Raw genomic sequence first — 57671 nt, forward strand, 5'->3', positions numbered from 1 at the left:
GTTAATTTTATTTTTTAAACTCACAGGATTATCCACTATTATTTTATAAGAAAATCTTGATAAATCACAGGAAAATTGTTTTATTCACAACCTGTGGAAAACTTGAAAGAACAATGTGAATTTATTTCCACAGATTGTGGAAAACTTTTACAGTTTATGGTAAAATATTTTTTATAGATTATTAAAAGAAGACAAAAAAACTGAATTAGCAAAGAAGGTTTTCTATGGCACAAGAAACTAGTTTTTGGGCGCGTGTTTTAGAATTAGCTCAAAAACAAATCAAAAAAAATACGTATGATTATTTCGTTGCAGGAGCTCGATTAATTAAAGTTGAAAATTTTCAAGCTACTATACTTCTCGATAGTACAGTCAAACAATTATTTTGGGAACAAAATTTAGCAGATGTTATCATTACTGCAGGTTTTGAAGTGTACAATAATCAAATTACAATGCATTATATCTTTCAAGAAGAGAAGGATGAGGTTAATCAGTCAACAAATACAAATCATTCAGTAATTACACCAAGCCTTCCTCCTATTGAAACTGGTTTAAAAACAAAATATACATTTGATAATTTTGTTCAAGGTGATGGAAATGTTTGGGCACTATCAGCTGCACTTGCTGTTTCTGAAAATTTGGCAACAACTTATAATCCGTTATTTATTTATGGTGGTCCAGGCTTAGGAAAAACCCATTTATTAAACGCAATTGGAAATCAAATTTTAGAAAATATACCAGATGCCAGAGTAAAATACATTCCTGCTGAGACTTTTATCAACGACTTTTTAGAACACCTTCGATTAGGTGAAATGGAAAGCTTTAAGAGAACTTATCGAAGCCTTGATCTCTTATTGATTGATGATATTCAATCTTTAGGAGGAAAGAAAGTTTCCACTCAAGAAGAATTTTTTAATACTTTTAATGCTTTGCATGGAGATAATAAACAAATTGTACTAACAAGTGACCGTAGTCCTGATCATCTGGACAATCTTGAAGAACGTTTAGTCACGCGCTTTAAATGGGGATTAACTCAAAATATTACCCCACCAGATTTCGAAACAAGAGTTGCCATTTTACGCAATAAAATAGAAGATTTAGACTATATTTTTCCAAATGATACTTTGGAATACTTAGCAGGTCAATTTGATTCAAATGTTCGAGATTTAGAAGGTGCCTTAAATGATATTTCTCTCATGGCCAGAGTGAAAAATCTTAAAGAAATTACAATTGATGTTGCTGCTGAAGCTATTCGAGCTCGAAAACAAGATGCAAGTCAAATGTTAGTTATTCCAATTGATAAAATCCAAACAGAAGTTGGAAATTTCTATGGCGTTAGCGTTAAAGAAATGAAAGGAAGTCGTCGTATTCAAAATATTGTTCTTGCTAGACAAGTAGCTATGTATCTTGCTCGTGAGTTAACTGATAATAGCCTTCCAAAAATTGGAAGAGAATTTGGTGGCAAAGATCATACAACAGTTATACATGCTCATGGAAAAATTAAAACAATGCTCGAAACAGATGATAATCTTCGCTTAGAAATAGAAAATATAAAGAATAAAATCAAATAATTGTGTATAATTGTAGAAAAAGAGTTAAAGTTATTCACAATTTATAAACAAGTTTATTTCTGCATTCGAACACTAATTTGAAAACTTTTCCACAAGTTTCACACAAACTACTATTACTACTAACTTAATAATCATAAAATAATAAAAGGAGTTTCTATGATTAACTTTTCAATCAATAAAAATTTATTTTTACAAGCTTTAAATACCACCAAGCGGGCTATTAGTCACAAAAATGCTATACCAATTCTTTCTACAGTAAAAATTGATGTCACAAATGAAGGGATTACATTGATTGGCTCTAATGGTCAAATCTCTATTGAAAATTTTATTTCAATTAAAAACGAAAATGCAGGGCTTTTAGTAACTTCTTCGGGCTCTATTTTACTTGAAGCAACTTTTTTCATCAATGTAGTATCAAGTCTTCCTGATATAACACTTGATTTTAAAGAAATTGATCAAAAGCAGATTGTTCTAACAAGTGGAAAATCAGAAATCACTTTAAAAGGAAAAGATGCAGATCAATATCCTCGTATTCAAGAAATTTCAGCAAGTAATCCCTTGGTTCTTGAAACAAGTGTTCTTAAAAATATCATTAATGAGACAGCTTTTGCGGCTAGTACACAAGAAAGTCGTCCGATTTTAACAGGAGTTCATTTTGTCTTAACAGAAAATAAAAATTTAAAGACAGTTGCAACAGATTCTCATCGGATGAGTCAAAAGCAAATTATTTTAGAAAAAAATGGAGATAACTTTGATGTTGTTATTCCTAGTCGTTCTTTACGTGAATTTTCAGCCGTTTTTACGGATGATATTGAAACAGTAGAAATTTACTTCACAAATAATCAATTGCTCTTTAGAAGTGAAAATATTAGCTTTTATACACGGCTTCTTGAAGGAAACTATCCTGATACCGATCGTTTAATTCCAACTGATTTTAATAACATAATTACTTTTGATACTAACAATCTTCGTTATGCAATGGAACGTGCACGTCTTCTTTCAAATGCGACTCAAAATGGAACAGTAAAATTAGAAATTATAAATGGTGTAGTTAGTGCACATGTTAACTCCCCTGAAGTTGGACGTGTGAATGAAGAAATTGATACTGAAAGTATTTCAGGTCAAGATTTAACCATTAGTTTCAATCCAACTTATTTAATTGATTCTTTAAAAGCTATTGACAGTGAAAAAGTTACAATCAGCTTTATTTCAGCTGTTCGCCCATTCACTTTGGTACCAAATGATGACACAGAAAACTTTATTCAATTGATTACACCAGTGAGAACAAATTAATGTATAATGTAGGAAATTTTGTTGAAATGAAAAAACCACATGCTTGTATCATTAAATCCACAGGCAAAAAAGCAAATCGTTGGGAAATTATTCGAGTAGGTGCAGATATTAAAATTCGCTGTACAAATTGTCAACATATTGTGATGATGAGCCGATATGATTTTGGACGAAAATTGAAAAAAGTTCTAGGAAATTAATTTCCTAGAACTTTTTTCATAATTATGTGACTTTCAGTCCGTCTCGCTCCGTAAGGTGCAAGACAAATAAACCACCCGTTTTGATTTTATTTTAATTTTTCAAATTTACCATCTGTAACTTCTTTAAAACCTTTACTTGTTAAGAACTTTTTACTAGCTTTCATGCTAACTTTTTTAGATTTTCTTGTATTTTTATCTGTGTACATTCCAGGTAAGTTTACTAATTTATCAAAGTCTACTTTATTGAAGTTAATTTCTAAACTTTCTCTAACTCCTTTATCTTCATAAACAACTTTTTCTTTAATCCCCTTAATATTTTGATACATTTGTGAAGTTTTATCAATTCTATCTTTAACATCTTCTTTTTTAGTAGCTCCTAATGTTTTATAAGACCAAAATGAATCAGTAGTTTGTTTTGTGACAATATCTCCTTTATAATAATAAGTTAATCGTAAGTCATATTGTAAATTTTGATCAATTCTTTGGAATGACATTGTTTTTTCTTGGGCTCCACATGCTCCAAGGATAATTAGTGAAACAATTGTAACAAAGCCAAGTAACAATTGTTTAAAATAACTTTTTTTCATGGTATTTACCTCCTATAGCTTAATAAAATTATAATATTTTTATGAGGTAAATGCAATATTTTATTAAAATGATTAAGTTGTAAGTCAAATGGCTGTAAATATGGTATAATGATTTATTGAATTGAAAAGATGAAAGGAAGCGCGAAATGGCTTTAACAGCAGGAATTGTGGGATTGCCTAATGTTGGAAAATCCACTTTATTTAATGCAATTACAAAAGCGGGAGCAGAAGCAGCTAACTATCCCTTTGCGACGATAGACCCTAATGTTGGTATGGTTGAAGTACCAGATGTCCGTTTACAGAAGTTGACAGAACTTATTGTTCCTAAAAAGACTGTACCAACAACGTTTGAGTTTACAGATATTGCAGGTATTGTCAAGGGAGCGTCGAAGGGTGAAGGCCTTGGTAATAAATTTTTAGCTAATATTCGTGAAGTAGATGCTATCGTTCATGTAGTGCGGGCTTTTGATGATGAAAATGTTATGCGTGAGCAAGGACGTGAGTCGAGTTTTGTTGACCCAATGGCTGATATTGAAACAATTAATCTTGAGTTGATTTTAGCAGATTTGGAAAGTATCAACAAACGCTATGCACGTGTGGAAAAAGTTGCTCGAACCCAAAAAGATAAAGATTCAGTAGCTGAGTTTCATGTTTTGCAAAAAATTAAGCCAGTTTTGGAAAATGGTTTATCAGCTCGTACCATTGAATTTGATGAGGAAGAACAAAAGATTGTCAAAAAATTATTTTTATTGACCACAAAACCAGTGCTTTATGTTGCTAATGTTGGTGAAGATGAGGTAGCAGATCCTGATAATATTGATTATGTTCAACAAATTCGCGAATTTGCAGCAACTGAAAATGCAGAGGTAGTTGTCATATCTGCGCGTGCTGAAGAAGAAATTTCTGAACTTGATGATGAAGATAGGGTGGAATTTTTAGAAGCAATGGGCTTAGATGAATCTGGAGTTGATAAATTAACCAGAGCAGCTTATCATTTATTAGGACTTGGAACTTATTTTACAGCAGGAGAAAAGGAAGTTCGAGCTTGGACATTTAAACGTGGCATAAAAGCACCACAAGCAGCTGGAATTATTCACTCAGACTTTGAGAAAGGCTTCATTCGTGCTGTAACCATGTCTTATGATGATTTAGTAAAATATGGGAGTGAAAAAGCAGTCAAGGAAGCAGGACGGCTACGCGAAGAAGGAAAAGAATATATCGTTCAAGATGGCGATATTATGGAATTTAGATTTAATGTGTAAAGTAATGTAAATTAAATATAAATAAGGTTGGAAAAACTTTTCCAGCCCTTTTGGTCTTTTTGGAGGTAAAAAATGGTAAAGATGTTTGTAGGGTTAGGAAATCCTGGAGAAAAATATTTTGAGACAAAACATAATATCGGATTTATGATGGTTGACAAACTATGTAAAGAAAAACAATTAACATTTACAGTTGATAAAATTTTTCAAGCAGAACTAGCTTCTACCTTTTTTAATGGTGAGAAAGTGTATTTTGTAAAACCGACAACTTTTATGAATGAGAGTGGAAGGGCTGTTCATGCTCTTTTATCCTATTATGGATTAGATATTGAGGATTTAGTAGTTATCTACGATGATTTAGATATGGAAGTAGGAAAAATACGACTTAGGACGAAAGGATCTGCTGGTGGGCATAATGGCATCAAATCAATTATTAAACATATTGGAACTCAAGAATTTAAACGAATTAAAATTGGTATTGGTCGTCCCAAAAATAATATGACAATTATTCACTATGTGCTAGGAAAATTTGCAAAAGAAGATTATGCTATAATTTTAAATACACTTGACAAGGTTGACGATGCTGTAAAGTATTATTTACAGTCTAATGATTTTGAACAAACAATGCAACAATACAATGGATAAAAAATGGATATTATTGAGTTTTTTAATCAAAATAAACAAATAGCTGATTGGCAAAAAAATCTAAATAAATCAATTCGACAACTATTGATGGGATTGTCATCTTCAAGTAAGGCTATCACCATGGCCTCTTGTGTAGAGGAGAATCATAAAATTCTGATTTTAACGTCTAGTTATAGTGAAGCGGAGAAACTTTCTAGTGATTTGATTGGATTGTTGGGAGAGAAAAAAGTATATACATTTCTTGCAGATGATACTCCATTAGCTGAGTTTGTCTTCTCTTCTCAAGAAAAGATTTTTGCTCGTCTAGAAGCTCTAGATTTCTTATTAGATTCTCAACAATCAGGATTTTTAATAGTTAATGTGGCTGCTAGTCAACTATTTTTACCTAATCCCATTAACTTTAATTCGGCTTATATTAATCTGAAAATAGGAAGTGAATATGAATTAAAAGATTTGATTCATCAATTGTCAAATTCAGGTTATAAACAAGTATCACAAGTATTGAATCAAGGAGAGTTCAGTCTTCGAGGTGATATTTTAGATATTTTTGAGCGCTCTAGTCAAATGCCTTTTCGAATTGAATTTTTTGGTGATGAAGTTGATGGTATTCGTCTATTTAATCCGGAAAATCAAATTTCTATTCAAAATGTAGAACATGTGCGTATTCATCCTGCTACAGATATCATATTTACTAAAGTAGATTATAGAAATGCACAGAAAAAAATAGAAAATCTTATAGAAAAAACTGTAGATTTAACGTTGAAATCCTATTTAGAGGAAATTTTAACTAGTATAAAAGAACAGACTCAACATGCTGATATTAGAAAATTATTGTCTTATTTTTATCAAAATGAATGGACAATTCTTGATTATCTTCCAAAACATAGCCCAATTTTCTTTGATGACTTTCAAAAGATCATGAATAAGAATGCTCAATTTCAATTAGAAGCAACAAATTTATTGACAGAAAGTTTACAAAAAAGTAAAGCTGTTGCAAATCAATCTTATTTTGCAGATACATATTCAATATTTAGAAAGTATAAACCAGCTACCTTCTTTTCAAATTTTCATAAAGGATTAGGAAATTTAAAATTTGATTCTCTTTATCAGTTTAATGAGTATCCTATGCAGGAATTTTTTAGTCAATTTCAGCTTTTGAAAGAGGAAATTAGTCGATATAAAAAATCTAACTATACAGTTATTATACAATCAAATTCTTTATTGTCTTTACAAAGTTTACATAAAACTTTACAAGAATATGAAATTCCACTTGATTATGTAAATGATGCCAAGATTCATAAACATACTGTTCAGTTAGTAAAAGGACATTTAATTCAAGGATTTGATTTTATAGACGAAAAAATCGTTTTGATCACTGAATATGATATTCTGCAAAAAAAAGTAAAACGAAAAATTCGCAGGCAAAATATTTCTAATGCTGAACGTTTGAAAAATTATAATGAGCTGGAAAAAGGAGATTATGTTGTTCATAATGTTCATGGAATCGGTCGATATTTAGGAATTGAAACGATTGAAATTTCAGGAATTCATCGTGATTATCTTACTATTCAATATCAAAATGCAGATCGTATTTCTATTCCTGTTGATCAGATTCACTTACTATCTAAATATGTTGCGAGTGATGGTAAAGCGCCTAAGCTTAATAAATTAAATGATGGGCGTTTTCAAAAAAATAAACAGAGAGTGCAACATCAGGTCGAAAATATTGCTGAGGATTTAATCAAACTTTACGCAGAAAGAAGTCAACTAAAGGGATTTGCGTTTTCTAGTGATGATATTTATCAGCAAGAATTTGATAATGATTTTCCTTATGTAGAAACAGAAGATCAACTGCATTCTATAAAAGAAGTTAAAAAAGATATGGAAAGTGATCATCCTATGGATCGTCTTTTAGTGGGGGATGTTGGTTTTGGAAAGACGGAAGTAGCTATGAGAGCTGCTTTTAAAGCAGTAAACGATCACAAACAAGTGGCAATTTTAGTTCCCACTACGGTTTTAGCACAACAACATTATACGAATTTTAAGGAACGTTTCAATGATTTTCCTATTAATATTGAAGTATTAAGTCGTTTTAAAAGTAAATCAGAACAAACAATAATTTTAGAAAAACTAAAAAAAGGGCAGGTGGATATTATTATTGGAACGCATCGCCTCCTGTCAAAAGATATTGTATTTGCTGATTTGGGACTCATTGTTATTGATGAGGAACAACGCTTTGGAGTTAAACATAAAGAAAAATTAAAAGAGTTGAAAACGAAAGTTGATGTTTTAACCTTGACGGCGACCCCTATTCCTCGTACGCTTCACATGTCTATGTTAGGTATACGTGATTTATCAGTTATTGAAACTCCTCCAACAAATCGCTACCCAGTTCAAACTTATGTTTTAGAAAATAATGTAACAGTCATTAGAGATGCAGTTTTAAGAGAAATGGATCGAGGGGGGCAGATTTACTATCTTTACAATAAAGTTGACACAATGGAGCAAAAAGTTTCAGAATTGAAAGAACTGATTCCAGAGGCTTCTATTGGATATGTGCATGGTCAAATGAGTGAAATTCTTCTTGAAAGTACTTTACTTGATTTTATCAATGGGGAATATGATCTTCTAGTAACAACGACGATTATTGAAACTGGTGTTGATATTCCTAATGTTAATACTCTTTTTATTGAAAATGCAGATCACATGGGATTATCAACTTTATATCAATTGCGAGGGCGTATTGGTCGTAGCAATCGTATTGCATATGCTTATCTCATGTATCATCCTGACAAGTCTTTAACAGAAGTTTCTGAAAAACGTTTAGAAACTATAAAAGGTTTTACAGAATTGGGTTCTGGTTTTAAAATTGCTATGCGTGATTTATCCATTCGTGGTGCAGGAAATATTTTAGGAAGTTCACAGTCTGGCTTTATTGATTCTGTTGGATTTGAAATGTATTCTCAATTGCTGGAGGAAGCTATTGCTAAGAGACAAGGAAAAGAGACAAAAAGGAAAAAAGGAAATGCTGAAATTAATTTACAAATTGATGCCTATCTTCCTAGTGATTATATTGCTGATGAAAGGCAAAAAATTGAAATTTACAAACGGATTCATGAGATTGACAGTCGTGTAAATTATGAAGAATTACAGAATGAGTTGATTGATCGTTTCGGAGAATATCCAGATGTTGTTGCCTTTCTATTGGAAATTGGTCTTATAAAATTTTATTTAGATCAAGTTTTTGTGCAACTCATTGAGAGAAAACAACAATCTGTAGTGGTTCGGTTTGAAAAAGTTTCTCAACGTTTTTTCTTAACCCAAGATTATTTTGAAGCCCTTTCCGTAACAGATTTACAAGCAAGAATTTCAGAAAATAAAGGATTGATTGAAGTTATATTTAATGTAAAAAATAAAAAAGATTATAAAATTTTAGAAGAACTTCTGCAATTTTCTGAAAAATTAGTAGAAATTAAAAATCAAAAGAAAGATTGCTAACTTTACAATTCTGTAAAGTTTTACTTTCATCTATAATATTTTTTTAAAAAATGGTAAAATAATAAATTGAGGTAACTTTATGAGATTAGATAAATATTTGAAAGTATCCCGTATTATAAAACGTCGTCCTATCGCTAAAGAAGTAGCCGATAAGGGAAGAATCAAAGTAAATGGAATTTTAGCTAAAAGTTCAGCAAATTTAAAAATCAATGATGAAATAGAGATTCGTTTTGGAAATAAAATTTTATTAGTCCGTGTTCTGGAAATGAAAGATAGCACGAAAAAAGAAGACGCCGCTAAAATGTATGACATTATAAAAGAAACAAAGGTAGAAGTAGATGGCTAGAAATATTATTCAATTAAATAATCGCTATATACGAGATGAAAATCAACATCGCCGTTATTTAGAGCAGGAAAGAAGAAAACAGAATCGCTTTATGGGTTGGGTATTGATTTTAGTCATCTTATTGTTTATTTTACCGACATTTAATTTGATTCAAAGTTATCAAAATTTACTAGAACGTCGATCACAATTGACACATTTGCAAAAGAAATATGAAGAAATAAGTAACGAAAAAGAATCTCAAAAAGCTTTTGCTAATAAATTAAAAGATGAAGAATATGCTGCTAAGTATGCACGCGCCAAATACTATTATTCTAAGCAAGGAGAACGTGTTTATACAATCCCAGGATTGTTGCCACAGTAAAAATGGAAAATTTATTACAAACAGTTGAACAATTTTTGGAGTTTTCAGATGAAAAATTAGAAGAGTTGTCCAAAAAGAATCAAGCTTTGAAATTAGAAGAGTTCAAAAAGGAAAGGGGAGATTATGCGTAAGTTATTATTTTTATTATTGTTGCCGGCATTTTTCACTGCAAACATAGTAGTAAGTACAGAACAAGATGTAGAACTGACTGCAAAGCAACAGTATGAAATCACTAGTACGATATACAGTAACTATTATACTAATCTTCCAACAAATCCAAATGTTTATGAGCAAATCCCAACTTATACATCATTAAAATTGGAAAAAGTAGCTGGGAATTTAACTCCGAATACATCAATTAAACTTTCTGAATTACAGGTCAATGAACAAGGTATTCCAGTATTTAAACTCGCTGATGGAAAATTCGTTCCTGCTGATAAACGAATGATTTATGATGATGTTGTTCAATCAAGCATAGCTGTTTCTCAAACAATGTGGCTCAAGCCGTCATTTGTAGTTTATAATCAAGCTTTTGTAAACGGAACAAAAGAAGTTAAGACAAATCTGCTACCTTATCATTCAGTGAAAATTACTCAACTGGCTGAGACAGCATCGGGAAAGTATGCTTATGTTGAAGGCAAAGGTTGGATTGATATGAAATATCTGTCTGATACAGACAATCGTATGGATAAAGTTCAAGAAATTTTAAGAAGTAAGTACAATAAAACAGACTATTCTATCTATGTAAAACAACTAAATTCTGGAAAAACTGCTGGTATTAACTCAGACGTGGAAATGTATTCTGCTAGTGTAGCAAAACTTCTTATTCTTTATTATGCTCAGAAGCAATTAAATGAAGGAAAATATAGGCTATCCTCTGGTTTAAAATATATCCCTGCTGTAAATGACTATTCAGGTGCTTATGATACCGAAGGTAGTGGAAGCATTTCTAAAAAATCAGATAATAAGGACTACAGCATTCAAGATTTGATGAACCATATTGCAAAAGAATCAGATAATGCAGCTACAAATATTTTAGGATATTATATTACTAATCAATCAGACAGTACTTATCAAACAACAATTAAGCAAATTGCTGGGAAAAAGTGGGATGTGGAAAAACGCAATGCTTCAGCAAAGATGGCAGGAAATGTGATGGAAGCTATCTATGAACAAAATGGTGATATTATCAATGCATTATCGCAAACAAATTTTGATGAGCAGCGTATTTCTAAAAATATAAATGTAAAAGTTGCCCATAAAATTGGGGATGCTTATGATTTTAAGCATGATGTTGCTCTTGTTTATGCCAGCTCTCCTTTTGTTCTGTCTATTTTTACAAATCATTCTGATTATGATACCATTTCTCAAATAGCAGATGATATTTATGAGGTTTTGAAATGATGGAACAACGATTTTTTCAATTGGTGCAAAAAAAAGGCTATTTTAAATATCATAGAAGAATTTTACTTGCTATTTCTGGTGGACTAGACTCTATGACCTTGTTTGACTGGCTTTATAAGTATCGTGAAAAATTAGAAGTAGAAATTTTACTTGCTCATATTAATCATGGAGTGAGAAAAGAATCTGATTTTGAGGAAGAAGAACTAAAAAAAATAGCAAAGAAACTTGGTGTAAAGATTTTTACATCGAGTTTTTCTGGTCCATTTTCAGAACAAAAAGCACGTGACTTTCGGTATACTTTTTTCAAAAAAATCATGAAAGAGGAACAATGTACGGCATTAGTAACAGCACATCATGCTGATGACCAAGCAGAAACAATTTTTATGAGAATTTTGCGTGGCAGTCGTTTATTTCATATTTCAGGAATGAAAGAAAAACAAAAATTTGCAAATGGAGAATTGATACGACCGTTGCTTTCTTTTCAAAAATCAGATTTCCCTACTATTTTTCACTTTGAAGATTGGACAAATCAAGAAAATCATTACTTGCGCAATCGGATTCGAAACGATTATTTCCCAATTTTGGAAAAAGAAAATCCACAACTAAAAAAACATTTAATAGAATTGGGAACAGAGATTTCTCAAATGCAAGATGCATTAGCATATTTAACGAAGAATATTGAATTAACAAACGTAAAGGAATTCCAATACCAACCTTATTGTGTACAAAGTTTTTTGCTACAGACTTATTTAAAGAAATTTCCTGATTTACAAGTAAGCAAAGCACAGTTTGCTGATCTTTTAATTATTTTGAATAAAAAATCTAACTATTCTCAATTGATTAAATCAGATTATGAATTATATAAAAATTATGATTATTTTGAGATTCGTAAAATCAGTCCACAGTCTGATTTAAAAGAAGATTCAATTTTGTTAAAATATAACGACATTGTGGAATATGGTCATTATCGCTTTTCTTTTGGAAAAGAACTTCGTGGAAAAGAAATCCAAGAAGTGTTTGTTTCACGTGAAACAGAAGTTTTACTTCGACATAGAAAAGAACAAGATGAAATTATTTTGAACCAACACCATAAAAAGCTTCGTCGTTATTTTATTAATCAAAAAATTCCTATAGATCAAAGAAAAAATGCTATTATTATTGAGCAAAATGGAAAAATTTTAGCAATTGCTGGAATCGTAACAAGTGATTTGAGTAAGAGTCAAAAAAATGATATAATGTATAACAAACTTTATATACAAAATTTAGATAGGTAAAAGAGATGCTAGAACAAAACATTAAGAAAGTTTTGGTTTCACATGATGAGATCGTAACAGCAGCCCAAAAACTAGGGGCTCAATTAACTAGTGATTATGAGGGGCAAAATCCTATTTTTGTAGGAATTCTCAAGGGCTCTGTTCCTTTTATGGCAGAACTGATAAAGTATGTTGATACCCACATTGAAATGGATTTTATGTTAGTGTCAAGCTATCATGGCGGAACTGCTAGTAGTGGTGTGATTAATATCATAAAAGACATTGATCAAGATGTTACTGGACGTCATATTCTTTTTGTTGAGGATATTATCGATACAGGAAAAACATTGAAAAGTCTTTGTGAATTATTTAAAGAAAAAAAGGCTGCATCTGTTAAAATTGCCACACTTTTGGATAAGCCTGAAGGGCGAAAAGTTAATATTGAAGCAGATTACACATGCTTTACGATTCCAAATGAATTTGTAGTCGGTTATGGTCTTGATTTTGATGAAAATTATCGGAATCTTCCCTATGTAGGTGTTTTAAAAGAAGAAGTTTATACAAAATAAAAAGGTATATTGATAGATAGATGAAAAATAAACAAAATAATGGTTTTATAAAAAATCCTTTCTTATATATTTTAATTATTGTTGTTGTTATTACAGGTTTTCAGTATTTTTCAGCTGGAAGTTCTGTAGGTCGTAGTCAACAAATTAACTATACTGAGCTAGTTAAAGAAATTAAAAATGGAAATGTAAAGGATATTAGCTATCAACCAAATGGTAGTGTTATTGAAGTTGCAGGTACTTATAAGAAAGAAAAGAAAGTAAAAGATAACACGGGTATTCAGTTTTTTACTCCCTCTTCTACATCTGTAAGTCGCTTTACTAGTGTTATTTTGCCTTCAGATTTAACAGTATCTGAATTACAAAAATTAGCTTCAGCTAAGGGAACTGAAATCACTATTAAACGTGAAAGTTCAAGTGGTGTGTGGATTCAGGTGTTGACTACTCTGGTGCCATTTGCTATCTTTGCTTTCTTCCTGTTTTCTATGATGAACCAAGGCGGAGGCGGCGGAGCGCGTGGAGCTATGAGTTTTGGACGTAATAAAGCTCGTGCGACAAATAAAGAAGATATAAAGGTGCGCTTTTCTGATGTAGCAGGTGCGGAAGAAGAAAAACAAGAATTAGTTGAAGTTGTTGAATTTTTAAAAGATCCTAAACGTTATACAAAACTAGGGGCTCGTATACCAGCTGGTGTTCTTCTTGAAGGTCCTCCAGGAACTGGTAAAACCCTTCTTGCTAAAGCTGTTGCTGGAGAAGCAGGTGTTCCATTCTTTAGTATTTCAGGTTCAGATTTCGTTGAAATGTTTGTTGGCGTCGGTGCTAGTCGTGTTCGTTCTCTTTTTGAAGATGCAAAAAAGGCAGCTCCAGCGATTATCTTTATTGATGAAATTGATGCTGTTGGTCGTCAACGTGGTGTCGGTCTCGGTGGAGGAAATGATGAGCGCGAACAAACCCTTAATCAACTCTTGATTGAGATGGATGGTTTTGAAGGTAATGAAGGAATTATCGTCATTGCTGCTACTAACCGAAGTGATGTTTTAGACCCAGCTCTTCTTCGTCCCGGTCGTTTTGATCGAAAAGTTTTGGTTGGTCAGCCTGATGTGAAGGGTCGTGAAGCTATTCTGCGTGTTCATGCTAGAAATAAACCTCTTGCAGAAGATGTTGACTTAAAACTAGTTGCTCAACAAACTCCTGGTTTTGTTGGTGCTGACTTGGAAAATGTCTTAAATGAAGCGGCTCTTGTTGCAGCACGTCGGAATAAAAAAGTTATTGATGCTTCTGATATCGATGAAGCAGAGGACCGAGTTATCGCAGGACCGTCTAAAAAAGATAAGACAGTTTCACAACGTGATCGTCAAATTGTTGCTTATCATGAAGCAGGACATACAATTGTTGGGCTTGTTTTATCGAATGCACGTGTTGTTCACAAGGTAACTATTGTACCTCGTGGTCGTGCAGGTGGATATATGATTGCTCTCCCGAAAGAAGATCAAACTCTTTTATCTAAAGAAGATATGAAGGAACAACTTGCAGGATTGATGGGAGGACGTGTTGCTGAGGAAATTATTTTCAATGTCCAAACTACAGGTGCTTCAAATGACTTTGAGCAAGCTACACAAATGGCACGTGCGATGGTAACAGAGTATGGTATGAGTGAAAAACTCGGTCCAGTTCAATATGAAGGAAACCATGCAATGTTTGGTGCTGCAAGTCCACAAAAATCAATTTCCGAGCAGACTGCATATGAAATTGATGAGGAAGTGCGTAATTTGCTTAATGAAGCGCGCAACAAAGCAGCAGAAATTATCCAATCCAATCGTGAAAAGCATAAATTGATTGCAGAAGCTCTTCTTAAATACGAAACACTTGATAGTCATCAAATTAAATCATTGTATGAAACTGGCGAAATGCCTGATGAACCAAGTGTAAGTTCTTCGCATGCTTTGAGTTATGATGAAGTGAAATCCCAAATGGAAGAGCAAAAGCCAGAATAAGTTTAAAATACAAAAATGGCTCATTGTCAACTGTAGTAAGTTTGATATCAGTTAACATTAAGAGAGGACGAAGTTCGTCCTCTCTTGCATTATTGTCTCTTGCAAACCACTAGCTGTACTAGTAGTTCCGGTTAGCTTTTATCGTGGTAAGAAAAGAACCTCCTAAAATGCTAATATAGAAGTGGTTTCCCTGCCACTACTAACTATCACAAAAGAGGTAGTCCATGAGAGAGGCTAATGAAAGCTTATCACATACCAAGTGGAATTGTAAATATCATATTGTTTTCGTCCCCCAAGTATCGTCGTCAGCTCATTTACGGTAGATACAAAGCAAGTATCGGAAGAATCATACGGGACTTATGTGAGCGAAAAAGCGTGACCATCTATGAAGCCACGATGAAGAAACAGCAAAATATACTTCAACTACTGCCCTTCAAAAACTATTCTCTGATTTAGCACCTCGTTATGCAGAACGTAAAGGAGGATATACTCGTATCCTTAAAACCGAACCACGTCGTGGTGATGCAGCGCCAATGGCTATCATTGAATTAGTATAATTTTTATCAATTTTGTTGAGTGTTATGATGATGGAGTCAAGTTACTCTTAGTCTAGCTCTGGTCTACCGCTAGGATTTTCCTAGCGGGAACACTCATCTTATGATAATCACCGTAGACGCTTGTTTACGAAATTGCTTTTATAGGAAAAGCAATTTCGTAAGCAGGCGTTATTTAAATTTCGTAATCTCTGTGAGGATTCTTCGGCAGAAACAAATTCGTATAGAGGACTGTATAAATTTAAATGGAGAGAATGAATACAATTTTTCGATATAGAGATAACCTCTTCTCTCTCAACGTTCACAATTTATCCCAGAAGTGTAATTGCTTGAGCTAAGGTTGTCAGAAAGGCACAAATAGAAGTCGGAAGAGAAAAGAAGGAAGCCAAATGTTCCTCTCCTTGTTATACTAAAGAAAAAAGGAGGGTTATGAAATGGACTTCAAGGAGTTGTATGACAAAGTGAGAGGGATCGTACTGAAGTGTCGCCGGGAATATTATGTCCACCTGTGGGAGTTAAGTGATTGGGACCAAGAAGGGATGCTGGTCTTATATGAGTTGGTGAGTCGCTATCCGCAACTGGTAGAGTCAGAAAGTCGTCTCTATGTTTACTATAAGACCAAGTTCCGTAATCACATCAAGGACATCCTGCGCAAACAAGAAAGCCAAAAGCGCAAACTAGACCGTCAAGCTTATGAGGAAGTGAGCGAGATAGGTCACAAGCTCAGCCTGAAAGAACTCTATTTGGATGAATTGGTGATTCTCCGAGCCCAACTAAAGAGCTATCAAAAGCAGCTAAGTCCAGAGAAACAAGAACAGTATGAGCGCTTACTAGCAGATGAACGGTTTCAAGGACGCCAAGCGATGCTTCGGGAGTTACGGGCCTACTTACAAGATTACGATGAAAGAAAAAGCTAGAGGAAAATAAAAAAAGATGAAAAAAAGTATTGACAAGAAGAGGAGGAGGTGATATACTAAGATAGTTGTCGCTTGAGGGCGATAAAGACCTTTGAAAACTGAACAAGACGAACCAATGTGCAGGCGACTGTTGAGAGACAGTCCGTCAAACAAAAGAAAAATAAATCTGTCAGTGACAGAAATGAGTGAGAGCTCAAACTTTATATGAGAGTTTGATCCTGGCTCAGGACGAACGCTGGCGGCGTGCCTAATACATGCAAGTAGAACGCACAGGATGCACCGTAGTTTACTACACCGTATTCTGTGAGTTGCGAACGGGTGAGTAACGCGTAGGTAACCTGCCTGGTAGCGGGGGATAACTATTGGAAACGATAGCTAATACCGCATAAGAACATTTACTGCATGGTAGATGTTTAAAAGGTGCAAGAGCATCACTACCAGATGGACCTGCGTTGTATTAGCTAGTTGGTGAGGTAACGGCTCACCAAGGCAACGATACATAGCCGACCTGAGAGGGTGATCGGCCACACTGGGACTGAGACACGGCCCAGACTCCTACGGGAGGCAGCAGTAGGGAATCTTCGGCAATGGGGGGAACCCTGACCGAGCAACGCCGCGTGAGTGAAGAAGGTTTTCGGATCGTAAAGCTCTGTTGTTAAGGAAGAACGTGTGTGAGAGTGGAAAGTTCACACAGTGACGGTACTTAACCAGAAAGGGACGGCTAACTACGTGCCAGCAGCCGCGGTAATACGTAGGTCCCGAGCGTTGTCCGGATTTATTGGGCGTAAAGCGAGCGCAGGCGGTTAGATAAGTCTGAAGTGAAAGGCAGTGGCTCAACCATTGTAGGCTTTGGAAACTGTTTAACTTGAGTGCAGAAGGGGAGAGTGGAATTCCATGTGTAGCGGTGAAATGCGTAGATATATGGAGGAACACCGGTGGCGAAAGCGGCTCTCTGGTCTGTAACTGACGCTGAGGCTCGAAAGCGTGGGGAGCGAACAGGATTAGATACCCTGGTAGTCCACGCCGTAAACGATGAGTGCTAGGTGTTAGGTCCTTTCCGGGACTTAGTGCCGCAGCTAACGCATTAAGCACTCCGCCTGGGGAGTACGACCGCAAGGTTGAAACTCAAAGGAATTGACGGGGGCCCGCACAAGCGGTGGAGCATGTGGTTTAATTCGAAGCAACGCGAAGAACCTTACCAGGTCTTGACATCCCTCTGACCACTCTAGAGATAGAGTTTCCCTTCGGGGCAGAGGTGACAGGTGGTGCATGGTTGTCGTCAGCTCGTGTCGTGAGATGTTGGGTTAAGTCCCGCAACGAGCGCAACCCTTATTGTTAGTTGCCATCATTCAGTTGGGCACTCTAGCGAGACTGCCGGTAATAAACCGGAGGAAGGTGGGGATGACGTCAAATCATCATGCCCCTTATGACCTGGGCTACACACGTGCTACAATGGCTGGTACAACGAGTCGCAAGCCGGTGACGGCAAGCTAATCTCTGAAAGCCAGTCTCAGTTCGGATTGTAGGCTGCAACTCGCCTACATGAAGTCGGAATCGCTAGTAATCGCGGATCAGCACGCCGCGGTGAATACGTTCCCGGGCCTTGTACACACCGCCCGTCACACCACGAGAGTTTGTAACACCCGAAGTCGGTGAGGTAACCGTAAGGAGCCAGCCGCCTAAGGTGGGATAGATGATTGGGGTGAAGTCGTAACAAGGTAGCCGTATCGGAAGGTGCGGCTGGATCACCTCCTTTCTAAGGAAAAATCGGAAGCCATTGAGTTCGTTTTGTTTAGTTTTGAGAGGTCTTGTGGGGCCTTAGCTCAGCTGGGAGAGCGCCTGCTTTGCACGCAGGAGGTCAGCGGTTCGATCCCGCTAGGCTCCATTATCTAGGATGCAAAGAAATGAGATTCTTGTTCAACTAGATAAGATAGGATAGGTGTTCAACGGGTAAAGAAGTTGAACACGAACCTAATTAGCCCATTGAAAATTGAATAACGATATCAAATAGTAACAAGAAAATAAACCGAAACGCTGTGAATATTAATGAGTTTATGACTGAAAGGTCAAAATAAGGTTAAGTTAGTAAGGGCGCACGGTGGATGCCTTGGCACTAGGAGCCGAAGAAGGACGTGACAAACGACGAAATGCCTTGGGGAGCTGTAAGTAAGCGTAGATCCAGGGATGTCCGAATGGGGGAACCCAACAGGTACTACCTGTTACCCATATCTGTTAAGGATATGAGGAGGAAGACGCAGTGAACTGAAACATCTAAGTAGCTGCAGGAAGAGAAAGCAAAAGCGATTGCCTAAGTAGCGGCGAGCGAAAGGGCAGGAGGGCAAACCGAAGAGTTTACTCTTCGGGGTTGTAGGACTGCGAAGTGGACGTAAAGATTATAGAAGAAGACCTTGGGAAAGGTTGCCAGAGAGAGTAAGAGCCTCGTATTTAAAATAGTCTTTATACCTAGCAGGATCCTGAGTACGGCGAGACACGTGGAATCTCGTCGGAATCTGGGAGGACCATCTCCCAACCCTAAATACTCCCTAGTGACCGATAGTGAACCAGTACCGTGAGGGAAAGGTGAAAAGCACCCCGGGAGGGGAGTGAAAGAGAACCTGAAACCGTGTGCCTACAACAAGTTCGAGCCCGTTAATGGGTGAGAGCGTGCCTTTTGTAGAATGAACCGGCGAGTTACGTTATGATGCGAGGTTAAGTTGAAGAGACGGAGCCGTAGGGAAACCGAGTCTGAAAAGGGCGACTTAGTATCATGATGTAGACCCGAAACCATGTGACCTACCCATGAGCAGGTTGAAGGTGCGGTAAAACGCACTGGAGGACCGAACCAGGGCACGTTGAAAAGTGCTTGGATGACTTGTGGGTAGCGGAGAAATTCCAAACGAACTTGGAGATAGCTGGTTCTCTCCGAAATAGCTTTAGGGCTAGCGTCGACATGAAGATTCTTGGAGGTAGAGCACTGTTTGGGTGAGGGGTCCATCCCGGATTACCAATCTCAGATAAACTCCGAATGCCAAAGAATTATGGTCGGCAGTCAGACTGCGAGTGCTAAGATCCGTAGTCGAAAGGGAAACAGCCCAGACCACCAGCTAAGGTCCCCAAATAATTGTTAAGTGGAAAAGGATGTGGGGTTGCACAGACAACTAGGATGTTAGCTTAGAAGCAGCTATTCATTCAAAGAGTGCGTAATAGCTCACTAGTCGAGTGACCCTGCGCCGAAAATGTACCGGGGCTAAAACAATTTACCGAAGCTGTGGATACCTTTATAGGTATGGTAGGAGAGCGTTCTATGTGTGGCGAAGGTGTACCGTGAGGAGCACTGGAACGCATAGAAGTGAGAATGCCGGTATGAGTAGCGCAAGATGGGTGAGAATCCCATCCACCGTAAGACTAAGGTTTCCAGGGGAAGGCTCGTCCGCCCTGGGTTAGTCGGGACCTAAGGAGAGACCGAAAGGTGTATCCGATGGCCAACAGGTAGAGATTCCTGTACTAGAGTATAGAGTGAAGGAGGGACGCAGAAGGCTAACTCAAGCGTGCGAATGGAAGAGCACGTCTAAGCAGTGAGGCGTGGTATGAGTCAAATGCTTATATCTGTAACGTTGAGCTGTGATGGGGAGCGAAGTTTAGTAGCGAAGTGAGTGATGTCACCCTGCCAAGAAAAGCTTCTAGCATTAATCTATATTCTACCCGTACCGCAAACCGACACAGGTAGTCGAGGCGAGTAGCCTCAGGTGAGCGAGAGAACTCTCGTTAAGGAACTCGGCAAAATGACCCCGTAACTTCGGGAGAAGGGGTGCTCAGTTTAACTGAGCCGCAGTGAATAGGCCCAAGCAACTGTTTATCAAAAACACAGCTCTCTGCTAAATCGTAAGATGATGTATAGGGGGTGACGCCTGCCCGGTGCTGGAAGGTTAAGAGGAGTGCTTAGCGGTAACGCGAAGGTATGAATTGAAGCCCCAGTAAACGGCGGCCGTAACTATAACGGTCCTAAGGTAGCGAAATTCCTTGTCGGGTAAGTTCCGACCCGCACGAAAGGCGTAATGATTTGGGCACTGTCTCAACGAGAGACTCGGTGAAATTTTAGTACCTGTGAAGATGCAGGTTACCCGCGACAGGACGGAAAGACCCCATGGAGCTTTACTGCAGTTTGATATTGAGTGTCTGTACCACATGTACAGGATAGGTAGGAGCCAATGAGATCGGGACGCCAGTTTCGATGGAGGCGATGTTGGGATACTACCCTTGTGTTATGGCCACTCTAACCCGGTAGGTTGATCATCTACGGAGACAGTGTCTGACGGGCAGTTTGACTGGGGCGGTCGCCTCCTAAAGAGTAACGGAGGCGCCCAAAGGTTCCCTCAGATTGGTTGGAAATCAATCGTAGAGTGTAAAGGTAGAAGGGAGCTTGACTGCGAGAGCTACAACTCGAGCAGGGACGAAAGTCGGGCTTAGTGATCCGGTGGTACCGTATGGAAGGGCCATCGCTCAACGGATAAAAGCTACCCTGGGGATAACAGGCTTATCTCCCCCAAGAGTTCACATCGACGGGGAGGTTTGGCACCTCGATGTCGGCTCGTCGCATCCTGGGGCTGTAGTCGGTCCCAAGGGTTGGGCTGTTCGCCCATTAAAGCGGCACGCGAGCTGGGTTCAGAACGTCGTGAGACAGTTCGGTCCCTATCCGTCGCGGGCGAAGGAAATTTGAGAGGATCTGCTCCTAGTACGAGAGGACCAGAGTGGACTTACCGCTGGTGTACCAGTTGTTCTGCCAAGAGCATCGCTGGGTAGCTATGTAGGGAAGGGATAAACGCTGAAAGCATCTAAGTGTGAAACCCACCTCAAGATGAGATTTCCCATGATTTTATATCAGTAAGAGCCCTGAGAGAAGATCAGGTAGATAGGTTAGGAGTGGAAGTTGTGTGAGCAATGGAGCGGACTAATACTAATAGCTCGAGGACTTATCCTAGATTAGTTACTAAGGGTGTAAAATCCACTTGAGAAATAGGGAATGGGAGTAGTGTTCGATGAACACCAGACCATTTATCTTTTTTCCAAGGATTTAACCCGAGTACAATTTTATTGAGAACACAGAATGTTTAGTTTATGCTTGAAACGATTTGAGAGCGTTATTCAATTTTGAGTGGACGAAATATCCAGTGGATGTTTTGGCTTGGGAGATAGAGGAAGCGAAGCTTTTGACCGAGTCCATTCATATAGTTAAGTGACGATAGCCTAGGAGATACACCTGTACCCATGCCGAACACAGCAGTTAAGCCCTAGAACGCCGGAAGTAGTTGGGGGTTGCCCCCTGTGAGATAAGGTAGTCGCTTAGCAAAGGGGAGTTTAGCTTAGTTGAAATGGAGAGGGAATCGACATTTCAATCGGTGGATAAGAGAAACGAAGTTTCTCACCGTTGGCTGAGCTAAACTCCATTCCAAGGGAGTTTAGCTCAGCTGGGAGAGCATCTGCCTTACAAGCAGAGGGTCAGCGGTTCGATCCCGTTAACTCCCATAATTCTAGAAAGAATAGGTCCCGTAGTGTAGCGGTTATCACGTCGCCCTGTCACGGCGAAGATCGCGGGTTCGATTCCCGTCGGGACCGTTTTGGTGTATAGAGATACATTAGAGAGACTCGTTAGCTCAGTTGGTAGAGCATTTGACTTTTAATCAAAGGGTCACTGGTTCGAGCCCAGTACGGGTCATAGTCACAGGCGGGTGTGGCGGAATTGGCAGACGCACCAGATTTAGGATCTGGCGCTTAACGGCGTGGGGGTTCAAGTCCCTTCACCCGCATAGAAGATAAGCCGGCTTAGCTCAGTTGGTAGAGCATCTGATTTGTAATCAGAGGGTCGCGTGTTCAAGTCATGTAGCCGGCATAAGAAGAAAAGGATGCGAACGTAGTTCAGTGGTAGAACATCACCTTGCCAAGGTGGGGGTCGCGGGTTCGAACCCCGTCGTTCGCTTGAGGGAGCCGGGGTGGCGGAACTGGCAGACGCACAGGACTTAAAATCCTGCGATTGGAAGCAATCGTACCGGTTCGATTCCGGTCCTCGGCATAGGAAAGAGCACCCTTAGCTCAACTGGATAGAGTACCTGACTACGAATCAGGCGGTTAGAGGTTCGACTCCTCTAGGGTGCATGTGGAAGAAGTCTGAGGGCTTCGGTTTTTCTACCTATACGGGAAGTAGCTCAGCTTGGTAGAGTACTTGGTTTGGGACCAAGGTGTCGCAGGTTCGAATCCTGTCTTCCCGATGCTATGGCGGTGTAGCTCAGCTGGCTAGAGCGTCCGGTTCATACCCGGGAGGTCGGGGGTTCGATCCCCTTCGCCGCTATAATTGATCTTGTTGGACCTTTAGCTCAGCTGGTTAGAGCTCTCGGCTCATAACCGAGTGGTCGTAGGTTCAAGTCCTACAAGGTCCATTTTGTTATATTGTGGAGGATTACCCAAGTCTGGCTGAAGGGAACGGTCTTGAAAACCGTCAGGCGTGTAAAAGCGTGCGTGGGTTCGAATCCCACATCCTCCTTAGTAGGAATAGCGCGGGATGGAGCAGCTAGGTAGCTCGTCGGGCTCATAACCCGAAGGTCGTAGGTTCAAATCCTGCTCCCGCAATAGGTAGGCTCGGTAGCTCAGTTGGTAGAGCAATGGATTGAAGCTCCATGTGTCGGCGGTTCGATTCCGTCTCGCGCCATTTGTTTAATTGATTAAGCGGGTGTAGTTTAGTGGTAAAACTACAGCCTTCCAAGCTGTTGTCGCGAGTTCGATTCTCGTCACCCGCTTTGAACGGAGATGTTCACACCAAGTTTTTGAACTTGGGCGCGTAGCTCAGGTGGTTAGAGCGCACGCCTGATAAGCGTGAGGTCGGTGGTTCGAGTCCACTCGTGCCCATAATATTTTTGGAGAATTACTCAAGAGGCTGAAGAGGACGGTTTGCTAAATCGTTAGGTCGGGTAACTGGCGCGGGGGTTCGAATCCCCCATTCTCCGTATTTAAGGAGTGTAGCGATAGCTATCTCCTTTTCTGTTATCTGTGAATCTTGTGTGATAGATATTGTATCTATTTTGGAGTAGAGTGAATCATATGAAAAAATCCAAATTTCTTATTATGACTGCTGTTTTGATAATAATAACTTCTGTACTTTTGGTTACTACTCGTTCTTTAGGTGTGGTGAATGAAGCTTCTAATGTTGTTTCTATTTTGGATAATATTGTTTCAAAACCATTTAGTTTTTTAGCGGATGTTAAATCAGATTTGACTGATTTATCGCGAACATACAAGGAAAATAAGCAATTAAAAAAGACTTTATTTAAAGTAGAAGAACAATCGGCTGATTTAGATTCATTAAAAGATGAAAATGCTCAATTAAGACAACTATTAGAAATGAAAAATATCTATGAGTCAAAAAAGACGGTTTCATCTGATGTTATCACGCGTATGCCTGTTTCTTGGTTATCTGAATTAACTGTCAATGCTGGTCGTCAAAATGGGATTCAAAATACAATGTTAGCGGTGGCAAATGGTGGCTTGATTGGTAGTGTGAAAGATGTTGCTTCTCATTCTAGTCGAGTAAATCTTTTAACAAACAATAAAAATGTTGACAATATTTCAGTAAGAATTCAAACGGAGACAAGCACTATTTATGGAGTGATTGTTGGCTACAGTAAAGAAAAATCTGCTTTCATTATCAGTCAGTTAAACAGTTCGGATACAATTAAAAAAGGTGAGAAAGTTGTGACAAGCGGTTTAGGAACGTATAACATTCCCAATATTCCAGTCGGAACAGTTCTTTCTGTTACTGAAAAATCTGATCATTTAACAAAAGAGGTATTTGTAAAACCGAGTGCAGATTTGTCAGATATTCGTGTGGTAACATTGGTAGGAAATTGATATGAAATTTTTTAAAAACTACGTTTTACCTTTTTTGGTTTTATTTGTTGTGATGTTAATAGATGGTCATCTTTCAAATCTTTTGACTAATCTTTTTTCGAATGATATTCACTTACTCAGTCATCTTTTACTTATTTTAATTTTGTACGTTTCTATAGATTTCTCGGAAAATATCAATTTTGTTATTTTATTGTTAATCGGTCTATTGTATGACGCTTATTATTTTCATATTATTGGTCTTTCGACATTATTATTGCCTTTAAGTGGGATTGTTGTTAGTAAATACAATTCTGTTTTGATGACTAATCGAGTTAGTCGCTTTTTGTCAGTTGCTATTTTGGTATTTTTCTTTGAAATAGCTACATTTGCTTTGGCAAATGTTACTCAGTTGACTCGAATGTCTTTTACAGATTTTGTCGTTTATACAATGGCTCCGACGATGGTGTTCAATTTACTATTCTTTTTATTGATTCGACCAATTTTGGAAAAGATATATTTATGATAAAAATTTATGATAAATTGGAAATAGAAATGTAATAAAGGCGTAACATACTCAATGCCTTTTTTTGTTATACTTATAAATGTCTTATCGAATAGGAGTATAATTGTTTATGAAGAAAAAATTACTTACGTCAATCTTATTAAGTACAATGGTTCTTGCACAAGGAGCATCTCTTGTAAATGTACATGCAGATTCCACTGATGATAAAATCGCCGCACAAGATAGCAAAATTAATAGTTTGACTGATCAACAAAAATCAGCTCAAGCTCAGGTAGATCAAATTAAAAGTCAAGTCTCATCCATCCAAGCTCAACAAGAAAAATTGAAAGCTGAAAATGATAAACTCCAAGCTGAGTCAAAGAAATTATCAGCTGAAATTGAAGCTTTGTCTAAAAATATTGTAGCGCGCAACGAATCATTGGCTAATCAAGCACGTAGTGCCCAAACGAGTGGTACGGCTACAAGTTATATCAATACAATTGTAAATTCAAAATCTATCACAGAAGCCATTTCACGTGTTTCTGCGATGAATGAAATTGTTTCAGCAAACAATAAAATGTTAGAGCAACAAAAGCAAGATAAAAAAGCAATTTCTGAAAAACAAATGGCTAATAATGAAGCGATAAATACCGTTATTGCAAATCAACAAACGCTTGAAAATGATGCAAAAACATTATCTACTAAACAAGCTGAATTAAAAGCAGCTCAGTTAAATCTTGCTGCAGAAAAAGCAACTGCTGAAGGTGAAAAGAATTCATTGTTAGCTCAAAAAGCAGCAGCACAAAAGGCTGCGGAAGAAGCAGCAGCACAAGAAGCAGCTTATAAAGCACAGCAAGCAGCACAAGCACAAGCAGTCGTTTCTTCAGCAAATACAAACTTTGAGGCACAGGTGCAAGCGGTGAATAATAGCGCTTCAGCAGCTACTCCAACTCAAACAAATGTGACGACTCGTTCTACATCAACTGTTAGTCGTCCTACTTATAGTTCTTCAGCTTCAACTTATCCAGTTGGTCAATGTACTTGGGGAGCGAAAACATTAGCTCCGTGGGCTGGGGATTATTGGGGTAATGGTGCTCAATGGGCAGCAAGTGCAGCTGCGGCTGGTTTCCGTACAGGTTCAACACCTCAAGTTGGTGCAATCATTTCGTGGAATGATGGTGGTTATGGTCATGTTGCCGTGGTGACAGCTGTAGAATCACCTACACGTATTCAAGTATCTGAAGCAAACTATGCAGGTAATCAAGCTATTGGAAATTACCGTGGTTGGTTCAATCCAGCTGCTGCAGGACAAGGCTCATTTACTTACATCTATCCAAATTAATGAATAAAGAATAAAGAGATAAAAAGCGCATGATGCGTTTTTTATTTTTGATTGAAAAATTAACTAAAAAGGGTTACAATGTTAATTGGAGAATATTTGTAACTGGTTTACAAAGAAACGAATACATACTGGAGGAAATTATGTCGTTTTCTGATTTAAAGCTCTTTGCTCTTTCGTCCAACCAAGAATTGGCTAAACGTGTTGCTCAAGAGATTGGCATAGAGCTTGGAAAGTCAACTGTGCGTCAATTTTCCGATGGGGAAATTCAGGTTAATATTGAAGAATCTATCCGCGGGAAACATGTTTTTATTTTGCAATCAACGAGTTCTCCTGTCAATGATAATTTGATGGAAATTTTGATTATGGTGGATGCATTGAAACGTGCAAGCGCCGAGTCTATCAATGTTGTCATGCCTTATTATGGTTATGCTCGTCAAGATCGAAAGGCACGTGCTCGTGAACCGATCACTTCAAAATTAGTTGCAAATATGTTGCAAGTGGCAGGTGTGGATCGTTTGTTGACAATTGATTTGCATGCGGCTCAAATTCAAGGATTTTTTGATATTCCAGTAGACCATCTCATGGGTGCTCCTCTCATTGCGGATTATTTTGAACGTCGTGGAATGACAGGTACTGACTATGTGGTTGTCAGCCCTGATCACGGTGGGGTGACGCGCGCTCGCAAATTAGCTGAATTTTTGAAAACACCGATTGCTATTATTGATAAGCGTCGTAGTGTAGATAAGATGAATACGAGTGAAGTGATGAATATCATCGGTAAAGTAGAAGGAAAAACGTGTATTTTAATTGACGACATGATTGATACAGCAGGAACAATTTGTCATGCTGCTGATGCGCTTGCTGAGGCAGGTGCGGTAGAGGTTTATGCAAGCTGTACTCACCCAGTACTTTCAGGTCCTGCTATGGATAATATTCAAAAATCAGCAATTAAAAAATTGATCGTATTAGATACAATTTATTTACCAGAAGAACGTTTAATTGATAAAATTGAACAAATTTCGATTGCACATCTTTTGGCAGAGGCTATCGTACGTATTCATGAAAAACGTCCTCTTTCGCCACTATTTGAAACTTTAACGGCTCTTTCATAAGAAATCTAGATAGGAATCACTCTGATAGCTGGAGTGATTCTTTTGTTTCAATTAGACGATAAGTGATGAATTTTCCTCAATATTATGCTATTTTTTTTTGAATAATAAAAAAGACTTTGTCCAGATAGGTTGCAGAAATAGCGGCGATACTCTCGCTAAAGTATTGATTTAACAAGTTTTTGATTTTATAGTATAATAGTTCTATCAGATTTTGGAGGTAAGATATGGATTTGACGAAACGTTTTAACAAAAATTTAGATAAAATTGAAGTTTCTTTGATTCGGCAATTTGATCAATCTATTTCGAGCATTCCTGGAGTTCTTCGTTTGACATTAGGAGAGCCTGATTTTACAACTCCAGATCATGTAAAAGAAGCTGCAAAAGCGGCAATTGATGCAAACAAGAGTCATTATACAGGCATGAGTGGGTTGTTAGAATTGCGTCAGGCAGCCAGTCAATTTGTAAAAGAAAAATACAATCTTTCTTATGATGCTGAAACAGAAATTTTAGTGACAATTGGGGCAACTGAAGCTTTATCTGCTACGTTGACGGCTATTTTAGAAGAAGGAGATAAGGTGCTTTTACCCGCACCTGCTTATCCAGGATATGAGCCGATTGTTAATCTTATTGGGGCAGAAGTTGTTGAGATTGATACGACAGAAAATGATTTTGTTTTAACACCTGATATGTTGGAAAAAGCGATTTTGGAGCAAGGAGATAAATTAAAAGCTGTTATTTTAAATTACCCAGCTAATCCTACGGGCATTACCTATTCTCGTGAACAAATAGCTGATTTAGCCGATGTCTTGAAAAAGTATGATGTCTTTGTTGTTTGCGACGAAGTGTATTCTGAGCTGACTTATACCGAGCAGCCACATGTATCTATTGCAGAATTTTTACCAGAGCAAACGATTGTTATCAATGGTTTGTCTAAATCGCATGCGATGACAGGATGGCGTTTGGGTTTTACCTTTGCTCCAGCAGCATTTACTGCTCAGTTGATTAAGAGTCATCAGTACTTGGTAACAGCTGCAAATACGATGGCTCAATTTGCAGGAGTGGAAGCATTGACAGTAGGTAAAGATGATGCAGAGCCGATGAAAAGGGAATATATTGAGCGTCGCGATTACATTATAGAAAAAATGACAGAATTGGGCTTTACGATTATCAAGCCAGACGGTGCATTTTACATTTTTGCTAAAATTCCAGCTGACTATAATCAAGATTCTTTTGCTTTTTTGAAGGATTTTGCACATAAAAAAGCAGTTGCTTTCATTCCTGGTGCTGCTTTTGGGCGGTATGGAGAAGGATATGTACGTATTTCTTATGCGACCAGCATGGATACGATAAAGGAAGCAATGAAGCGACTTAAGGAATATATGGAGGGATATGCTGAAATCTATCACAAGTAAAGGTTTGGTTCTCTATAATCGTAATTTCCGAGAAAATGATAAGTTGGTCAAAATTTTCACAGAGCAAGCGGGTAAGCGAATGTTTTTCGTGAAACATGCTAGAAATTCTAAGTTGAATCCGGTTATCCAACCACTAGTAGTGGCAGATTTTTTGATGAAAATAAATGATGACGGTTTAAGTTATATTGATGATTATCAAGAAATTAGAACTTTTCAGCATATCAATCATGATCTTTTTACAATGGCTTATGCGACTTATGTGGTAGCTCTGGCGGATGCCAGTATTCAGGATAATGAAATAGATTCTGCTCTCTTTGTTTTTTTGCAAAAAACATTAGAATTGATGGAGCAAGGTTTAGACTATGAAGTCTTGACAAATATTTTTGAAATTCAAATTTTATCGCGTTTTGGTGTTTCTTTGAATTTTCATGAGTGTTGCTTTTGCCATCGAGTAGGACTGCCGTTTGATTTTTCTTTTACTTATAGTGGCGTTTTATGTCCGGAGCATTACGACAAGGACGAGCGACGGAGTCATTTGGAGCCCAATATTCCTTACTTATTAGACCAATTTCAGGCTGTTCAATTTAGTGAACTGGAGACAATTTCTTTGAAATCTGAATTGAAAAAACAATTGCGAAAAGTGATTGATCAAATTTATGAAGAATATGTTGGGATTCATCTAAAGTCCAAAAAATTTATTGATTCTCTGGGAGACTGGGGAGAAATCTTAAAGAACAAGGAGTCGAAATGAAAAAAATAGCAATTGATGCCATGGGTGGTGATTATGCCCCACAATCTATTGTAGAGGGGGTTAATCAAGCCCTGAACGATTTTTCGGATGTTGAAGTCATCCTTTATGGAGATGAAGCAAAAATCAAGCAGTATTTAAAGGCAACTGAGCGGGTTCGTATTGTTCATACAGATGAAAAAATCAATTCAGATGATGAGCCGACTAAAGCTATTCGTAAGAAGAAAAATGCCAGTATGGTGTTAGCGGCCAAAGCGGTAAAGACTGGAGAAGCTGATGCCATTCTTTCTGCGGGGAATACTGGAGCGCTTTTGGCTGCTGGATTCTTCATCGTCGGTCGTATCAAGAATATTGACCGTCCGGGTTTGATGTCCACATTACCAACGACAGATGGAAAAGGATTTGATATGTTGGACTTGGGAGCTAATGCAGAAAATACGGCTCATCATTTGCATCAGTATGCTATTTTAGGGTCATTTTATGCTGAAAATGTACGAGGAGTCAAGCAACCGCGTGTTGGGCTGTTAAATAACGGAACTGAAAGCAGTAAGGGAGATTCGCTTCGTAAGGAAGTGTATGATTTGTTAGTGTCGGATGCCTCATTGAATTTTATTGGAAATGTGGAAGCGCGTGATTTAATGGATCATGTAGCGGATGTTGTTGTAGCAGATGGGTTTACAGGTAATGCAGTATTGAAAGCTATGGAGGGAACCGCCATGGGAATTATGAGCCAGCTTAAAAAATCTATTTTAGATAGTGGCTGGAAAGCAAAACTAGGTGCAGTGTTGCTGAAAGACAGTCTAAAGTCTTTGAAGAGTAGTTTAAATTATTCTGAGGTAGGCGGTGCTGTTTTGTTTGGAGTGCAGGCACCTGTTGTTAAAACACATGGGGCGAGTGATGCGAAAGCAGTTTACAGCACGATTCGCCAAATTCGTACAATGTTAGAAACAGATGTTGTTGGAAAAGCGGTACAAGAATTTTCAGGAGAAGTAAAATGACAGAACAAGAAATTTATCAAAAAATTATAGAAATTATTCAGGAAAGTCAGGGTGAACATTTTGTTGTCACTAAAGAATTGAGTTTAAAAGATGATTTAAAAGCGGATTCGGTGGATTTGATGGAATTTATTCTAACTGTAGAAGATGAATTTAACATTGAAATTTCAGACGAAGATATAGATAGTTTGAATAATGTGAGCGATGTCGTCGCTTGCGTACAGAAAAACTTGAACAAAGGATAAAAGCGAACATTTTATCTCTATAAGAAATCAATTGTAAGAAAACAACTGAAAAACCAGTTGTTTTTTTGTTGTTTATCATTATTGTACGTTATTTTCTTGAAAAACTATTTCCAATATGATAGACTTAAGTCAGAAAAAGACGAAAGGCGAATATTAAAATGACGAGTGATTTATTATATTCGGGAAAAGCTAAAGATTTATTTTTGACAGATGATGAAAATATCATTGTTGCACGTTACAAAGACCAAGCGACAATGCTTAATGGCGCTCGTAAAGAGACGATTAAAGGGAAGGGTGTTCTTAATAATCAAATCTCATCTCTCATTTTTAGAAAATTAAATGCAGCTGGGGTTGCAACGCATTTCATTGAAAAAATATCAGAAACAGAACAACTGAATAAAAAGGTCAGCATTATTCCGCTTGAAGTTGTTCTGCGTAATGTGACAGCAGGTTCTTTTTCTAAACGTTTTGGGTTGGAAGAAGGAATCGAACTGGAAGAGCCAATTGTCGAATTTTATTATAAAAATGATAAGTTGGATGATCCCTTCATTAATGATGAACATGTGAAATTTTTAAAGCTTGCTAACGATGAAGATATTGCCTATATTAAAGCTGAAACACGTCGGATAAACAAACTCTTGTCAGATTGGTTCCATCAAATCGGACTTAAATTAATTGATTTTAAATTGGAATTCGGTTTTGATAAAGATGGTAAAATTATCCTAGCAGATGAGTTTTCACCAGATAACTGTCGTCTTTGGGATGCGCAAGGGCATCACATGGATAAAGATGTCTTCCGAAGAGGGTTAGGAGAATTAACAGATGTTTACGAAGTGGTATGGGAAAAATTGCAAGAACTTAAGTAAGGATTGAACATGGATAGACGTATTTTTGTTGAGAAAAAAGCTAACTTTAGCATTAAATCGGAGTCACTGGTCAAAGAACTAACACATAATTTGCAGTTAACCTCCTTAAAAATTTTACGTATTGTGCAGGTTTATGATATCTTTAATTTAGAAGAAAGCCTGTTTGCGCGTGCGCAGAAACATGTCTTTTCTGAGCAGGTGACAGATACAATTTTAGATGAAGCAACTGTGCAGGCGGATCTTAACAGCCATGCTTTTTTTGCTATTGAAGCTTTGCCGGGTCAGTTTGACCAGCGGGCAGCAAGTTCACAAGAGGCTTTGCTCTTACTTGGCAGTGACAGCAACGTAACGGTTAATACTGCCCAGCTTTATTTGGTTAATAAGGATATTGATGCAACTGAGTTGGAAGCGGTGAAGCATTATCTTTTGAATCCAGTTGATTCGCGTTTCAAAGATATTATCTTGTCTATTCGTCCGCAGGAATTTTCAACTTCTGACGAAACAATTCCAAATTTGGATTTCTTCAAGACTTATACAGCTGAAGATTTTGCGGCTTACAAGACGGAACAAGGTTTGGCTATGGAAGTGGATGATCTTGTTTTTATTCAAGATTATTTTAAATCAATTGGGCGTGTGCCAACAGAAACAGAATTGAAAGTTTTGGATACCTACTGGTCTGACCATTGCCGTCACACGACTTTTGAGACAGAATTGAAAAATATTAACTTTTCAGCTTCTAAGTTCCAGAAACAATTGCAGGCAACTTACGATAAATATATTGCCATGCGTGACGAATTGGGACGTTCTGAAAAGCCACAGACGCTTATGGATATGGCGACGATCTTTGGTCGTTATGAGCGTGCTAATGGGCGTTTGGACGACATGGAAGTGTCGGACGAAATCAATGCCTGCTCGATTGAAATTGAGGTAGATGTAGATGGTATCAAAGAACCTTGGCTGCTTATGTTCAAAAATGAAACCCACAATCACCCAACGGAAATTGAGCCTTTTGGCGGAGCTGCAACTTGTATTGGTGGTGCTATTCGTGACCCGTTGTCAGGTCGTTCTTATGTTTACCAAGCTATGCGTATATCAGGTGCAGGTGATATTACCGCACCAATAGCAGAAACACGTTCTGGTAAATTGCCGCAACAAGTCATCTCTAAAACGGCGGCGAACGGCTATTCGTCATACGGGAACCAAATAGGACTTGCGACTACCTATGTCAAAGAGTACTTCCATCCAGGCTTTGTTGCTAAGCGTATGGAGCTAGGTGCTGTTGTCGGTGCGGCACCAAAAGAAAATGTCGTGCGTGAAAAACCAGAAACTGGTGATGTGGTCATCCTTCTTGGTGGAAAAACAGGACGTGACGGTGTCGGTGGTGCTACAGGCTCATCTAAGGTTCAAACGATTGAATCGGTTGAGACAGCAGGTGCCGAAGTGCAAAAAGGGAATGCTATTGAAGAACGTAAGATTCAACGTCTTTTCCGCAATGGCAATGTCACTCGTCTCATCAAGAAATCAAATGACTTTGGTGCTGGCGGCGTCTGTGTGGCTATTGGTGAATTGGCAGATGGTCTTGAAATTGACTTGGACAAAGTGCCACTAAAATACCAAGGTCTTAACGGTACCGAAATTGCCATTTCTGAGTCACAAGAACGCATGTCTGTTGTTGTTCGTCCAAGTGATGTGGACGCCTTTATTGCAGCATGTCATAAAGAGAACATTGATGCAGTTGTTGTCGCGACTGTTACTGAAAAACCAAACCTTGTCATGACTTGGAAGGGTGAAACCATCGTTGACTTGGAACGTGCTTTCCTTGATACCAACGGTGTGCGTGTGGTTGTTGATGCAAATGTTGTGGATAAGGATGTTGCCCTTCCTGAGGTGCGTACAACATCAGCAGCAACACTTGAAGCAGACACAGCGAAAGTCTTGTCTGACCTTAACCACGCTAGTCAAAAAGGGTTGCAAACCATCTTTGACAGCTCGGTTGGACGTTCAACAGTTAATCATCCAATCGGCGGTCGTTATCAAATCACACCTACTGAAAGCTCTGTGCAAAAATTGCCAGTACAAAATGGTATAACAACAACGGCTTCTGTCATGGCACAGGGATTCAATCCTTATATTGCGGAGTGGTCACCTTATCATGGTGCAGCTTACGCTGTTATTGAAGCAACAGCTCGCTTGGTAGCAACAGGTGCTGATTGGTCTCGTGCGCGTTTCTCTTACCAAGAATACTTTGAACGCATGGATAAACAAGCGGATCGCTTTGGTCAGCCAGTAGCTGCTCTGCTTGGTTCGATCGAGGCACAAATCCAGCTTGGGCTACCATCAATCGGTGGTAAGGACTCCATGTCAGGGACCTTTGAAGAATTGACAGTACCGCCAACCTTGGTTGCCTTTGGTGTGACAACAGTAGATAGTCGCCAGGTGCTTTCTCCTGAGTTTAAGACTGCTGGGGAGAATATTTACTACATCCCAGGACAGGCTATTTCAGAAGATATTGATTTTGATTATATCAAGGCTAACTTTGCACAATTTGAAGCTATTCAGGCTAAGCATAAAGTAACAGCAGCTTCAGCTGTTAAATACGGTGGTGTTCTTGAAAGTTTAGCACTTATGAGCTTTGGTAACCGTATTGGTGCAACTGTAGAAATAGCTGAGCTTGACAGCAGCTTGACAGCTCAGCTTGGTGGTTTTGTTTTTACATCTGATGAAGTCATTGCTGACGCAATGAAAATTGGTCAAACTGTGGCAGACTTTGCAGTAACTGTCAACGGTGTCAACTTGTCCGCTGCGAAATTACTTGCAGCCTTTGAAGGTAAGTTAGAAGATGTTTATCCAACTGAGTTTGAACAGTCAACAGTTCTTGAAGAAGTACCTGTTGTGGTATCTGATGCTGTTATAAAAGCTAAAGAAAGAATTGCACAGCCTCTGGTTTATATCCCAGTTTTCCCTGGTTCCAATTCAGAGTACGATTCAGCTAAGGCCTTTGAACAAGCTGGTGCCAAAGTCAACTTGGTGCCATTCGTGACTCTTAATGAAGCAGCAATTGAGGCTTCTGTTGACACCATGGTTGACAACATTGCTAAAGCCAATATTATCTTCTTTGTCGGTGGTTTCTCAGCAGCAGATGAGCCAGATGGTTCGGCTAAGTTTATCGTCAATATCTTACTTAATGAAAAAGTTCGCTCTGCTATTGACAGCTTCATTGAAAAGGGTGGCCTCATCATCGGTATCTGTAATGGGTTCCAAGCTCTTGTCAAATCCGGTCTTCTGCCTTATGGTGACTTTGAAGAAGTTGGTGAGACAAGCCCAACCCTCTTCTACAATGATGCCAACCAGCATGTGGCTAAGATGGTGGAAACCCGTATCGCTAATACCAACTCTCCATGGTTGGCAGGTGTTAAGGTTGGTGATATTCATGCGATTCCAGTCTCTCACGGTGAAGGGAAATTTGTCGTGACAGCTGAGGAATTTGCGGAACTGCGTGACAATGGTCAAATCTGGAGCCAATACGTGGACTTTGATGGTAAGCCTTCTATGGATTCTAAATACAATCCAAACGGTTCGCTCAACGCTATTGAAGGGATTGCGAGTAAGAACGGTCAAATCATTGGTAAGATGGGACACTCGGAACGCTATGAAAATGGCCTCTTCCAAAACATCCCAGGTAACAAAGACCAAGGCCTATTTGAAAGTGCAGTGAAATACTTTACTGGGAAATAGCCTATTTGCAGAAGGGATATTATGAAACAGTATGTTGCAAGGCTAGAAAAAGATTTTTCACTTATAGAACACGGATTTAAAGAGGAAGACCAAAGAGCCTTAACTGATTATAAATCCAACGATGGTGAGTATATCAAGAAATTAGCATTTTTAGCTTATCAATCTGATGTTTACCAAGTAAGAATGTACGCTGTATTCCTTTTCGGATACTTATCAAAAGATAAAGAAATTTTAATATTTATGAGAGATGAAGTTTCTAAAGATAGTAACTGGAGAGTTCAAGAAGTGTTGGCAAAGGCGTTTGATGAATTTTGTAAGAAAACAGGATATAAAAAAGCACTTCCAATTATTGATGAATGGTTAAAAAGTAGCAATCTCCATACGAGGAGAGCTGTTACAGAAGGGTTAAGAATATGGACAAATAGACCATACTTTAAAGAGAACCCAAATGAAGCTATCAGAAGAATAGCTGACTTAAAAGAGGATGTAAGCGAATATGTTAGAAAATCAGTAGGGAATGCTTTAAGAGACATTAGTAAAAAATTTCCAGATTTAGTTAAAATTGAGTTGAAAAATTGGAAATTAGAAAGTAAAGAAATTAACCAAGTTTATAAATTGGCAAGTAAATTTATTGATGCCTAGAATTTAAGTACAAAAGGTATATAAAATGACATACGAAGTAAAATCTCTCAACGAAGAATGTGGGGTCTTCGGTATCTGGGGACATCCTCAAGCAGCTCAAGTCACTTATTTTGGACTGCATAGTCTGCAACACCGTGGTCAAGAAGGTGCTGGCATTCTGACAAATGATGCTGGCAAATTGATACGACATCGTGATACAGGATTAATTTCAGAAGTTTTCAAAAATCCAGCTAATTTGGAAAAATTAACAGGTCAGGCTGCTATTGGGCATGTCCGTTATGCAACGGCTGGAGAAGCCTCTATTGATAATATCCAGCCTTTCCATTTTAAGTTTTACGATATGGAATTTGGTCTGGCACATAACGGTAATCTGACCAATACGAAAACCCTGAAGAAAGAATTAGAACATAACGGCGCTATTTTCTCTTCTTCATCTGATACGGAAATTCTGGCTCATCTTATTCGCTGCAGCCATAATCCAAGCTTTATGGGCAAGGTTAAGGAAGCGCTCAATACGGTCAAAGGTGGTTTTGCCTATCTTCTGATGATGGAAGATAAGCTGATTGCAGCTCTTGATCCAAACGGTTTTCGTCCGCTTTCTATTGGTAAAATGGCAAATGGTGCCATCGTTGTTTCCAGCGAAACCTGTGCCTTTGAAGTGGTGGGTGCCGAGTGGATTCGTGATGTCAATCCGGGTGAAGTGGTTATCATTGATAACAGTGGTATCCAGTACGACACTTACACGACAGATACGCAGCTGGCTATTTGTTCAATGGAATACATCTACTTTGCCCGTCCTGACTCAAATATTTACGGAGTCAATGTCCACACTGCTCGTAAACGTATGGGAGCACAGCTGGCGCGTGAGTTCAAACATGAGGCAGACATCGTGGTCGGCGTACCCAATTCCTCACTCAGCGCTGCTATGGGCTTCGCCGAAGAATCAGGATTGCCAAATGAAATGGGTCTCATCAAAAATCAATACACTCAGCGAACCTTTATCCAGCCAACGCAAGAACTGCGTGAGCAAGGGGTTCGCATGAAGCTTTCTGCCGTATCTGGAGTGGTTAAGGGCAAACGTGTCGTCATGATTGATGACTCCATCGTGCGTGGGACAACTTCACGTCGTATCGTTCAGCTCTTGAAAGAAGCTGGAGCTACAGAAGTTCACGTGGCAATTGCTAGCCCACCTCTAAAATATCCATGTTTCTATGGAATTGATATTCAAACACGGCGTGAATTGATTGCGGCTAATCATTCTGTTGAAGAAACACGCCAGATTATCGGTGCAGATAGCCTAACTTACTTGTCTATTGACGGCTTGATTGACTCTATCGGACTTGAAACAAATGCCCCAAACGGCGGTCTCTGTGTTGCTTACTTTGATGGAGAGTACCCAACACCGATTTACGATTACGAGAAAGATTATCGTAGAAGCTTGGATGAGAAGGTTAGTTTTTATTGATAGACCGAACTCAATAGCAGCTCTGCTATTTCCGAAGAAAAAAGAAGGAAAAATATTATGACAGAAAAAAATGCTTACGCTTCACGTCTTACCACTGACTAAAGGCTAAAGCATTTGTCAGTGGACGCTTTGTCCTATAGGGCCAAAGCTAAAGACCTGACTAGTTTTTTCAGTCAAAATTATGGTTTGACTGAAAAAACGTCGCAATCTTCAATATGGTTTTTTGACAAAAAAGAGAAGGAAAATTATTATGACAAAAAATGCTTACGCTCAATCTGGTGTTGATGTTGAAGCGGGTTATGAAGTTGTTGCACGGATCAAAAAACACGTTGCGCGCACCGAACGTCTTGGCGTCATGGGCGCTCTTGGCGGTTTTGGTGGGATGTTTGACTTGTCTCAGCTGGACGTGAAAGAACCTGTTTTGATTTCAGGAACTGATGGTGTGGGAACAAAACTCATGCTTGCCATCAAATATGATAAACACGATACAATCGGTCAAGACTGTGTTGCCATGTGTGTCAATGACATCATTGCAGCTGGGGCAGAGCCGCTTTACTTCCTAGATTACATTGCTACGGGTAAAAATGAACCTGCAAAACTTGAACAAGTCGTTGCAGGTGTTGCGGAAGGTTGCGTTCAATCCAGCGCAGCCCTTATCGGTGGTGAAACTGCTGAAATGCCTGGTATGTATGGTGAAGATGATTATGATTTGGCTGGTTTTGCAGTAGGTGTTGCTGAAAAATCACAAATCATTGACGGTTCAAAAGTTTCTGATGGTGATGTTCTTCTTGGACTTGCTTCAAGCGGTATTCACTCAAACGGTTATTCGCTTGTCCGTCGTGTCTTTGCTGATTACACAGGTGAAGAAGTGCTTCCAGAACTTGAAGGCAAAAAATTAAAAGAAATTCTTCTTGAACCAACACGTATCTACGTTAAAGCGATGCTTCCACTTATCAAAGAAGAATTGGTTAACGGTATTGCTCACATCACTGGTGGTGGTTTCATTGAAAATGTCCCACGTATGTTTGCGGATGATTTAGCTGCTGAAATCGAAGAGGATAAAGTTCCGGTTCTTCCAATTTTCAAAGCTCTTGAAAAATATGGCAGCATCAAACACGAAGAAATGTTTGAAATCTTCAACATGGGTATTGGTTTGATGTTGGCAGTTAGCCCTGATAAGGTTGAGCGCGTGAAAGAATTGCTTGACGAACCAGTTTACGAACTTGGTCGTATTGTTAAAAAAACTGATGCAAGTGTGGTGATTAAATAATGAAAAAAATCGCAGTTTTTGCGAGTGGTAATGGGTCAAATTTTCAAGTCATTGCGGAGCAATTTTCAGTTGAATTTGTCTTTTCAGACCACCGAGATGCATATGTCTTAGAACGTGCAGGAAAACTCGGTGTGACAGCTCATGCTTTTGAGCTCAAAGAATTTGACAATAAAGTAGCTTACGAAGAGGCTATTGTTACTTTGCTTGAAAAATATGATATTGATTTGATTTGCCTAGCTGGTTATATGAAGATTGTTGGTCCGACTTTGCTAGCAGCTTACGAAGGTCGTATCATTAATATTCACCCAGCTTATCTGCCAGAATTTCCAGGTGCTCATGGTATTGATGATGCTTGGAATGCCGGTGTCACTGAGAGCGGAGTGACCATTCACTGGGTGGACTCAGGTGTGGATACTGGCAAGGTCATTAAACAAGTCCGTATCCCACGGCTAGTTCATGATACGATTGAAAGTTTTGAAGAACGCATCCATGCTGCTGAGTATCAGCTCTATCCTCAAGTGCTGGAGAGTTTAGGGGCCGAGAGAAGATAAGAAGGTAGTGAGAGATGATTTTATGGTAAAGGTAAGGACCTGTTCATAAACTATCTCTATCAGGGTTGGTAAATCATGAGTAGGGGCGTTAGCTAAGGAGAATTTTATGGGTCTATTTGATTTTTTTAAGAAGAAATTTTCCAGTGAAGAGATACCAATTGAAGATGGAGATAAGACTGTTGTTAAATCTGAAGATACAGATGATAGCGCTCCAGGATGGGAAGCGATTGATGCAGAATTTGATCGTTTATATCCTGATCAGCCCAATCCTCTTCATTATGGGACGGTTGTCAAGTATATGTTTGGGGGTCCAGATCCACTTGACGGTATAAGTGTCTACGATGCGGGAGATTTTTGGCATTTTGTCAGCTATGGCTTGTCGGAGTTATATACAAAAGAAAGCACCGACTCAGAATACAGTGGTTATGGGATTGAATTGACTTTTAAGTTAAAGAAATCTACTAATGACGAAGAAGAAATCAAAAATGGCTGTGGTTTATTGCAGTATGTTGCAAGATATATTTTTAAAACAGGTAAAGTAGTTTTACCAGAAGAATATATTTATATGAAGCAAACGGTAGGAATCGATATCCAGCAGAAATCTAAACTGACAGGTTTTCTGACCGCTAGTGACAATCTAGCTAAGCCTCTAGATACTCCTCATGGAAAAGTAGAATTTGTCACTCTGATTGGTGCGACAGATGCAGAACTGCGAAGTGTTTATGAAAGTGAAACAAGTAAGCTTGAGGTAAGGAAATTGTTGCAAGAGCTTGGAAATCAGATTACAGACTATAATCGCCAGTCTTTAGTTTAGACAATTTGAAGGAATCTATTGATAAAATGAAAGGAAAAAACATGACTAAACGCGCACTTATCAGCGTCTCAGACAAAGCGGGCATTGTTGAATTTGCCCGAGAATTAACAAAACTCGGTTGGGAAATCGTCTCAACCGGCGGAACTAAGGTTGCCCTTGACAAGGCAGGGATTGACACCATCGCTATTGACGATGTGACTGGCTTTCCTGAAATGATGGATGGTCGTGTCAAGACTCTTCACCCAAACATTCATGGCGGTCTCTTAGCGCGTCGCGACCTTGATAGTCATGTTAATGCTATGAAAGAACATGGCATCACACCGATTGATTTGGTCGTTGTCAACCTTTACCCATTCAAGGAGACTATTCTTAAACCAGATGCAACCTATGCGGATGCGGTTGAAAATATTGATATCGGTGGACCATCTATGCTGCGCTCAGCAGCTAAAAATCATGCCAGTGTGACGGTTGTGGTTGACCCTGCTGACTACGCTGAGGTTCTTGACGAATTGTCAGCGAACGGCGAAACAACTTATGAAACTCGTAAGCGTCTGGCAGCTAAAGTTTTCCGTCACACAGCAGCTTACGATGCCCTCATCGCTGAATATTTCACTGCTCAAGTGGGTGAAGAAAAACCTGAAAAACTGACGCTGACTTATGACCTCAAGCAGCCAATGCGCTATGGTGAAAATCCACAGCAGGATGCGGATTTCTACCAAAAAGCCTTGCCAACTGCTTATTCTATTGCCTCTGCTAAGCAGCTCAACGGTAAGGAATTATCCTTCAACAATATTCGCGATGCTGATGCGGCTATCCGTGTCATTCGTGACTTTAAAGACCGTCCAACCGTTGTGGCGCTCAAGCACATGAATCCATGTGGTATCGGTCAGGCTGATGACATTGAAACAGCTTGGGATTACGCTTATGAGGCTGATTCAGTTTCGATCTTCGGCGGCATTGTTGTCCTAAACCGTGAGGTTGATGCAGCGACAGCTGAGAAGATGCACGCTATCTTCCTAGAAATCATCATTGCCCCATCTTATACAGACGAAGCGCTAGCTATTCTCACAACCAAAAAGAAAAATCTGCGTATTCTGCAACTTCCCTTTGACGCTCAAGAAGCTAGCGAGGCTGAAAAAGAGTATACTGGCGTGGTTGGTGGCCTCCTTGTGCAAAATCAAGACGTGGTCAAGGAAAGTCCAGCCGATTGGCAGGTCGTTACCAAGCGCCAGCCAACTAAAACGGAAGAAACTGCTCTTGAATTTGCTTGGAAAGCTATCAAGTATGTCAAGTCTAATGGCATTATCGTGACCAATGACCACATGACACTTGGTGTCGGTCCGGGTCAGACCAATCGTGTCGCTTCTGTTCGCATCGCCATTGACCAAGCTAAAGATCGCCTTGACGGGGCTGTTCTTGCTTCTGACGCTTTCTTCCCGTTTGCTGATAACGTTGAAGAAATTGCAGCTGCTGGTATCAAAGCTATCATCCAACCCGGCGGTTCCGTCCGTGACCAAGAGTCTATCGACATGGCTGATAAATACGGCATTGCTATGGTCTTTACGGGTGTAAGACATTTTAGACATTGAGAACAGAAAAAACCTTGGATTGATTTCCAAGGTTTTAAAGTTTTATAGAGAGTTATTTTGGATAAATGTAACTGACTACTCCTTGCCCAGCTGCATGGGGATTAAACCAGCCACGAAAGTTGCCAATGTACTGTTTCCCAGCGTAGTTTGCCTCTTGAATCTGAATACGGGTGTTTGAGGCCACGTGAGTGACGACTCCAACGTGCCCGTAACTACCATCTGTCCAACAAATAATGGCTCCGACTTGTGGAGTTGTTCCTGTTTTAAAACCAGCACGTCTGGCACTAGTAGCCCAATCGCCACCATTTCCCCAATAATTTCCAGCCCAAGGTGCTAGAGCTTTAGCACCCCAAGTGCATTGACCTTTTGGATAAGTAGTTGCAGCAGCATAATTGGGTTGAAAGGATATAACAGGTTTCTCTACTTGATAGCTCGTACCTGTTAGTCCAATCATTTTACCGTTGAGATTGCGGTAGACATGTGTGTGGAAAAGCCCGCTACCAGTGTGTTTTTGTGTATCAATAGTGAACTTGTAGATACCATTTCCAGTTTTAGTAGCTGTGTACCACTGGATATCATCTTGCCCGTTGACTTCAGACCAGGTAGGCAGGATGATATTTCCATCTCCATAAGCATCTGTCACTGTTACTTCATAATTGTAGATCGAGCGTTTCGTGACAGCTACTTTCGTTTTTATCTGTTCTGCGAACATGCTAACCGAATCTGTTGCATAACTATGCTCACTACCGTCTTTATATTTTACATAAATATGATTGATATAGGTTCCAGACAAAGCCTGATGATTGCGGATATTAAAGGTTGTTGAAAAAGTTCCGTCTCCATTGTCAGTGGCTGTGTACCATTTGATATTACTCTGATTTGTAGTACTCCAAATAGGAACGCGAACGGATTGAATGGATTTGGATTTTGAAGTTTCCTTAGTTTTGACCGTATATGTTCCTTGTTCTTGATTGATATTTTCAACAGAGAATAATGGCTTTTGCTCTTCTTCCGAAGGTAATTGATCGGAACGAACTTGTACCGTAGTTCCAGCTAAGCCAGTAAACTCTGGTTTGACATAGCTTTCTCCGTAAAGATGAATGTGATAAGTTCCTGTGTCATAGTTGTGTTTTTTTAGCTCAACTCTAACATTGTAGCTTCCATCAGGATTTTTAGTAGCTGCATACCATTGAAGATCATCCTGTCCGTTTTTATCAGACCAAGTTGGAACAGTTAGTTTATAGATTGTTTCAGGGACATTTTTGATCTGAATATCCATAATACCAGGTTCTGGAAAACTAGTTTGGATAGTAGGATTTGGTTTTTCAAGGTTAAAAGTGGTACCTGACTGGTAAATCATTTTACCATTTTTATTTTCATAAGTATCTACAAAATATCTCCCATAACCCTTGTGTTTGGAAAAGTCAAATTTAGTTATTTCCTGTTCAGCATCGTACCAGTTGAGATCATCACTACCATTTTCTTCAGACCAAATGGCATGAACAATTTTAGAATTTTTTTGATCTTTATTGCGTGTAAAATGAATTTGCCCAATCTGTCCAGCTGTCGTAATTTTTGTTTGACTAGTAGGTTTATTCAGAGTGAAAGTCGTTCCATTTAAACCGACCATTTTTCCATTGATGTTGATATATGTATGGACATGGAAAGTACCGTACCCAGAATGTTGGCTCAAATCAACAGTTGTTGATGTTTGAGATGCGGAATACCATTTAAGGTCATCTTGCCCATTTTCATCAGACCAAACAGCATGGGAAATGGTGTAGGGGTTTTGGGCTTGTGAACGTATGTAGTTGATAGAAACGCTATTGCCAGAAACATTGACAGTAACATCGCTAGCAAGGGTTGTTGGATTTGAGCTTTTTGAAGCATTATTTGCTTCCGAGGCTTGAACTGTTAGTTGAGCTGAAAAAACACTCAAAAGGGCGCTGGATAGTAAAAACAATTGACTATATTTTTTCATAAATCTCCTTTGAATAAATAATTTGGATAGTTCCATTTAGATTATTCGGGAAAAAATGAAAAAAAGCGAAAATTGAATTAAAAAATTAGAAATGACAATAAGATTTTATTATTATCAAAATATTTCACGATAAATAAAGGTATAAACGAACATTTGTGGTATAATTGATATAAATAATTCGCAAAGAGGGCAATTATGAAACTTTTGGTTGTTGGTTCTGGTGGTCGTGAGCATGCGATTGCCAAGAAGTTGTTGGCGTCTCGGGATGTTGAGCAGGTCTTTGTTGCTCCCGGCAATGATGGCATGACTCTGGATGGTTTGGATTTGGTGAATATCGGAATTTCCGAACATTCCAAGTTGATTGACTTTGCCAAAGCAAATGCTATTGCTTGGACCTTTATTGGTCCTGATGATGCACTAGCGGCTGGTATCGTTGATGATTTTAACCAAGCTGGGCTTGAGGCTTTTGGCCCAACTAAGTTAGCAGCAGAGCTGGAGTGGTCTAAGGATTTTGCTAAGGAAATCATGGTCAAATACGGCGTTCCGACAGCAGCCTATGGCACATTTTCCGACTTCGAGAAAGCTAAAGCCTACATCGAAAAGCAGGGCGCTCCAATCGTGGTCAAGGCGGATGGCTTGGCATTGGGTAAGGGAGTGGTCGTGGCTGAAACCGTGGAGCAGGCGGTCGAGGCGGCGCATGAAATGCTGCTGGACAATAAGTTCGGCGACTCGGGTGCGCGCGTGGTTATTGAGGAGTTTTTGGACGGCGAGGAATTCTCGCTCTTTGCCTTTGTCAATGGGGACAAGTTTTACATTATGCCTGCAGCGCAGGATCACAAGCGTGCCTATGATGGTGACAAGGGACCAAACACAGGCGGTATGGGGGCCTATGCTCCTGTTCCTCACCTGCCGCAAAGCGTGATTGACCAGTCGGTTGATACCATTGTCAAGCCAGTGCTTGAGGGTATGATTGCTGAGGGCCGCCCTTATCTTGGCGTGCTCTACGCGGGGCTTATCTTGACTAAGGACGGTCCTAAGGTTATTGAGTTCAACTCTCGCTTTGGCGATCCCGAGACCCAAGTTATCTTGCCGCGTCTGACTTCTGACTTTGCACAGAATGTCACGGACATTTTGGCTGGCAGGAACCCTGACATCACTTGGCTGGATTCGGGCGTGACCCTAGGCGTGGTGGTTGCTTCAAATGGCTATCCGCTCGCCTACGAAAAAGGGGTGCTTCTGCCAGAAAAGACCGATGGCGACATAATCACCTATTATGCAGGGGCTAAGTTTGATGGCAATAGCCAGCTGCTCTTGTCAAACGGCGGCCGCGTCTACATGCTGGTTACTACAGCCGACAGCGTCAAGGCTGCGCAGGACAAAATCTACACCCAACTGAATAAACAAAACACAACAGGCCTCTTTTATCGGCAAGATATCGGGAGTAAATCTATTAAAGATTAAATCTACTCGTTTAAAAATTAGTGTTTTCTAAAGCAACCGAAGGTTGCTAGAATCCGACAGTTTCTTCCGTAGTGAAAAGATGATTAACCACGGTTAATCGTCTAGGGAAATTTCGAGACCCTGGGCTCGAATTTAAGCAATGGAACGCCATAGGCGGTCGCTTACGTCCCCACTACTTAAGGAAACTGTCAAAAAAGGAAGAATGTTATGAAAAAACCACTTATTTCTATTATTATGGGTTCCAAATCCGACTGGAGCACTATGCAAAAAACCGCTCAAGTTTTGGATAACTTCGGCGTGGCTTATGAAAAGAAAGTCGTCTCTGCCCACCGCACACCGAACCTCATGTTCAAACATGCAGAAGAAGCTCGCAGCCGCGGCATCAAGGTCATCATTGCAGGTGCAGGCGGTGCCGCGCATTTGCCGGGTATGGTGGCAGCTAAAACAACACTGCCTGTCATCGGTGTACCTGTCAAATCACGCGCGCTCAGCGGTCTGGACTCTCTTTATTCGATTGTGCAGATGCCAGGTGGTGTGCCTGTGGCAACTATGGCCATTGGGGAAGCGGGAGCGACCAACGCTGCCCTAACTGCCCTTCGGATCTTGGCGATTGAAGATCAAGACCTAGCAGCAGCGCTAGCGGATTTTGCTGAAGAACAAGGAAAAATCGCAGAGGAGTCTAGTAATGAGCTCATCTAAAACAATCGGGATCATCGGCGGCGGTCAGCTGGGTCAGATGATGGCTATCGCGGCGGTTTACATGGGGCACAAGGTGGTGACGCTGGATCCAACGGCGGACTGTCCTGCCTCGCGCGTGTCTGAGATGATTGTGGCGCCTTACGATGATGTGGATGCTTTGCGTCAATTGGCGGAGCGTTGCGACGTACTGACCTATGAGTTTGAAAATGTCGACGCTGACGGTCTTGATGCAGTCGTAGGAGGCGGTCAGCTGCCGCAGGGTACTGATCTACTACGCATTTCGCAAAACCGTATTTTTGAAAAGAACTTCCTCGCCAACAAGGCTGGCGTGACGATCACTCCATATAAGGTAGTGACCTCTAGTTTGGACTTGGAGGATTTGGATTTGGGCAAGACTTACGTCTTGAAAACGGCCACAGGCGGTTATGATGGACACGGTCAAGTCGTCATTAAATCACCCGACGATTTAGCTGCCGCGAATCAATTAGCAAACTCTGCCGAGTGCGTCTTGGAAGAATTTGTGGACTTTGACCTTGAAATCTCAGTTATTGTCTCAGGAAATGGCAAGGACGTGACGGTCTTCCCCGTTCAGGAAAACATCCATCGCAACAATATCCTGTCTAAGACTATTGTCCCAGCTCGTATTTCTGATAGTCTAACTGAGAAAGCTAAAACCATGGCGGTGCGAATCGCAGAACAGCTTAATCTGTCTGGAACTCTTTGCGTGGAGATGTTTGCGACAGCTGATGATATCATCGTCAATGAGATCGCTCCACGGCCACACAACTCTGGACACTACTCGATCGAAGCCTGCGACTTCTCACAATTTGATACCCATATCCTAGGCGTCCTCGGGCAACCTCTCCCAGCCATCAAACTCCACGCTCCAGCCGTCATGCTCAACGTCCTCGGCCAGCATGTCGAGGCCGCTGAAAAATATGTCACAGAAAATCCAAGCGCCCATCTCCACATGTATGGTAAAATAGAAGCGAAGAACAACCGCAAAATGGGACATGTGACCCTGTTTAGTGATAAGCCTGATGAAGTGAGGGAGTTTGGGGAAGGGATTGATTTTTAGGTGAATTCTATGATTCAAATAATCGTTAATGCATTTATTGAAAAGGATAAGACTGGAGCAGTTGTCGAAGTCTTGTTTGCTAGTGCTGACCAAGATAAGATACAAGCTAAATATGAAGAACTAGCTGCACAATATCCTGAAAACTATTTAGCGATTTATGATTTACCACTTGATACAGATTTGAATAAACTAGATCATTATCCATCTGTGTTTATTGGGAAAGAGGAGTTTGAGTAATCTTTACCGATTATATAGTGGGTGAGATAGTATAAATGATAGAGAAATTATTGTAGTAGATAGAAAATAGAGAGTTTTAAATAATGGAAGTTTTTGTTGCAAAGTTAAATGTTGAACCTACAGTGCTAGATTTGTATGAAGAAACAAATTTATTAGAGACTGTTATTCCAACTTCTTTAAACATGATTTTTGATAGGTTAGATGAAGACAAAGGTATCATAGGTTACAGAATAACTAATGATATTGAATCAATAAAGAAATCTAAATTGTATCAAGAAATATTGCAATATAGAGAAAATTTGATTTCTGAATATTACAAGGTTGTGGCTATTTTTGAAGATAGTGGTGAGATTGTCTATAGTAAAGCCTATATGTCTTTAAGATCAATGCTTAAAGCGAAAATAGATGAACTATTTGTAACTTTTCCATTTGATAAATTGTAAAATATAGTTCAACCAAAAAACTCATAGCGTTTCATTGGTGTAAACTGTAAGTAACCACACAAACAGAACCCGAGGAAAAACTATGAGCTACTCCCATCTTACCATAACCGACCGAATAAAGATAGAAACCTACTTGGAATTAGGTTTAAAACCTTGCCAAATTGCAAGTAAACTTGGCGTCCATAAGTCTACCATTTCAAGAGAGTTAAGACGATGTCAAAATGGTTATTCCGCAGTCTTAGCACAGGAACAGTACGACCACAGGGCTAAGCAAAAAGGTCGGAAGTCTTGTTTAACACCAAAGTTGAAAAAGGAAATTGAGAACGGTTTAAAATCCTCCTGGTCGCCTGAACAGATTTGTGGGCGCTATCAGCTTGAACAAAAGCCAATGGTAGCTTTTAAAACCATCTATAACTGGCTCTATGCTGGTTTGATTGATCTGGATTTAAGCGTCCTCCGTCGTAAAGGAAGAACTCGACAACCCAAAGAAACACGTGGGACATTTAGGATTGGCACGCCGATTGCCAAACGTCCTAAAGAGGTTCGGAATCGTGAAACTTTTGGCCACTGGGAGCTTGATACTGTAGTGTCTTCCAGAGGCAAAAGCAAGGGGTGTTTAGCGACTTTTCTAGAGCGAAAAACTCGTTTTTACTTAGCTTTCAAGATACCAGATAGAACAGCCAAAGCCATGTTTTCAGCCATCGAACAACTTTGTAGGCTATTTCCAAAAGAGACTCTTAAAACCTTCACTTCAGACAGGGGAAAAGAGTTCGCCTGCTATCCTCTAGTAGAGAATTTAGGAATTTCCTTTTTCTTTGCGGACGCCTATTCATCTTGGCAGAGAGGAAGTAATGAAAACGCAAATGGCTTACTAAGAGAATATTTCCCAAAGAAAACAGATTTAGCTGCTATCTCTGATGAGGCTTTGAACAAGGCCTTATATGATATCAATCACCGACCACGAAAATGTTTAGCTTACAGAACGGCTTATGAAGCTCTAGTGGATGAGTTAGAGTAAATGTTGCACTTATTCTTGCAATTTATCATTTTTAAAAAATTCAGAAGAAATCAAAGTATCATCATTTTCTAAGGGTAAAATTTCGGAAATACAAATGGGAATAACTTATATTGATAGAGTTAATAGGATTGAAAAATTTTTATTTTATAATTCTAAAGATATAAGGGTGATTAATTTTTACTATGATACTTCATGTGAATGGATTTATATTCCTGTATCGATGCTAATTACTGATGATATTGTAAATGAACTAAATTCTATTGTTAGTGAAATTGAAGATAAAATTAATAATTTTAAAAATATAACAGATATTGGTAATGTTTCTGTAAATCTAGTTTATGACGATTTCAAAATTAAACCAGGAAAGTATAAAGAAATTATAGTTACGAAAGTGTACCCTAATGGACATCCTGCACTGGATAGAGGAAAAGCCTTAAGAGCTGCTAGAATTGAGACAAAATATAAAGCGGCTCAAGGAGAAACATTTAACGAATTAGAAATTGAGGATAAGACAAAAATAGATGCAGAAAAAGGCTATTTATCTTCTATTTTTGCTAGAGGTAAAAATCTTATTGAAAATACAATTTTAAGAAGAAATATTAGGGAGGATTAATATGTCTGAACTAGAAAAATTTAATAAAGTAGAGATAAATAAATTTAAAATTGTGTCTCGTGTTTGGAAAAAACAAATTTTTCCAAAGTGGTTAATTTATAGCTGGGTATTAATTTCTATATCGATATTTATTCTTAGATTATTGTCTCAGATTTTTAGTTGTATTCAAATTCAATGGATAAGTTTTTCTAGTTTTATATTTCCGGGAGTGACAGGACTTTCTTTTGCAGTAACTATGCTTAATGCCACAAGAAATCTTTTTAGCACAGAAGATTTAGTTGCAATGTTTAATTATTGTGATTCAAAAGATAAGGACACACTACAAAAGGGGGATTTATTTTATAGAACAATTACTCCATATATAACAGCCTCATTTCTTTGGTTAGTTATATCAATTATCGCTTTGATAAGTAGTTTAATTGATATAACTTTCCCTTTTATAGTTAAAGAAATACTAAATTTAATTTTTTATAGCTTAGTTATTGCAGGTCTATTAAATTTATGGTTTTTGGTAACTGTACATTTGGATGATATTTCAATAAAAGTTAATGATGAGCTAGATAAACTTGAAGAATGAAAACATTACTAAAGAAGTAAGGTAATCTATACTAGATTTTCAAGAAAATAGAAAAAGGAGGATAAAACAACATGATCAACCGTTACTCTCGCCCCGAAATGGCGAACATTTGGACTGAGGAAAATAAGTACAAGGCTTGGCTGGAGGTAGAGATTCTGGCTGATGAGGCTTGGGCTGAGCTGGGTGAGATTCCCAAGGAAGATGTGGCCTTGATTCGCGAGAAGGCGGATTTTGATATTGAGCGCATTTTGGAGATTGAGCAGCAAACACGTCACGATGTGGTGGCCTTTACCCGTGCGGTGTCTGAGACGCTGGGTGATGAGCGCAAGTGGGTGCACTTTGGCCTGACCTCGACAGACGTGGTGGACACGGCCTACGGCTACCTATACAAGCAGGCTAACGCCATCATTCGTAAGGACTTGGATAATTTCCTTACTATCATCGCTGATAAGGCTAAGGAGCACAAGTTTACCATCATGATGGGGCGTACGCACGGTGTCCATGCGGAGCCAACGACTTTTGGTCTCAAGCTTGCGACTTGGTACAGCGAAATGAAGCGTAATATTGAGCGTTTTGAACATGCTGCCGCTGGTGTAGAAGCTGGGAAAATCTCTGGTGCTGTTGGGAACTTTGCCAACATTCCGCCATTTGTGGAAAAATATGTTTGTGACAAATTAGGCATTCGTGCTCAGGAAATTTCGACTCAAGTCTTACCGCGTGACCTGCACGCCGAGTATTTTGCAGTGCTTGCCAGCATTGCCACATCAATCGAGCGTATGGCAACAGAAATCCGCGGTCTGCAAAAATCCGAGCAGCGTGAAGTAGAAGAGTTCTTTGCCAAGGGGCAAAAGGGCAGCTCTGCCATGCCCCACAAACGCAATCCTATTGGATCTGAAAACATGACAGGGCTTGCGCGTGTGATCCGTGGTCACATGATTACAGCCTTTGAGAATGTCTCTCTCTGGCACGAACGCGATATTTCCCACTCATCAGCTGAGCGCATTATCGCGCCTGATACGACCATTCTGATTGACTACATGCTCAATCGCTTTGGCAATATCGTGAAAAACTTGACTGTCTTCCCAGAAAATATGAAGCGCAACATGGGCTCTACCTTTGGTCTCATTTTCAGCCAGCGGGCTATGCTGACCTTGATTGAAAAAGGCATGACGCGTGAACAAGCCTATGACTTAGTCCAACCAAAAACAGCTCAGTCTTGGGATAATCAAGTAGACTTCAAACCATTGCTGGAAGCAGATCCAGAGATCACGTCTCGCTTGAGTCAAGAAGAAATTGACGAAATCTTTGATCCGACTTACTATACTAAACGCGTAGATGAAATTTTTAAACGCGTGGGATTGGATTAACATAAAATTAAAAATCCAGAGAGTGGGACAAACTCCCACTCTCTGGATTTTTGCTCTCTCACCAAGCAAAGCTATCGGTCGGAGCTGTTAAGCCTGTTATCCAAGCGCTGTCTTTCACTTGGCACAATGTAACGGAAAGTCCTGCCATATCTAGGCTTGTGATGAGGTGACCTGTTTTGATAAAAGAAAGTTTCAAGCCCTCAATATCCAATAGTTGCAGGATATCGTCTGTGAAAACGAGTTCTTCTAATTTTGAAGTGCCACCTAAGTTATTGATGAGGAGAATAAACTCTTGTCCTTCTTGCCATTTGAATTTCATTTTGATTTTGTTGATAAGCTCCACCGCGAGCAGTTCGGAAGATTCAAACGTTACCATCCGATAACCAGGTTCTCCATGGATTCCAATTCCGTAGGAAATTTGACCTTGGGGCAAATCAAAGATAGGCAGTTGCTGGCTTGGTAAAGTTGTAGATTTTGTAGCCACTCCTAGTGTCGCAATGGAAGTGGAAAGAGAAAGAGCGAGCTTTTCCAATTCATCTAGACTAGTCCCTTCTTTGGCAGCTTGCCCGAGGATTTTATGTAACAGAATCGTTCCTGCAACCCCACGGTGGCGAATTTGGAAATTACTTTTTTCGACAGAAATATCATCATGAGAAATGATGTACTTGACTGGAATCCCTTCCTTGCGTGCTTGATGAATGGCTTGTGAAAATTCTTTAATGTCTGCATCAAAGTTTTTAATAATGACAAAAACGCCCTTACCTCGATGCAGAAAACGAATGGTTTCCAAAATATGCTCAGCACAAGGTGGCACAAAAATGGGACCACTAATAGCAGCGGCTAACATACCATCGCCCACATAGCCAAAATGAGCTGGTTCATGACCACTCCCACCGCCTGAAATAATGGGTACGACAGAAGAATCGTGCTGATTATGATAAATGACGGGTAGCTGTTTAAGCTGCGAAAGGTGAGGATACATGCGAGTAATTGCATTGATGCTTTGCTGAATGCTTGAATGAATTGAATTGATAATGTGAACCATATACTTGCCTTAATTTTCTATAGCTGTTTTGATTAGTTGTGTCAAGAGTTGCGCCTGTTGCTGGTAATCTTGCTCAGATAAATCCAGCAAATGTTTGATAGCATTCGCAAGTGCTTGACTATGATAATGAATGAAAAACTGGGACTCCATTTCAGAATGGAAAGGGCGGGAATGATATTCTCTGACGAGTTTAGTTACAAGCTGCTGACAATAGGTCTGAAAATAAGAAGAAAAGTCATTTTGGTCAACGATGTCAAATAATTGTGCATAAAAGCTCTTATTGACGCTAAAATAATGCAGTAATTCTTGCAGCAGCTGATAGCCAGAGATATATTCCAGATTATCCGTCACTTGCTCTCGTAGCTCTGTCTGAAAAATCCATTCTAATAATTCATACTTGTCCAGAAAATGATTGTAAAAAGTTTGCCTGCGAATACCGGCGTCTTCCATAATTTGCCGAACGGAGATTTTTTCAAAGGATTGTTTGCTTAATAATTTTTTAAAGGATTTGGCAATCCTTTTTTTCGTGATTAAGGATAATGTCATTTTTACTCCTTAGTCTTTTCTGTTCTATCCTTAGTTTATCATGAATGATGCAATAGGAAAACTAAAAAAGTGGGACATATTTTTGCTTTTGTCCGTTCCAAAATAGAGCAAAGAATTTTACAATAAAAATAAGAAACATAAAGCAAAGGAGAAACTCATGAAAAAAATTATCAATCAACCAACGGCTGTTGTGGACGAAATGTTGGACGGTTTGGCTTATATCCACAGTGATTTGGTGCATCGTGTAGAAGGCTTTGACATCATTGCCCGAAATAGCGAAAAGTCTGGCAAAGTAGCTATTATCTCAGGTGGCGGTAGCGGTCATGAGCCCGCACATGCTGGCTTTGTGGGCAACGGTATGCTTTCGGCTGCGATTTGCGGAGCGGTCTTTACTTCGCCAACTCCTGACCAAGTCTTGCAAGCAATCAAAGAAGCAGACGAGGGCGCAGGTGTGTTCATGGTTATCAAGAATTATTCTGGTGACATCATGAACTTTGAAATGGCACAAGATATGGCAGAAATGGAAGGAATCGAGGTGGCAAGTGTTGTTGTCGATGATGATATTGCTGTAGAAAATAGCCTTTACACGCAAGGTCGACGCGGTGTTGCGGGTACGATTTTTGTACATAAGATTTTAGGTCATGCGGCGCGTGCCGGAAAATCACTGAGTGAAATCAAGACGTTGGCTGACGAATTGGTTACTCAGATTCATACGGTTGGGTTGGCTCTCGGCGGAGCAACAGTTCCTGAAGTTGGGAAACCCGGCTTTATCTTAGCTGATGACGAAATTGAATTTGGAATCGGCATTCATGGAGAACCTGGTTATCGCAAAGAAAAAATGCAGCCGTCTAAAGAATTGGCACAAGAATTAGTGGAAAAATTGAAAGACTCTTTTGAACACAAAGCAGGCGATAAAATCGGAATCCTTATCAATGGCATGGGTGCAACACCGCTCATGGAACAGTACGTCTTTGCAAACGATGTGGCTGGAATCCTTGCAACAGCAGGTCTGGAAGTTATCTATAAGAAATTAGGGAACTACATGACATCTATTGATATGGCAGGCATTTCTTTGACCTTTATCAAGCTAGAGCACAAAGAATGGGTAGACGCATTAAATAGTCCTGTTACAACAATTGCTTGGTAGGAGGTATGATATGGATGCAGAATTAGCAAAGAAATGGATGCTTCTCTTTAACGAAAAAATTCAAGCAAATAAAGACTATCTGTCAGAGTTAGACACCCCTATTGGTGACGGGGATCACGGAGGAAATATGGGGCGCGGTATGGCCGCTGTCGTTGAAAATTTGGAAGGAAAGGATTTTGCCAATTCAGCAGAAGTCTTTCAAGTTGTCTCCATGCAATTGCTTAGCAAGGTTGGCGGGGCCTCTGGCCCCCTTTACGGCTCAGCTTTTATGGGAATAATGAAGGCTGAGAAGGAAGGCACTAGCTTGGTGGATGCTGTTCAAGCAGGACTTGATATGATTCAAAAGCGTGGGAAGGCAAGCGTCGGTGAAAAAACGATGGTAGATGTCTGGGCTGGTGTGGTAGAAGCGATTCGAAGAGAAGAATTGACCAAAGAAACCATTCGTGCTTTGGTTGAATCAACCAAAGATATGAAAGCAACGAAAGGTCGAGCTTCTTATGTGGGTGAACGTTCGATTGGGCATATTGATCCAGGTTCGTATTCATCAGGCTTGCTTTTTGAAGCCTTGCTAGAAGCGGAGGGACTGGCATGACAGAAGTTGGGATTGTCGTGGTTTCTCATTCAAAATGGATCGCTCAAGGCGTTGTGGATTTAATTTTAGAAGTCGCCAAAGATGTCTTACTGACCTATGTAGGTGGTACAGAAGATGGAGGTATTGGTACAAGTTTTGAGCAAGTCCAAACGATTGTAGAAGCCAATGAAGCAGAGAAGATTTTAGCTTTCTTTGATCTTGGATCGGCTCGCATGAATCTGGAGCTAGTAGCAGATTTTTCAGATAAAGATATCATCATTAACAATGTTCCCATTGTTGAAGGAGCTTATACTGCAGCTGCTCTTTTGCAAGCTGGTGCAGATTTGGCGACCATACAAGAACAATTGAAAGAGTTAGAAATTAAGAAATAAAGGAGTTTGATTATGATTCAGTATCTTGGTGAATTTTTAGGAACTTTTATCCTAGTATTGCTTGGCGACGGGGTTGTTGCCGGGAATGTTTTGAGCAAGACGAAAGAAGAAGGAACCGGCTGGGTTGCTATCGTTTTAGGCTGGGGGATTGCCTGTACCGTAGCGGTTTATGTATCCGGATTTTTTAGTCCAGCTCACTTGAATCCAGCGGTCACATTCGCAATGGCCTCTATTGGAGCGATTAGTTGGGGGCAAGTCTTTCCTTTCATTATTGCACAAATGCTGGGTGCAATGGTTGCAGCTTTCGTTCTATGGCTTCATTACTATCCTCACTGGGCTGAAACGAAAGATTCCGGCTTGATTTTAGCTAGTTTTTCAACTGGTCCAGCCATTCGCCATACAGCCTCTAACTTTTTAGGTGAAGCATTGGGAACGGCTGTTCTCGTCATTACGATTATGGCAATTGGACCTAATAAAGTTGCTGCTGGTCTAGGACCTATCATCGTAGGAATGGTTATTTTTGCAGTCGGTTTTTCACTTGGTCCAACGACAGGTTATGCGATCAATCCAGCAAGGGATTTGGGACCGCGTATTATGCATGCTGTTTTACCAATTGCGAATAAAGGAGATTCTGACTGGTCCTATGCTTGGATTCCAGTTTTGGGTCCAATCGTTGGTGGTGTTGTAGGGGCTTTGCTTTATAATCTTGTTTTAAGCATGATGTAAGAATATCAAAGGCAAGATATTTAAAATAAAGGAATTATATACTTGTACACAACCACAAAGTATGATTGTTAAATTTACAAAAATCTTGTTTCAAAATACTACATATTGTGATTGGTGTAAACTGCGATATAGTTCCCTAAAATAAAACAAACGCGAGATGAACAGTAGTTTGTCTCGTGTTTAGTATATATTTTTTTCGAAATAGTACTTTTTTGTTTCAAAATTGGTCTAGATAGGTTATAATAATTTTAAGATATAAAAAAGAACAACTGACGCTCAGATGTTCTTTACGTAAAAATAATTAATGATTTCCACTGCGTGACACGAACTTGATTTTAAAGAAGTCGCCACGTTTGTAGGCTTCGCTATACTCTAGAATTTGCCCTGTGCTTTCTAACTGTGTTGTTTTTACTTGGAAGACCGTTGGGAAGTTTGTGTCAATGTCCAGTAATGTTGCAACAGTTTTTGGTGTCGGGAAGATTATTTCATTTGTTTCTTCAAAGTGCTCATCATTCATGTGGATATGATAGTCTTGTTTAAAGCGGTTGTAGATAGAGCTATAATATTCAAGATTTGGATAGTTGGCATTGATATATTGCTCTGGAATATAAGTTTGATGATAGATGTAGGGGATATCTTTCGCTTTACGGAGCCTCTCAATTTTATAGTAAAATTGATGTCCCTTTAGCTCTAACTTGTCAAGAATTGTTAAGTCGTTTCCACGTTCGATCGATAAAACGGTCACTTGATCAGTTTGGGTAGGAAATATCTCAACGTCAGAAAATTCAACGAGTTTGTGCTTGCGGGCGCGTGACACAAATGTTCCTTTTCCTTGTTGGCGGATAATGTACCCATCTTTTGCTAACTCGTTTAGAGCTCTGACAACGGTAATAGAACTCACATCGTACATTGTGATTAGCTCAGCTTCTGTATAAAATTTATCTCCATTTTCAAATTGACCTGAGATAATCTTACTTTTGAGTTCGTCTTTTATGTATTGGTACTTAGGGATTGCCATATTGTTCACCTCTCTTTCACTTCCCTCTCATAAAAAATTTTACCATAAATTTCAATAAAATGGTTAAATTTATTAAATTTTAAAAAAACTATTGACATTTCATACAAAATATATTATATTAACCTATGTAAACGATTACAAGAAAATTATTGTGTGAAAGAGGGAAATGGTTTGGCAAGATTTGAGATTAGAGAAGAATTTTATCTGAATCAACAGCCTTTTAAAATATTATCTGGTGCTATTCATTATTTTCGGATCCAGCCAGATGATTGGTACCATTCACTTTATAATTTAAAAGCTCTGGGCTTTAATACAGTAGAAACCTATATTCCTTGGAATATGCATGAGCCAATAAAAGGGCAATTTGATTTTGAAGCTATCCTTGATGTAGAAAAATTCTTGCAAACAGCACAAAATTTGGGACTGTATGTTCTTCTTCGGAGTTCTCCCTATGTCTGTGCAGAATGGGAATTTGGCGGTTTACCTGCTTGGCTCTTAGAAGAAAACATGAGAATTCGGTCTTCTGATCCTGCTTATCTTGCTGCAGTTGCCAACTATTATGATGAATTGCTTCCACGATTAGTGCCACATCTTTTGGAAAATGGTGGCAGTATTCTCATGATGCAAGTAGAAAATGAATATGGCTCTTATGGCGAAGACAAGGAATACTTGAGAGCTGTTCGAGACATGATGCTAGAGCGAGGTGTGACTTGTCCGCTCTTTACGTCAGATGGTCCGTGGCGAGCTACTTTGCGAGCAGGAACGCTGATTGAAGATGATGTGTTTGTAACGGGGAATTTTGGCTCTAAGGCAAAAGAAAATTTTGCGCAGATGCAGGAATTCTTTGATGAGCATGGCAAAAAGTGGCCACTCATGTGTATGGAATTTTGGGACGGTTGGTTCAATCGTTGGAAAGAGCCAACTGTCACGCGAGATCCAGAAGAATTAGCTGAAGCGGTTCACGAAGTCTTACAACAAGGCAGTATCAACCTTTATATGTTTCATGGAGGAACAAATTTTGGGTTCATGAATGGTTGTTCAGCGCGAGGAAACATTGACCTGCCACAAGTAACGTCTTATGATTACGAAGCTCTCCTTGATGAACAAGGAAATCCAACACCAAAATACTTTGCCATTCAGCGAATGT

At 39.3% G+C, this 57671-nt stretch carries 49 protein-coding genes, 18 tRNA genes, 3 rRNA genes and 2 pseudogenes (1 of these 72 running past the window's edge); 67 read left to right on the forward strand and 5 right to left on the reverse strand.

What is annotated here, in order from left to right; translation table 11 throughout:
- Positions 1-224 precede the first annotated feature (224 nt).
- The 3 genes from dnaA to SCSC_RS00015 all read left to right on the forward strand — a co-directional run bounded on the left by dnaA (position 225) and on the right by SCSC_RS00015 (position 3058).
- Complete coding sequence (gene dnaA / locus SCSC_RS00005) at positions 225-1568, forward strand: chromosomal replication initiator protein DnaA (protein ID WP_006270358.1); 1344 nt, start codon at positions 225-227, stop codon at positions 1566-1568.
- 156 nt (positions 1569-1724) lie between these two features.
- The gene (gene dnaN / locus SCSC_RS00010; RefSeq protein WP_006268813.1) at positions 1725-2861 is read left to right on the forward strand and encodes a DNA polymerase III subunit beta; all 1137 of its coding nucleotides are present in this window, start codon (positions 1725-1727) and stop codon (positions 2859-2861) included.
- Positions 2861-3058, forward strand: coding sequence for a DUF951 domain-containing protein (locus SCSC_RS00015; RefSeq protein ID WP_003071662.1), 198 nt, complete (start codon positions 2861-2863; stop codon positions 3056-3058). Before dnaN ends, SCSC_RS00015 begins: the two co-directional genes overlap by 1 nt.
- A gap of 86 nt (positions 3059-3144) precedes the next feature.
- Here SCSC_RS00015 and SCSC_RS00020 read toward each other — a convergent pair whose 3' ends face one another.
- On the reverse strand, positions 3145-3645 hold the full coding sequence (locus tag SCSC_RS00020) for a YehR family lipoprotein (RefSeq protein ID WP_006270333.1): 501 nt from the start codon (positions 3643-3645) through the stop codon (positions 3145-3147).
- Between the two features lie 146 nt (positions 3646-3791).
- On the opposite strand from SCSC_RS00020, the gene ychF reads away from it, so the two are divergent.
- From ychF to purH, 50 genes and pseudogenes are all read left to right on the forward strand, one after another.
- Complete coding sequence (gene ychF, locus SCSC_RS00025) at positions 3792-4907, forward strand: redox-regulated ATPase YchF (protein WP_006270350.1); 1116 nt, start codon at positions 3792-3794, stop codon at positions 4905-4907.
- Positions 4908-4979: 72 nt separating this feature from the next.
- On the forward strand, positions 4980-5549 hold the full coding sequence (gene pth / locus SCSC_RS00030) for an aminoacyl-tRNA hydrolase (RefSeq protein WP_006270337.1): 570 nt from the start codon (positions 4980-4982) through the stop codon (positions 5547-5549).
- A 3-nt stretch (positions 5550-5552) separates the two neighbouring features.
- Complete coding sequence (gene mfd / locus SCSC_RS00035) at positions 5553-9047, forward strand: transcription-repair coupling factor (protein ID WP_006270319.1); 3495 nt, start codon at positions 5553-5555, stop codon at positions 9045-9047.
- A 79-nt stretch (positions 9048-9126) separates the two neighbouring features.
- Positions 9127-9393 carry an RNA-binding S4 domain-containing protein gene (locus SCSC_RS00040; RefSeq protein WP_006270344.1) on the forward strand — a complete coding sequence of 89 codons (267 nt, stop codon included), beginning with the start codon at positions 9127-9129 and terminating at the stop codon, positions 9391-9393.
- Positions 9386-9754 carry a septum formation initiator family protein gene (locus SCSC_RS00045; protein ID WP_003071674.1) on the forward strand — a complete coding sequence of 123 codons (369 nt, stop codon included), beginning with the start codon at positions 9386-9388 and terminating at the stop codon, positions 9752-9754. The genes SCSC_RS00040 and SCSC_RS00045 overlap by 8 nt, the downstream gene beginning before the upstream one ends.
- Positions 9755-9756: 2 nt before the next feature.
- Positions 9757-9885 (forward strand): SP_0009 family protein, encoded by a 129-nt coding sequence (locus SCSC_RS09400; RefSeq protein WP_006268873.1) that lies wholly within the window; start codon positions 9757-9759, stop codon positions 9883-9885.
- A complete protein-coding gene (locus tag SCSC_RS00050; protein ID WP_006270360.1) occupies positions 9878-11158 on the forward strand; it encodes a serine hydrolase in 1281 nt (426 codons plus the stop codon). Before SCSC_RS09400 ends, SCSC_RS00050 begins: the two co-directional genes overlap by 8 nt.
- Positions 11155-12432: a tRNA lysidine(34) synthetase TilS gene (gene tilS, locus SCSC_RS00055; RefSeq protein WP_006270329.1), complete on the forward strand. Its 1278-nt coding sequence runs from the start codon at positions 11155-11157 to the stop codon at positions 12430-12432. Before SCSC_RS00050 ends, tilS begins: the two co-directional genes overlap by 4 nt.
- Before the next feature lie 5 nt (positions 12433-12437).
- The gene (hpt, locus tag SCSC_RS00060; RefSeq protein ID WP_006270323.1) at positions 12438-12980 is read left to right on the forward strand and encodes a hypoxanthine phosphoribosyltransferase; all 543 of its coding nucleotides are present in this window, start codon (positions 12438-12440) and stop codon (positions 12978-12980) included.
- A gap of 20 nt (positions 12981-13000) precedes the next feature.
- Complete coding sequence (gene ftsH, locus SCSC_RS00065; protein WP_003071681.1) at positions 13001-14971, forward strand: ATP-dependent zinc metalloprotease FtsH; 1971 nt, start codon at positions 13001-13003, stop codon at positions 14969-14971.
- Positions 14972-15195: 224 nt separating this feature from the next.
- A pseudogene (locus SCSC_RS00070) lies at positions 15196-15364 on the forward strand (transposase); the annotation flags it as partial.
- Positions 15361-15528: pseudogene (gene rplQ / locus SCSC_RS00075) on the forward strand (50S ribosomal protein L17); the annotation flags it as partial. The pseudogenes SCSC_RS00070 and rplQ, both read left to right, overlap by 4 nt.
- Positions 15529-15959: 431 nt before the next feature.
- Positions 15960-16442 carry a sigma-70 RNA polymerase sigma factor region 4 domain-containing protein gene (locus SCSC_RS00080; RefSeq protein ID WP_037598771.1) on the forward strand — a complete coding sequence of 161 codons (483 nt, stop codon included), beginning with the start codon at positions 15960-15962 and terminating at the stop codon, positions 16440-16442.
- A 200-nt stretch (positions 16443-16642) separates the two neighbouring features.
- Positions 16643-18198, forward strand: a 16S ribosomal RNA gene (locus SCSC_RS00085).
- A gap of 56 nt (positions 18199-18254) precedes the next feature.
- Positions 18255-18327, forward strand: a tRNA-Ala gene (locus tag SCSC_RS00090).
- Between the two features lie 190 nt (positions 18328-18517).
- A 23S ribosomal RNA gene (locus SCSC_RS00095) occupies positions 18518-21420 on the forward strand.
- A 251-nt stretch (positions 21421-21671) separates the two neighbouring features.
- A 5S ribosomal RNA gene (rrf, locus tag SCSC_RS00100) occupies positions 21672-21787 on the forward strand.
- The 16S, 23S and 5S rRNA genes sit together here with 18 tRNA genes alongside, the layout of an rRNA operon.
- A gap of 105 nt (positions 21788-21892) precedes the next feature.
- Positions 21893-21965, forward strand: a tRNA-Val gene (locus SCSC_RS00105).
- A gap of 17 nt (positions 21966-21982) precedes the next feature.
- Positions 21983-22055, forward strand: a tRNA-Asp gene (locus SCSC_RS00110).
- A 27-nt stretch (positions 22056-22082) separates the two neighbouring features.
- Positions 22083-22155, forward strand: a tRNA-Lys gene (locus SCSC_RS00115).
- A 9-nt stretch (positions 22156-22164) separates the two neighbouring features.
- Positions 22165-22246: transfer RNA gene (locus tag SCSC_RS00120), tRNA-Leu, on the forward strand.
- Between the two features lie 10 nt (positions 22247-22256).
- Positions 22257-22329 (forward strand) — tRNA-Thr (locus SCSC_RS00125).
- 15 nt (positions 22330-22344) lie between these two features.
- A tRNA-Gly gene (locus SCSC_RS00130) sits at positions 22345-22416 on the forward strand.
- Positions 22417-22423: 7 nt separating this feature from the next.
- Positions 22424-22509: transfer RNA gene (locus tag SCSC_RS00135), tRNA-Leu, on the forward strand.
- A 9-nt stretch (positions 22510-22518) separates the two neighbouring features.
- Positions 22519-22592 (forward strand) — tRNA-Arg (locus tag SCSC_RS00140).
- Between the two features lie 39 nt (positions 22593-22631).
- Positions 22632-22705, forward strand: a tRNA-Pro gene (locus SCSC_RS00145).
- 6 nt (positions 22706-22711) lie between these two features.
- Positions 22712-22785 (forward strand) — tRNA-Met (locus SCSC_RS00150).
- A 14-nt stretch (positions 22786-22799) separates the two neighbouring features.
- A tRNA-Ile gene (locus SCSC_RS00155) sits at positions 22800-22873 on the forward strand.
- A gap of 14 nt (positions 22874-22887) precedes the next feature.
- A tRNA-Ser gene (locus SCSC_RS00160) sits at positions 22888-22977 on the forward strand.
- 12 nt (positions 22978-22989) lie between these two features.
- A tRNA-Met gene (locus SCSC_RS00165) sits at positions 22990-23063 on the forward strand.
- Between the two features lie 6 nt (positions 23064-23069).
- Positions 23070-23142 (forward strand) — tRNA-Phe (locus SCSC_RS00170).
- Positions 23143-23159: 17 nt separating this feature from the next.
- Positions 23160-23230: transfer RNA gene (locus SCSC_RS00175), tRNA-Gly, on the forward strand.
- A gap of 35 nt (positions 23231-23265) precedes the next feature.
- Positions 23266-23339: transfer RNA gene (locus SCSC_RS00180), tRNA-Ile, on the forward strand.
- 10 nt (positions 23340-23349) lie between these two features.
- A tRNA-Ser gene (locus SCSC_RS00185) sits at positions 23350-23437 on the forward strand.
- A 94-nt stretch (positions 23438-23531) separates the two neighbouring features.
- Positions 23532-24338 carry a rod shape-determining protein MreC gene (gene mreC / locus SCSC_RS00190; RefSeq protein ID WP_006270087.1) on the forward strand — a complete coding sequence of 269 codons (807 nt, stop codon included), beginning with the start codon at positions 23532-23534 and terminating at the stop codon, positions 24336-24338.
- A 1-nt stretch (position 24339) separates the two neighbouring features.
- Complete coding sequence (mreD, locus tag SCSC_RS00195; protein WP_006270094.1) at positions 24340-24840, forward strand: rod shape-determining protein MreD; 501 nt, start codon at positions 24340-24342, stop codon at positions 24838-24840.
- A 109-nt stretch (positions 24841-24949) separates the two neighbouring features.
- Positions 24950-26161 (forward strand): peptidoglycan hydrolase PcsB, encoded by a 1212-nt coding sequence (gene pcsB / locus SCSC_RS00200; RefSeq protein ID WP_006270099.1) that lies wholly within the window; start codon positions 24950-24952, stop codon positions 26159-26161.
- A gap of 140 nt (positions 26162-26301) precedes the next feature.
- Positions 26302-27273 carry a ribose-phosphate diphosphokinase gene (locus SCSC_RS00205; RefSeq protein ID WP_020997513.1) on the forward strand — a complete coding sequence of 324 codons (972 nt, stop codon included), beginning with the start codon at positions 26302-26304 and terminating at the stop codon, positions 27271-27273.
- A gap of 224 nt (positions 27274-27497) precedes the next feature.
- Positions 27498-28685: a pyridoxal phosphate-dependent aminotransferase gene (locus SCSC_RS00210; RefSeq protein ID WP_006270089.1), complete on the forward strand. Its 1188-nt coding sequence runs from the start codon at positions 27498-27500 to the stop codon at positions 28683-28685.
- The gene (recO, locus tag SCSC_RS00215; protein WP_006270086.1) at positions 28663-29436 is read left to right on the forward strand and encodes a DNA repair protein RecO; all 774 of its coding nucleotides are present in this window, start codon (positions 28663-28665) and stop codon (positions 29434-29436) included. The genes SCSC_RS00210 and recO overlap by 23 nt, the downstream gene beginning before the upstream one ends.
- A complete protein-coding gene (plsX, locus tag SCSC_RS00220; RefSeq protein ID WP_006270084.1) occupies positions 29433-30431 on the forward strand; it encodes a phosphate acyltransferase PlsX in 999 nt (332 codons plus the stop codon). The genes recO and plsX overlap by 4 nt, the downstream gene beginning before the upstream one ends.
- Positions 30428-30673, forward strand: coding sequence for an acyl carrier protein (locus SCSC_RS00225; RefSeq protein ID WP_006270090.1), 246 nt, complete (start codon positions 30428-30430; stop codon positions 30671-30673). Before plsX ends, SCSC_RS00225 begins: the two co-directional genes overlap by 4 nt.
- Before the next feature lie 158 nt (positions 30674-30831).
- Positions 30832-31539: a phosphoribosylaminoimidazolesuccinocarboxamide synthase gene (gene purC, locus SCSC_RS00230; RefSeq protein ID WP_006270101.1), complete on the forward strand. Its 708-nt coding sequence runs from the start codon at positions 30832-30834 to the stop codon at positions 31537-31539.
- Between the two features lie 9 nt (positions 31540-31548).
- Entirely contained in the window at positions 31549-35274 is a 3726-nt protein-coding gene (locus SCSC_RS00235; protein ID WP_006270095.1) for a phosphoribosylformylglycinamidine synthase, read from the forward strand.
- Between the two features lie 21 nt (positions 35275-35295).
- Positions 35296-35916 (forward strand): DNA alkylation repair protein, encoded by a 621-nt coding sequence (locus SCSC_RS00240; protein ID WP_006270097.1) that lies wholly within the window; start codon positions 35296-35298, stop codon positions 35914-35916.
- Between the two features lie 25 nt (positions 35917-35941).
- Complete coding sequence (purF, locus tag SCSC_RS00245) at positions 35942-37381, forward strand: amidophosphoribosyltransferase (protein ID WP_006270091.1); 1440 nt, start codon at positions 35942-35944, stop codon at positions 37379-37381.
- Positions 37382-37631: 250 nt separating this feature from the next.
- Entirely contained in the window at positions 37632-38651 is a 1020-nt protein-coding gene (purM, locus tag SCSC_RS00250) for a phosphoribosylformylglycinamidine cyclo-ligase (RefSeq protein ID WP_006270098.1), read from the forward strand.
- The gene (purN, locus tag SCSC_RS00255) at positions 38648-39202 is read left to right on the forward strand and encodes a phosphoribosylglycinamide formyltransferase (protein WP_037565897.1); all 555 of its coding nucleotides are present in this window, start codon (positions 38648-38650) and stop codon (positions 39200-39202) included. The genes purM and purN overlap by 4 nt, the downstream gene beginning before the upstream one ends.
- Before the next feature lie 106 nt (positions 39203-39308).
- A complete protein-coding gene (locus tag SCSC_RS00260) occupies positions 39309-40016 on the forward strand; it encodes a suppressor of fused domain protein (protein WP_006270100.1) in 708 nt (235 codons plus the stop codon).
- Between the two features lie 41 nt (positions 40017-40057).
- Complete coding sequence (gene purH / locus SCSC_RS00265) at positions 40058-41605, forward strand: bifunctional phosphoribosylaminoimidazolecarboxamide formyltransferase/IMP cyclohydrolase (protein ID WP_037565900.1); 1548 nt, start codon at positions 40058-40060, stop codon at positions 41603-41605.
- A 52-nt stretch (positions 41606-41657) separates the two neighbouring features.
- Here the strand turns inward: purH and SCSC_RS00270 are convergent, their stop codons facing one another.
- Positions 41658-43586 (reverse strand): GBS Bsp-like repeat-containing protein, encoded by a 1929-nt coding sequence (locus tag SCSC_RS00270; protein WP_006270085.1) that lies wholly within the window; start codon positions 43584-43586, stop codon positions 41658-41660.
- A 195-nt stretch (positions 43587-43781) separates the two neighbouring features.
- Here SCSC_RS00270 and purD point away from each other — a divergent pair, with 195 nt between their 5' ends.
- From purD to purB, 9 genes are all read left to right on the forward strand, one after another.
- Positions 43782-45047 carry a phosphoribosylamine--glycine ligase gene (purD, locus tag SCSC_RS00275; protein WP_006270102.1) on the forward strand — a complete coding sequence of 422 codons (1266 nt, stop codon included), beginning with the start codon at positions 43782-43784 and terminating at the stop codon, positions 45045-45047.
- Between the two features lie 207 nt (positions 45048-45254).
- Positions 45255-45746, forward strand: coding sequence for a 5-(carboxyamino)imidazole ribonucleotide mutase (purE, locus tag SCSC_RS00280; protein WP_006270093.1), 492 nt, complete (start codon positions 45255-45257; stop codon positions 45744-45746).
- On the forward strand, positions 45733-46824 hold the full coding sequence (gene purK, locus SCSC_RS00285) for a 5-(carboxyamino)imidazole ribonucleotide synthase (protein ID WP_006270092.1): 1092 nt from the start codon (positions 45733-45735) through the stop codon (positions 46822-46824). The genes purE and purK overlap by 14 nt, the downstream gene beginning before the upstream one ends.
- A 9-nt stretch (positions 46825-46833) precedes the next feature.
- Positions 46834-47061, forward strand: a complete 228-nt coding sequence (locus SCSC_RS00290) for a hypothetical protein (RefSeq protein ID WP_006270103.1) — start codon at positions 46834-46836, stop codon at positions 47059-47061.
- 83 nt (positions 47062-47144) lie between these two features.
- Positions 47145-47504, forward strand: a complete 360-nt coding sequence (locus SCSC_RS00295) for a hypothetical protein (protein WP_174842345.1) — start codon at positions 47145-47147, stop codon at positions 47502-47504.
- An 82-nt stretch (positions 47505-47586) separates the two neighbouring features.
- Complete coding sequence (locus SCSC_RS00300) at positions 47587-48522, forward strand: IS30 family transposase (protein WP_006269888.1); 936 nt, start codon at positions 47587-47589, stop codon at positions 48520-48522.
- A gap of 94 nt (positions 48523-48616) precedes the next feature.
- Positions 48617-49135, forward strand: a complete 519-nt coding sequence (locus SCSC_RS00305; RefSeq protein ID WP_006270391.1) for a hypothetical protein — start codon at positions 48617-48619, stop codon at positions 49133-49135.
- A gap of 1 nt (position 49136) precedes the next feature.
- Positions 49137-49712, forward strand: a complete 576-nt coding sequence (locus tag SCSC_RS00310) for a hypothetical protein (protein ID WP_006270407.1) — start codon at positions 49137-49139, stop codon at positions 49710-49712.
- Positions 49713-49783: 71 nt separating this feature from the next.
- On the forward strand, positions 49784-51079 hold the full coding sequence (gene purB, locus SCSC_RS00315) for an adenylosuccinate lyase (RefSeq protein ID WP_006270369.1): 1296 nt from the start codon (positions 49784-49786) through the stop codon (positions 51077-51079).
- Between the two features lie 58 nt (positions 51080-51137).
- Here the strand turns inward: purB and dhaQ are convergent, their stop codons facing one another.
- Positions 51138-52124, reverse strand: coding sequence for a DhaKLM operon coactivator DhaQ (gene dhaQ / locus SCSC_RS00320; RefSeq protein ID WP_006270414.1), 987 nt, complete (start codon positions 52122-52124; stop codon positions 51138-51140).
- Positions 52125-52133: 9 nt separating this feature from the next.
- Positions 52134-52670, reverse strand: a complete 537-nt coding sequence (gene dhaS, locus SCSC_RS00325; protein ID WP_006270383.1) for a dihydroxyacetone kinase transcriptional activator DhaS — start codon at positions 52668-52670, stop codon at positions 52134-52136.
- Positions 52671-52827: 157 nt separating this feature from the next.
- Here dhaS and dhaK point away from each other — a divergent pair, with 157 nt between their 5' ends.
- The 4 genes from dhaK to SCSC_RS00345 are packed head-to-tail and all read left to right on the forward strand — an operon-like array spanning position 52828 to position 55506.
- Positions 52828-53817, forward strand: coding sequence for a dihydroxyacetone kinase subunit DhaK (dhaK, locus tag SCSC_RS00330; RefSeq protein WP_006270393.1), 990 nt, complete (start codon positions 52828-52830; stop codon positions 53815-53817).
- Positions 53818-53827: 10 nt separating this feature from the next.
- Entirely contained in the window at positions 53828-54409 is a 582-nt protein-coding gene (dhaL, locus tag SCSC_RS00335) for a dihydroxyacetone kinase subunit DhaL (RefSeq protein WP_006270411.1), read from the forward strand.
- On the forward strand, positions 54406-54780 hold the full coding sequence (gene dhaM / locus SCSC_RS00340; protein WP_006270389.1) for a dihydroxyacetone kinase phosphoryl donor subunit DhaM: 375 nt from the start codon (positions 54406-54408) through the stop codon (positions 54778-54780). Before dhaL ends, dhaM begins: the two co-directional genes overlap by 4 nt.
- Positions 54781-54792: 12 nt before the next feature.
- Positions 54793-55506, forward strand: coding sequence for an MIP/aquaporin family protein (locus SCSC_RS00345; RefSeq protein WP_006269097.1), 714 nt, complete (start codon positions 54793-54795; stop codon positions 55504-55506).
- Between the two features lie 301 nt (positions 55507-55807).
- On the opposite strand, the gene SCSC_RS00350 is transcribed toward SCSC_RS00345, so the two are convergent.
- Positions 55808-56524: a GntR family transcriptional regulator gene (locus tag SCSC_RS00350; RefSeq protein WP_003071231.1), complete on the reverse strand. Its 717-nt coding sequence runs from the start codon at positions 56522-56524 to the stop codon at positions 55808-55810.
- 171 nt (positions 56525-56695) lie between these two features.
- On the opposite strand from SCSC_RS00350, the gene SCSC_RS00355 reads away from it, so the two are divergent.
- Positions 56696-57671, forward strand: partial view of a glycoside hydrolase family 35 protein gene (locus SCSC_RS00355; protein WP_022524531.1) — the 5' portion only. 812 nt of this gene lie beyond the right edge of the window; the window shows 976 of its 1788 coding nt (coding positions 1-976); the start codon lies at positions 56696-56698; the stop codon falls past the right edge of the window.

The organism is Streptococcus constellatus subsp. constellatus, from assembly GCF_023167545.1.
In the GTDB taxonomy this organism is placed as follows: domain Bacteria; phylum Bacillota; class Bacilli; order Lactobacillales; family Streptococcaceae; genus Streptococcus; species Streptococcus constellatus.

Bases quoted from the DNA above. Each gene is read 5' to 3' on its own strand.
- dnaA (WP_006270358.1), top strand. From the start codon at position 225: ATGGCACAAGAAACTAGTTTTTGGGCGCGTGTTTTAGAATTAGCTCAA.
- dnaN (WP_006268813.1), top strand. From the start codon at position 1,725: ATGATTAACTTTTCAATCAATAAAAATTTATTTTTACAAGCTTTAAAT.
- SCSC_RS00015 (WP_003071662.1), top strand. From the start codon at position 2,861: ATGTATAATGTAGGAAATTTTGTTGAAATGAAAAAACCACATGCTTGT.
- SCSC_RS00020 (WP_006270333.1), bottom strand. From the start codon at position 3,645: ATGAAAAAAAGTTATTTTAAACAATTGTTACTTGGCTTTGTTACAATT.
- ychF (WP_006270350.1), top strand. From the start codon at position 3,792: ATGGCTTTAACAGCAGGAATTGTGGGATTGCCTAATGTTGGAAAATCC.
- pth (WP_006270337.1), top strand. From the start codon at position 4,980: ATGGTAAAGATGTTTGTAGGGTTAGGAAATCCTGGAGAAAAATATTTT.
- mfd (WP_006270319.1), top strand. From the start codon at position 5,553: ATGGATATTATTGAGTTTTTTAATCAAAATAAACAAATAGCTGATTGG.
- SCSC_RS00040 (WP_006270344.1), top strand. From the start codon at position 9,127: ATGAGATTAGATAAATATTTGAAAGTATCCCGTATTATAAAACGTCGT.
- SCSC_RS00045 (WP_003071674.1), top strand. From the start codon at position 9,386: ATGGCTAGAAATATTATTCAATTAAATAATCGCTATATACGAGATGAA.
- SCSC_RS09400 (WP_006268873.1), top strand. From the start codon at position 9,757: ATGGAAAATTTATTACAAACAGTTGAACAATTTTTGGAGTTTTCAGAT.
- SCSC_RS00050 (WP_006270360.1), top strand. From the start codon at position 9,878: ATGCGTAAGTTATTATTTTTATTATTGTTGCCGGCATTTTTCACTGCA.
- tilS (WP_006270329.1), top strand. From the start codon at position 11,155: ATGATGGAACAACGATTTTTTCAATTGGTGCAAAAAAAAGGCTATTTT.
- hpt (WP_006270323.1), top strand. From the start codon at position 12,438: ATGCTAGAACAAAACATTAAGAAAGTTTTGGTTTCACATGATGAGATC.
- ftsH (WP_003071681.1), top strand. From the start codon at position 13,001: ATGAAAAATAAACAAAATAATGGTTTTATAAAAAATCCTTTCTTATAT.
- SCSC_RS00080 (WP_037598771.1), top strand. From the start codon at position 15,960: ATGGACTTCAAGGAGTTGTATGACAAAGTGAGAGGGATCGTACTGAAG.
- mreC (WP_006270087.1), top strand. From the start codon at position 23,532: ATGAAAAAATCCAAATTTCTTATTATGACTGCTGTTTTGATAATAATA.
- mreD (WP_006270094.1), top strand. From the start codon at position 24,340: ATGAAATTTTTTAAAAACTACGTTTTACCTTTTTTGGTTTTATTTGTT.
- pcsB (WP_006270099.1), top strand. From the start codon at position 24,950: ATGAAGAAAAAATTACTTACGTCAATCTTATTAAGTACAATGGTTCTT.
- SCSC_RS00205 (WP_020997513.1), top strand. From the start codon at position 26,302: ATGTCGTTTTCTGATTTAAAGCTCTTTGCTCTTTCGTCCAACCAAGAA.
- SCSC_RS00210 (WP_006270089.1), top strand. From the start codon at position 27,498: ATGGATTTGACGAAACGTTTTAACAAAAATTTAGATAAAATTGAAGTT.
- recO (WP_006270086.1), top strand. From the start codon at position 28,663: ATGCTGAAATCTATCACAAGTAAAGGTTTGGTTCTCTATAATCGTAAT.
- plsX (WP_006270084.1), top strand. From the start codon at position 29,433: ATGAAAAAAATAGCAATTGATGCCATGGGTGGTGATTATGCCCCACAA.
- SCSC_RS00225 (WP_006270090.1), top strand. From the start codon at position 30,428: ATGACAGAACAAGAAATTTATCAAAAAATTATAGAAATTATTCAGGAA.
- purC (WP_006270101.1), top strand. From the start codon at position 30,832: ATGACGAGTGATTTATTATATTCGGGAAAAGCTAAAGATTTATTTTTG.
- SCSC_RS00235 (WP_006270095.1), top strand. From the start codon at position 31,549: ATGGATAGACGTATTTTTGTTGAGAAAAAAGCTAACTTTAGCATTAAA.
- SCSC_RS00240 (WP_006270097.1), top strand. From the start codon at position 35,296: ATGAAACAGTATGTTGCAAGGCTAGAAAAAGATTTTTCACTTATAGAA.
- purF (WP_006270091.1), top strand. From the start codon at position 35,942: ATGACATACGAAGTAAAATCTCTCAACGAAGAATGTGGGGTCTTCGGT.
- purM (WP_006270098.1), top strand. From the start codon at position 37,632: ATGACAAAAAATGCTTACGCTCAATCTGGTGTTGATGTTGAAGCGGGT.
- SCSC_RS00260 (WP_006270100.1), top strand. From the start codon at position 39,309: ATGGGTCTATTTGATTTTTTTAAGAAGAAATTTTCCAGTGAAGAGATA.
- purH (WP_037565900.1), top strand. From the start codon at position 40,058: ATGACTAAACGCGCACTTATCAGCGTCTCAGACAAAGCGGGCATTGTT.
- SCSC_RS00270 (WP_006270085.1), bottom strand. From the start codon at position 43,586: ATGAAAAAATATAGTCAATTGTTTTTACTATCCAGCGCCCTTTTGAGT.
- purD (WP_006270102.1), top strand. From the start codon at position 43,782: ATGAAACTTTTGGTTGTTGGTTCTGGTGGTCGTGAGCATGCGATTGCC.
- purE (WP_006270093.1), top strand. From the start codon at position 45,255: ATGAAAAAACCACTTATTTCTATTATTATGGGTTCCAAATCCGACTGG.
- purK (WP_006270092.1), top strand. From the start codon at position 45,733: ATGAGCTCATCTAAAACAATCGGGATCATCGGCGGCGGTCAGCTGGGT.
- SCSC_RS00290 (WP_006270103.1), top strand. From the start codon at position 46,834: ATGATTCAAATAATCGTTAATGCATTTATTGAAAAGGATAAGACTGGA.
- SCSC_RS00295 (WP_174842345.1), top strand. From the start codon at position 47,145: ATGGAAGTTTTTGTTGCAAAGTTAAATGTTGAACCTACAGTGCTAGAT.
- SCSC_RS00300 (WP_006269888.1), top strand. From the start codon at position 47,587: ATGAGCTACTCCCATCTTACCATAACCGACCGAATAAAGATAGAAACC.
- SCSC_RS00305 (WP_006270391.1), top strand. From the start codon at position 48,617: ATGGGAATAACTTATATTGATAGAGTTAATAGGATTGAAAAATTTTTA.
- SCSC_RS00310 (WP_006270407.1), top strand. From the start codon at position 49,137: ATGTCTGAACTAGAAAAATTTAATAAAGTAGAGATAAATAAATTTAAA.
- purB (WP_006270369.1), top strand. From the start codon at position 49,784: ATGATCAACCGTTACTCTCGCCCCGAAATGGCGAACATTTGGACTGAG.
- dhaQ (WP_006270414.1), bottom strand. From the start codon at position 52,124: ATGGTTCACATTATCAATTCAATTCATTCAAGCATTCAGCAAAGCATC.
- dhaS (WP_006270383.1), bottom strand. From the start codon at position 52,670: ATGACATTATCCTTAATCACGAAAAAAAGGATTGCCAAATCCTTTAAA.
- dhaK (WP_006270393.1), top strand. From the start codon at position 52,828: ATGAAAAAAATTATCAATCAACCAACGGCTGTTGTGGACGAAATGTTG.
- dhaL (WP_006270411.1), top strand. From the start codon at position 53,828: ATGGATGCAGAATTAGCAAAGAAATGGATGCTTCTCTTTAACGAAAAA.
- dhaM (WP_006270389.1), top strand. From the start codon at position 54,406: ATGACAGAAGTTGGGATTGTCGTGGTTTCTCATTCAAAATGGATCGCT.
- SCSC_RS00345 (WP_006269097.1), top strand. From the start codon at position 54,793: ATGATTCAGTATCTTGGTGAATTTTTAGGAACTTTTATCCTAGTATTG.
- SCSC_RS00350 (WP_003071231.1), bottom strand. From the start codon at position 56,524: ATGGCAATCCCTAAGTACCAATACATAAAAGACGAACTCAAAAGTAAG.